This window comes from Rhodovulum bhavnagarense, assembly GCF_004343505.1.
In the GTDB taxonomy this organism is placed as follows: Bacteria; Pseudomonadota; Alphaproteobacteria; order Rhodobacterales; family Rhodobacteraceae; genus Rhodovulum; species Rhodovulum bhavnagarense.
Window position 1 is genome coordinate 1 of sequence record NZ_SLXU01000012.1, and the last position, 57,671, is coordinate 57,671.

Sequence of the window (57,671 nt, forward strand, 5' to 3'; positions counted from 1 at the left end):
ACAAGGGCACCGTGCTTCGGGTCAAGCCCCGCCAGCTGGCTTTGGCTGGCGGTCCCGGAGGCACCACTTTCTTCCTCTTCGACATCGAAAATCTGGCCCAGAACGGACGACACGCGCTCGGTGTCCGAACGGATTGCTGCGATCCGTGAAGCGTCGAGTTTCGGTCCACTGGTTTTTTCAAGCTCGGGTATCGCTTCGCCCGGGCGACCCGGTTGCGAAGCACGAACGGTGCGCGGACCATCCGCAACTTCGCCAGCATGCAGGTCAGAGTAGGCAAGCGCAGGATCAAGGCCCAAAGCCTTGTAGATTTTCTCGATGCTTGCGACTTCGTCGGAGTGAATAATGCCATCGGCATGTGCTGCACCAACCAGTGCTGCCCGCATAGCGGCCTGGCTGTCTTGGCCCACATCCTTCAGTTTGCGCCGCAGAAGCGTCATGTCCGGCGGCACGGCCAGGAACCATTCAAGGTTTGCACGCAGCCTGCGGCGTTCCTGATCGCTGAGGGCCGCGGCAGAAACTTGATCTTCCAGTGCCCTGCGTTCAGGCTCCGCGATGCGTCCATCCGCATGGGCGACGAACGACCCAAGTGCCAATTCGATCAAGGCGTTTCGATAGCTGTCGGACACTTCCTCCAGTCTTTCGATGGGTTCGCCCAAGCTAAACAGCACAACAGGCTCTTCCGTCTTGGGTGACCGGAGCGCAAACCGAGGGTCGGGCGCTAGACCGAAACCGAGGCGCGCGAGCGCGTCGGCCGCTCCTGTCATTTGCCGTTTCCCGATCTTCTCGTTCGTTTCTCCCTCCAGTCGACCGATCACCTCCTCAAGCGGCACCAATCCCCCGCGATCGACGATATCGCTTGCCCAAGACTTCAAGCGTTCCATTTCCTCTGAAGGGAAGGCATCCCATAGTTCAGAGGGCAACAAGGCATGCGCTTCCACGCTGCCACGGCCATCAGGATTTCGGCCCAGGAAACGGCTTAGTTTGTCAAGGTCGTTCATCACCTCGTCTGCCAACTCCTGGGCAATCTCGACCGGTTTGCGCAGGCCGGAGATGTCGGGGACCGGCTTGCCATCGACGGTTGGGTTGGCGGACCCCTGAAACTCGCTGGAGGCGGCCCGATAGGATGCCGTGAGTGATTTCCGGGGTTTTGTCACCTTGAGCCCATCAGGAAAACGCCGATCAAACCGCAGACGGAAAAGAGCGACGAACTCGTCACGGCACCGCGTCGCGGGAGTTCTCAGATATGTTTCCGGATGGCAGATGAACCAACTCAGCAACCAGTCAGCGGTCAGGTTCTCGCCTCTGTCGATCCGAGCTCCGATTGCGTATTTGAGTGAGAACGGAATCTCCCACCCCTGCTTCTCGAAAATCGGCTCGATAGCATCGAGGTCGGCTTCGGCAAGCATCGCAATGTCGAGGAACTCGCCCAAATACCGCCTGACGGAATGGTTGTCAGGGTAAAGTGACTGCAGCCGCCGAACTTCCTGGACGATATCTTTGGCATCTTCGTTGGACTGATCGACGAAGAAGCGACGCTCCAGCCCATAAAAGTACAGGAACATTTAGCCGGGGTTGTAGGAGGCATCGTTTCGCCCGCTGGCCAACCAATCGAGGTAGGTCGCCCGGCACTGAGGTGATATATCCGAGTACCCCGGCCAATAGGGCATACCTTCTCCAGCTTTGTCGGCTCCAGAGCGCGCGACCGACAGGGACGGATCGATATAGGCTCGGCACTTGTCACGATACCCGTAGGTGTTCAGCAAGGGAGGCGTGCCAACATAGACCATCCCCCCGATGGCGCGGCCGGCCACGCTAGCTGTTTCATTAGACGGGACCCACCCGCTTTTCGATGATCGGGCCGATGCGCTCGATGCCACTCGCGAGGGCTGGTTTCGTTGTGCGGCCGCTGCAAGTGCCGGCGCCGCGGACTTTCCAGCCTGAACGATTTCAGCGTAGTCCTGCTTTGGTGGGGAGTAGGCCTGCCCGGCAACCGGCTCTTTGGACGCGTTGGCTTCGCGAGTTCGTTCGCGCTCACGCTCGATACGCTTGTCGTAGGCACTTGGGCGCGGCGCCGGCTCAGGTCGGGGGGGTAGTTTTTCGGAACTCCCCTCGGCTTGCGCCTTTGCAGCGACTTTCCGCGATCTCCGTTTTTCTTGCCACCAGACCAGAATGACGGGAACACCAAATGCAAACAACATCTGGCCGCCAACCGGCCAACCCTGAAGCATTGCGGTCACGAACACCATGCATAAGAAAAAATACAGGACGAGAAAGAGGGTAATTCGCAAAAACTTAAGTATTGAAGACATCATCAGAACCCCCTCCGAACCACACTATTTGGGATGCCTATCATTGCAACGACTATCCCAATGATTGAATGCGAATTTAAAGCGCCAACGTCCTTCGGTCTGATTTTCTGCGATCTGCGCATCGCTGTCGTTGGGGTGCAATCGGAAATCAATAGCATGGCGACGACTTCGAGCTGACACAAATTCAGGTAGCAATTTGGATGCCCAGGTCTTGCAGCCAAGAGCGCAGTATTCGAACGAGCCGTAATGGAAGGCATAATTTCGCGATCTATGAGCGACGGCTATGTGAGCAAAAGCCTTCTTCAAACGATGTATGGTGGTCACCTATTTCTCCCTACAATCAAAGCAGATCGGCGAACTGCTCAAGGTCCGCTACTGTGGCGACCAAACCCTGTTGGGTCAGGATTGACAGATACTCGTCAACGCTCTTGGGCGGGTTCTTGAGGCGCGCGCGAACTTTGCGCAGCGCTGAGCAGACCAAACCTGGCGCGAGAGACAGCTGGTTCCGGAAAAAGTCATCGGGATGCTGGGTCTCGATGCCAAAGGGCGCAAGTGCCCCCGGCGGGAAGTCTTTCAAATTCTGGGTTACGATGGCGTCGCACCGTCCAACGATTGCGGCCGCCAGAACGTGCCGATCATCTGCGTCCGGTAACCTAAGGGCCGGCACCAAGGCCTCGTAGCCGGTAACGAGGCAGTCGCGTGTCGCCCTGTCCATCAAGTCGCGGGTTCGCTCCAGCGCCGCCCGCTCCCGATGAGGTTCATTGCGCAGAAGTGCGTCGATCCATTCCCGATGGATGTCAGCCGTCCACTTCGCCTTGAAAAGATCCGTGACCGCCAATTGCATCAGCGCGTCCCGCATGGGCGCAGGGTAGAGAACATTAGCGTCGAACAGCACCGTGTACTGGCTCATTTCGAGCCATAGCCCATATCCTGGTCCTGTGCGTCGGCGGCCAGTTGATCAAGGACGGCTTCGCGCTCGTTGTCGATGGCTGCCTTGTACGACATGACGTCTTCCATGCGGACGCGGCGATGCTTGCCGACCTTCCGATGCGGGATACTGCCATCCTCGAGCAGTTTGATCAGGAACGGCCGCGAGACATTCAACACCTCTGCCGCCTGGACAGTCGAGAGTTCGGCGTTCTCAGGAATGATGGTGACACCGCGACCGGCTGCCATCGCCTCGAGGACCTCCATGAGTAGCGCAACAGCGCCCGCAGGAAGTTCGATCGGTTCCATCTGCTCCGCGTCTGTAACGCGAAGCTTCAAGGGTCCTCGGGTCGCCGCAAAGCGCGACAGGACCTGTCCGGAGACGCGCGCGATTGCCGCGTCCTGCGGAGTCGGTGGAAGATGCCGGTGTGCCAACATGTTCATGGTGGTCTCCTCTCCGTTTTGTACAGTCTATCACCATATATGAAATAAGTGCAACAAATGCATTAAGTGCACATCCTTCTCAGGATGCTCTGCTGCGTGAGGGCTTTGGCGCCTTTGCCACCAACGTGATCAGCGAAGTCTGAAGCGGTCTTCAGTTCGCAGTCCGCCACATCCGATAGCGTCCTTGCCCGGTCACCTCACGGATCAGACCACGCGCTTCCATCCAGGCGAGGTTGCGTTGGACGGCGGCGCGACTGGCGCCGGTCAGAGCTTCGGCCATCGGGGCCGATACAAGGGGCCATTCGGTCAACACGGCGCGCAAGGCACGCGGGGTCTTGCCCGAAAGTGAGGTCATCTCGGCTTCCGCCCGCACTGACCATGCCTCGATATCGTCGAGGTGCCGCATCGCGGTCAGACACGCCGTCTCCATTCCGTCAAGCCAGCGGGCCAGACGTTCAGCGGGTGGACCACCGGCGCGCAGCCCCCCTGCCCCGCCCATGGCCAGAGGTGCGAAGACTGCGCCTTTGCCCTCGCTACCCGCGATCCGCGCGGCCGTGACGGCCGCCTCCATCCGGTCACCCTGCTGCCCGAGTCCCGCGAGGCTCCAGAGGTGAAAGCCCAAGCAAGCACGGGTGATCGGGTGCAGCTCGAAGGCTTGCGCCGTCAGGTCCAGCCAACTGCCTGCGCGATCCGCAAACGGTTCGGCCGCATCTGCGAGGTTCTCGGGGTCGCGGCGGTCAAGGAAGGTGGAAAGGTCTACCTCCGGTCCCGGCCCACCGGATAGCCGCCGTACCGCCCAACCGACACGCGCGAGCGCGGCAGTGTCGTCCTGTACCCCTGACAGGCGCAGGGCCATCCAGAGCGCCAGCCTATCCGGTCCAATGCGGTCGCCGTTGAGCCAACTCAGATCGGCAGCCTCGATCAGGGCCAGCCTGTGCCGCCAACCCTCTGGCCCTCGCCGCAGCCTGTCATCAAGCGCGCCGAGGCGACCGGCCGCACGAGCGAGACGCGCGGCATGGCCCGCCTCTGCTTTTCGCCAATCGTCGAGGACCTCGGTTTCACACGGCCCGGCACGTGGTCCGGGCGGCAGATAATCCGGTTCCTCTTCCATCGGACCGGGCAGGAACCACAGATCGTCCTCGGACGCCTGTTCCACCTTTTCACCGTCGAGGATGAGAGCATCATATTCATCATGCAAGACAGGTGCTTGAGGCTTCATATGTGCAAAATACCTTAGTTTTGCACTTTACCCAAGGGTTTCGTCAGAGTGCCTTCACGCGCTTAATATAGCACGCGTAAGCGAGGCCCGGCGAGGGCTCTCTGATCTCGCTGACCGTACCGAAACCAAGGGCTTTCTGTTGAGCAGGGCCACAGAATGCGCCCTTGCATCCGTTTACAAACGGTCGTTTATTGGCGATATATTAAATTGCAAACGGCCTGTTTTGATGCCCCTGATCGGCTATGCGCGCGTCTCGACCGAGGATCAGACCCCCCTGCCCCAGTCGCAGGCCCTGAAGTCAGCGGGCTGCGTCGAGATCCACGAGGAGCAGGCCTCGGGCGGCAATCGTGCGCGACCGGTGCTTGCGCGGGTGTTGGAACGCATCGGCAAGGGCGACACGCTGGTCGTCGTGCGGATCGACCGTCTCGCGCGATCCCTCTCGCATCTGCTGGAGGTGATCGAGCGGCTGGAAGCCAAGGGCGCCTTCTTCCGCTCGCTCATGGACCCGATCGACACGTCTTCGCCGCAGGGCAAGTTCACCCTGCAGGTTCTTGGTGCCGCAGCCGAGTTCGAGCGTGCCCTGATCCGCGAACGCACCAAGGCGGGGCTGGCCTCGGCGCGCAGCAAGGGGCGGATCGGTGGCAACCCGGGTCTGCGCGCCCGCGATCCCGCGGCGCTGCGCAAGGTGCGGCTGGCGCGACAGGACGGCTACATGGAACGGCTGAACGAAACCGCGCAGGACTGGGTGCCCCACGTGCGCCGCCTACGGCCCGACATGGCCTGGGAGGATGTTCTGCGCATCATCAACGGCCCCCTGCCCCATGAGCGCCAGTGGACACAAAGCCGATTGCTCCGCGCCGTGAATGCCTATGTCCGCGACGGCTTCCTGCCCGAAACCGTGCTGGGCAGCGCCGGTCGACGCGAAACCAACGACCGCCTGCCCGCCATCGTTGCCGCCATCAAAGGTGCGGATCCCGGCATCACGCTTCAGGCGATCTGCACCCGGCTAGAAGCGATGCGCGAGCGCACACCCCGCGGGCGGACAAGCTGGCAGCCGTCATCCGTTAAGATGCTGTTGGAGCGAGCCGAAAGGCTGGGGCTGCTCGAGTAGCCAAACAACCTTGCACATCTTCCGCGCCATGGAAGGATTACAGGGTTAAGGCCAGCGCCACACTCGGAAACTGTCCGCTCATGCAAAGGGGTTGACGATGCGAAGCTGGCCTTCCACCAGCAGGCCATCTTGCATGTCCTCACTCCAGAGCGTGGTACAGCCCGCAACCAAAGCGCTCGCCACGATCATCGCATCGTAGATTGAGAAACCGTAGCGTTCCGCCAAGGCGCGGCCGACGTCATGGGTCTGCATAGTTAGATCTTCGACGGGACACAAGGCGCGCACGCCTTCGAGAAATGCCGATGCTTCCTCCCAACTGAGGCCGGCTTTGCGGCGGCAGTTCACCAGCGCCTCGTTCAGGACCTGAACGCTGATCCGGGGCCCCTGCCCCAGGATGACCTCGGCGCGATCGGCCTTCTGGCCGTCGTCAAGCAGGTAAAGAACGACATTCGTATCTGCGAATTCAGCGCTCATGCGCAGCGTCGCGGCTCAGGCGTTCTGCAGCGGGCAACTTGCCCCGGAAGCGGCGCAGGCCGTTCAGCACCTCGTCCGCACGCGCGTGGCGTCGCACCCTCACTTGGCCGTCGTCCTTGACCAAGTCGATCTGATCGCCTTCTTTCAAGCCAAGTTCGCGAACAAGCTCCGCGGGCAGACGGACGGCAAGCGAGTTGCCCCATTTTGCGACCTGCATTGTGGCCTCCTAGCCGGATATACTCTTAGTAATGTATATCCGAAGGGCTACAAGAACAAGCCTGCCACCAAACCGTAGCCACTCTTGTGCACGAAGCAGCCACTAACACCAGATTTAGAAAGAGCTTGCGCGAATCTGGCATGTCGGGCAATAGTCTCGAAAAATACCGCGTGGTCACATAAAAATCGCGCCCACAGATCGAGGCAGAGATGAGCGACGCTGAGCAGGACCTAGACATTGCCATCGGGCACTACGCAGAGCTTCTCGCGTCGAACCTTCACGCGCAACGTGCGGCTCACTTCCCTCCTGACGCCAAGAAGGTCATGCGCAGCCTGACCAGCGGTGAAGCGGCCGAGTTGCTTGGGGTCGACCATACCTATCTTCGCAAGCTTCATCGAGAAGGAAAGATCGCTGAGGTCGAAACGACTGCGGGAAGTCACCGTCGGTATACGCTGGATGATGTCTGGGACATCCGCCTCGCCCTTGAGGCAAATGCAAAAAAGCCTGGCACCTACGTCCCGGGACGTCGTGGCGGGGATGAGCTTCAGATTATCTCTGTCGTCAACTTCAAGGGTGGGTCAGGCAAGACGACCACGTCAGCGCACTTGGCGCAACGCTTGGCGCTCAAAGGATATCGGGTGCTCGCGATCGACCTCGATCCTCAGGCTTCCCTTTCCGCGCTGCATGGCATCCAGCCTGAATTGGACCTGATGGAGGGCGGGACCCTCTATGACGCGGTGCGCTACGATGAGCCGGTTCCGATTTCGGAGGTGATCCGCAAGACCTACATCCGCGGTCTTGATCTGATTCCTGGCAACCTCGAACTCATGGAATTCGAGCACGAGACGCCTGCCGCTATTCAGCGGGGTGGTGCGCGCGCCTTTTTCGCGCGGGTGCGTGATGCGCTCGACAGTGTCGAAGCAGACTACGACGTCGTCGTCATCGACTGTCCCCCGCAGCTCGGCTTCCTGACCATGTCCGCCCTGTCGGCATCCTCCGGCGTCCTTGTAACCGTTCACCCGCAGATGCTCGATCTGATGTCCATGTCGCAGTTCCTGCGCATGACCGCTGATCTGCTCGGTGTCATCCGGGATGCCGGCGCAAATCTTCGTTTCGACTGGCTGCGGTTCCTACCGACCCGATACAAGGTGGGCGATGCCCCACAGACCGAGGTCATTGCCTTTATCCGTGGACTGTTCGGTAGATCAGTCCTCACCAACCATATGGTTGAGTCGACGGCTATCTCTGACGCGGGGCTGACCAAGCAGACGCTCTATGAGGCCGACAAGAAGGACTTCACGCGTCAGACATTCGACCGCGCAATCGAGTCCATGAACGCAGTCAACGACGAGATCGCTGAGATCATCCAGAACACGTGGGGCCGAAATGGCAAGAAAGCCTAAACTCGGGCTGCCGTTGCAGACCCTGCGCAACGCGCCGGACGCACTGGAAGGGCGCAGGCTGCGCGGCGGCGTCTTCGAAATCGAGCCTGACCAAATCGAGACCGCAGGTCGGCTTGATGACCGTTTGCACATCGAGACCGAGGGTCTCAAAGCCTCGATTTCCAAGAATGGTCAGCGCGTGCCTATCCTTGTCCGGCCGCTTGAGGGTGAGCGTTACAGCCTAATCTATGGCCGTCGTCGTCTGGAAGCTTGCAGGGAACTCGGGATCAAGGTCCGCGCCATCGTCACGGAGATGGAGGGCGATCAGGCGCTTCGCGATCAGCTTTTGGAGAACCAGGAGCGTAGGGACCTTAGCTTCATCGAACGCGCGCTTGTCGCCGCCGCCTTGCTTGACGGTGATCATCTGACCGCATCCGAACGCACAAACAAGGGTGTCGCCGAGGTTCTCAATTTGACTGAGGCAGGCGTTTCTCAGCTGTTAAGCGTGGTTCGCACCGTGGGAGAGGACTTGATCCTGGCCATTGGCGCGGCACCGGGCATCGGAAGGCCGCGATGGGAAGAGCTCAAGAAGTTGCTTGGATCTAAAGATGTCGATCGCGAACGGCTTGCCGCTTTGGCCGGTGAGGCGAAGAACACCCACCAAGGCGGGATAAACGAGAAGTCCGATAATGCATTCTTGGCTGTCCTCTCCGCTGCAGGAAAGCCTGAACAGACCGCGGCTTCGTCTCGCCCTCGCGGGCAGCCTGGCACGGTCATTCCGGGCGTCGGTGCAGCCACTGTCACGACTGGACGTCGTGGCAAGCAACTCAAGCTCGAGTTGAAGGCCGAGGACAGTGATTTCGTCAGCTGGTTGGAGGGACATGCCCCGCAGTTGATCGCCGAGCTTCACGAGCGCTGGAAGCGTTCGGAAGACTGAGGAAGAGCAACAAACAAAGGAGGCACGAGACAGGCAGAAAAGAAAAAGGCCCCGAGAAGCAAGCTTCACGAGACCTTTCTTAGGTTTCGCACGGGACCAGCCCGCTACAAAACTTCAGTTTTCGCACCTCTGAATGTAGCGATCTGGCCCCTTTCCCGCAAGCGCAAAGCGATTCGCGGGCCAGGGAAATTTTGCCTTCGTGAACGAAAATCATGGAGTACACACCTATTTCGCCGTTTATGCGGCCGATTTCGCACGCCCATCTGCGTGTGGTCGAGCGACCCGAGGCGTCCGTTTCAGGCAAGCCCGTCAATAAGTGGGAGCTCTTGCGTGAGCTGTCCAAGGCGCAGGCTGCCTTTGGGGTTTCCGAGCGCGATCTGACGGTTCTCCAGGGGCTGCTCAGCTTCTTTCCCGATGATGCGCTTGGCGGGAACGCCGAGATGGTCGTCTTCCCGTCCAACAAGGCAATCTGCGAGCGGCTGAACGGCATGCCCTGCTCCACGATGCGCCGTCACCTGGCCCGCCTGGTCGAGGCCGGCTTGCTGATGCGACGCGATAGCCCCAACGGGAAGCGCTACGTCCGCAAGCACGGTGAAGAGCATGTGGCTTTCGGCTTCGAGCTCTCGCCGCTCTACTGCCGGTCCGAGGAGATCGCGCGGGCCGCAGAGGCCGTGCGTGAGGCCGAGGAGCGTGTCAGGCGGTTGAGGGAGGTCGTCAGCCTCATGCGGCGCGATCTCGCGGCCCTCGCGGAGTTCGGAGAGGAGATCCGGCCTGGCCTTGGCCTCTGGGATCAGCTGCGCGACATGGCCGCCCTCACGGCACGCGCGCTTCGCCGCAAGTTGTCGCTTGAGGACCTCTCGGCCTATCGGGCCGAACTTGAAGCTCTCCTCGATCAGGCTCGCAACCTCATCGATGGTCCTGAAACAGAAGAAATGAACACCAATGATGCTCGTTTTGAGCGTCACCATCATAATTCAAATAAAGAATCTATAGATCTTGAACCTGCCTTAGAAAAAGGCGGGGCGGCGGCCGGCGCGCCAGATGATGATACCGATGCGCCTGTTGCTGACGTTGAAGAGCCGGATACTCGACAAGTCCCAAAAATCCCGCTCCACTTGGTACTTGCCGCCTGCCCTTCGCTCAAGACCTTCTACCATGCTGATATCCGGCACTGGCACCAGCTTTTCGACGCGGCGTGCCATGTCCGGCCTGCGATGGGGATCAGTGCATCCGCCTGGGAAGAAGCGCAGCGGTTTATGGGCCCCGAGCAGGCGTCGATCGTCGTTGTCGCCATGTTGGAACGCTTTGCCGACATCCGATCCCCGGGGGGCTATCTCCGTGCGCTGACATCCAAAGCTGCAGCTGGCGAGTTCTCTTGTGGGCCAATGGTCATGGCGTTGATCGGTCGGCGGAGTGCGGCTTAACAGCTGTTAAGTTCAGATCGTCTATGGCTCGCGTTTCACGACTTAACAGCTGTTAAGTCGCCTCTTGGCAGCCGCAGGATGTTCGAGAGGAAAAGGTTGGGGTTTGAGGGGTGACGGGAAGTGAGATCGGGAGAGTGGCTTCCGGCGCCCGTCATGGAGAAGATCTGATGGCGAAAGCAGCCCAGAATATCGTCCTGTCCCAGTCGCGGGACATTCCCTTCAACAAGCTCGTGCTGAGCCAGTCCAACGTGCGGCGCATCAAGGCGGGTTTGTCCGTCGAAGAACTGGCCGAGGACATCGCCCGACGTGGCCTCCTGCAGAGCCTGAACGTGCGGCCTGTGGTCGATGCCGAAGGCGTTGAGACCGACACGTTCGAGATCCCGGCCGGTGGTCGACGCTTCCAGGCGCTGTCGCTCCTTGTGAAACAGAAGAGGCTGGCGAAGGCCGCGCCGATCCCCTGCATCGTGCGGGATGCTGCGTCCGACATTCTGGCCGAGGACGACTCGCTGGCAGAGAACATGCAGCGCGTCGCTCTGCACCCGCTGGACCAATTCCGCGCCTTCGTGGCCTTGCGCGAGAAGGGTCAGAGTGAAGAAGCGATCGCCGCGGCCTTCTTCGTGACGCCGCAGATCGTTAAGCAGCGCCTGAAACTCGCGTCCGTGGCCCCTGCCCTGCTTGAGGTCTATGCCGAGGATGGCATGACGCTGGAACAGCTGATGGCCTTCACCGTGAACCCGGATCACGTGCGTCAGGAACAGGTCTGGGATGCGGTGAAAAACTCCTGGAACAAGGAGCCCTATGCCATCCGGCGCATGCTGACGGAAACCTCGGTCCGGGCGTCCGATCGCCGCGCGGTCTTCGTCGGTGTCGATGCCTATGAGGCGGCCGGCGGTGTCGTCCTGCGCGATCTCTTCCAGGGCGATGACGGAGGCTGGCTCGAGGACCCTGCCCTGCTCGATCGGCTGGTCTCCGAGAAGCTCCAAGCCGAAGCCGAGGCGCTGGTCTCGGAGGGATGGAAGTGGATCGAGGTGGCGACCGACCTGCCCTATGGCTACAGCCACGGCCTGCGGCGTCTGGCCGGTGATCCTGCGCCGATGACCGACGAGGAGAGCGTGGCCCATGCGGCGCTCCTCGCCGAGTATCGAGTGCTGGAGGAGGAGTATTCCGGCCAGGAAGAATACCCCGAAGAGATCGACGCTCGGCTCGATCAGCTCGAGATGGCGATGGAGGCGCTCGAACAGCGGCCGCTGAACTACGACCCGGCCGAGGTTGCGCACGCGGGTGTCTTCGTGACGCTGGATCGGGACGGCAGTCTTGCGATCTATCGAGGCTATGTCCGGGCCGAAGACGAGCCGCATGAGGAGACCGCGGTCCAGGATGGTGATGGTGTGGATGCCATGGGGCAGGGGGGTGATGTCGGCGGTTCCAGCTGGAAACCATCGGCGACGCCCGCTGGCGGCACCATCATCACCTCGGGTGGTCAGCCGATCGGTGCGGACCCGTCCGAGGAGGACGACGACGGGGCGCTGAGGCCGTTGCCCGAGCGGCTGGTCATGGAACTGACGGCTCACCGGACCTTGGCTTTGCGCGAGGCCATCGGGCGGTCGCCAGACGTGGCGCTGACGCTCCTGCTCCTGAAGCTGGTGACGGATACCTTCCGCACCTCCTCTGCGACGGGCAGCTGCCTCGAAGCCTCGGTCCGCCATGTCTACATGTCGGCGCAGGCGCCCGATCTGAAGGACAGCGTCGTGGCGAAGCTCGTCGACGAACGCCACGCGGCCTGGGAGGCCGATCTGCCACTCGGCGATGATGCTGCCCTCTGGGACTATCTGTCCGTTCTTGACGAGGGCAGCCGACAGGCGTTGCTGGCGCATTGCGTCAGCTTTGGCATCAACGCGCTCCATGAGAAGGTGAACCCCTATGGGGCTGGCATCTCCGCCAGCGGTCTGACTCGTCGCATGGCGCATGCCGACCTCGTGGCTCGCGCTGTCGATCTCGACATGGTCGAGGCGGGCTGGGAGCCGACGGTCGATGGCTATCTCAACCGCGTGCCCAAGGCCCGGATCCTCGAGGCCGTGCGCGAGGCGAAGGGGGAGGGGACCGCGCAGCTTCTCGATCACCTGAAGAAGGGTGAGATGGCCACCGAGGCCGAGCGACTCCTCAAGGGCAGCGGCTGGTTGCCCGAGGTCCTGCGCCGGGCCGATCTGGTGGCGCTCGACGGAGAAGGGATCGCAGAAGGGCAGGGGGAGGACGCGGACCAGCCCGAGGATGTCGATCTCCCGGCCTTCCTGACGGCCGATCTGCCGGAGACCGCCGCGTCGATGATGGCCGCAGAGTGATCTGAGCCATCCGGGGGCGGGGAAACCCGCCCTCATTCCAATAAAACACAGCAATATCAATATTATGAATGCGAACGCTCGCATTCGGGATGAGGAATCATGTCTGCAGCAACCATCATCGACACAGCCCCTCTCGGGGCGCTGATCCGCTACACCGACGGCAGTCCCAAGCCGCCGGCACGGTTCACCAAGAAGCTTGCCGCCTGGGAGCGCTCGAACGGCGTCGGCCGTCTGGTGAAGAAGGAACCGCCTCGGGTCTATCCGACCTGGACCGCTCCGGCCTCATTCACGCTCCATGAAGGGAACTTCTCTTCGGACGGGGTGATCCTCGTCACCGTCATGCGCAGCCATTCGGCGGACAGCCGTCTGAGCTTCGAGGTGGCCGAGGAACCGAAGCCGGGGCAGGTGCGCGTGCTTCTGGACTTCGGTGGAAATACCGAACTGCTGCATCTGGCGGAATCCATCACTGCGGCCGAGCTCTGGATCGCCAAGGAAGGATACCGCAATGCGCGGCTCGAAATCGTCGGTGCCGAGGACGGCGAGAGGGCAGGGGGCGCGGACCTGGCCGCCTGAGCCCGGACAATGCGTGAGGGGCCTACCCATGGGCGGGCCTCTCACCGGCCACACCCTCGTCCCGCGATGCCGCGGTGCGCCAAAGGATCCATCCCCAAAGGCGGAAGTCTTCAACCACGAGTCTGCCCGGGAGGCTTGCGGCGTTCCGAGCATCGGCGGGACAATCGGCTCCTGACGTAGGGGCACCATCCCCCGCTCGCCATTCCCTTCCTTGCCCCGAATCCCGTCTTCGAGATCAACCCGCGAGGGGTCGGACTACGGGCAAGGCCGTGCCGCCGGGTGGATTCGGACGAGCCGAACGCACCCGGTGATGTCAGCCAGTCTTCGGGCCTGCGGGGTCTTGTCGCGCGGGGGATGGTCCCCCGCCTCCAAGACAGGAGCCAAACAGATGTCCCGCAAAGATGCACACGCCTTCGCCGCTTCTCTCGCCGCCACGCTCATGGTCTCGATCGTCGTTTTCCAGGCAGGGGATGGAACCTTTGGCGCCGTCCCCGCCGATGAAATCGACGGAGACGAGGTCGTGATCGTATCGGAATACGATCCCTTCGGGTGAGGCTTCGGCCTCACTTCCCGAGGGCTCGGACACGGCGCTGGTGCGCCGCCGGCCTATCGCGTGCCGTGTGATCGGCGCTGCCGATCTTGGTAGACAAGTGTGCCACCTACGCACGTCGTAGGACGCGATGGTCGGGGAGCGGACCTTCGCTGCAGACGCATGTCAGCCCTTTGGCACACAAGGGCACGGCATTTTGGAAGATGGGTGCGGCTAAAATCTAGGCGCCGAGGCCTCCGGCGTTGCGCCTCAATGCCGATGAGAGGGCCCCACCAACTATGCGACTTCCACTGCCCACTGTGAGTCCGCGAAGCGAATACCGTGGCATGTGAAGATTGCCGGACCCCTAACGGTTGAGCACGGCTACCCACCCGCAGGACGAGTATATATACGAACACTAGCGCAGCTATTCTTGCGAGGGGGACACCAATAAAATGAAACTCAGACGCATTGAAGTCTTCAATTTTCGCAAGTTGCGGCGCGCTCGTCTGGACATGTCCGATAAGCAGACTCTGCTCGTCGGCGCCAACAATAGCGGCAAGACATCGGCCATGAAGGCGCTGCGCAAATTCCTCAAGGATCGCGGTGGCATCGACACGCGCGATGTTACCGCCTCCAACTGGGCCGCTATCGAACAGATCGCGGGTGCCTGGACACAGGAGGCCGAGGCGGATCTCAGCCCGCTCTTAGCAGAACTTCCGTTCCTCGACGTCTGGCTCTATGCCGACACGTCAGAGTTCCACCATGTCGCGCATCTGATCCCCACGCTCACATGGACTGGCGGCCTGCTCGGGGTGCGCCTGCGCCTTGAGCCAAAGAAGGGGGCGGACATCAAGGCGCAGTACTTGGCTGCACGAGAGGCCGCTCAAACGCTGCAACCCGGTGGGATAACGGCCAAAGGGTTCGCGCTTTGGCCGCGCGATTTTCGGGAGTTTCTGGACAAACGACTGCGGGACCTATTCGAACTCAACGCCTATCTTTTGGATCCCATGAGCTTCACCACAACAGGGCCGGTGGAGCCGCATCCCCTGCCGCCATTGTCGGAGGGGATCGGTTCAAACCCCTTTGCTGGACTCATCCACATTCGTGAGATCAACGCGCAACGCGGTTTCGCAGACGCAGGGGACAGTAATGGCGACGACGATGAAGCGATGAGCGCGACTAGCCGCAAGATTGCCAGCCAGATACAGCCCTATTTCCGTAAACATATCGACCCCGAGAAGGACCCCACGCCGAACGATGTCAAAGCGCTCGAGGCAATCCATGATGCCGAAACCACCTTTAATGCCCGGCTCAAGGATGGATTCGCTGATGCTATCAAGGAACTGGAAAGTCTCGGCTACCCCGGCGGGCTAAGCAATCCGAAACTCTTCATAGCCACTCAGATCAAACCCGTTGACGGGCTCGATCACCCGGCTGCGGTGCAATACGATATCTCGGGCGACACATCCGGGGTGAAACTGCCAGAAGGCTACAACGGCCTGGGTTTCCAGAACCTGATCTCCATGGTGTTTCAGCTCATGCGTTTCCGTGATGACTGGATGCAGGTAGGAAAGTTCAAGTCAAAGGCGGTGACCCCAGACGACAAGGGTATCGAACCCCTGCAACTGGTGCTGATCGAGGAACCGGAGGCGCACCTGCATGTTCAGGTGCAGCAGGTGTTTATGGCTAGGGCACACAAGGTGCTGCGCAACCATAAGGATCTGGAGCAGGAGGGCTCGGCCTTTACCACTCAGCTGGTCGTGAGCACCCATTCGGGCCATATCGCACACGCCGCCGCGTTTGAGGAGCTGCGATACTTCAAGCGCGAGCTACCAAGTCACGGAGTTGTGCCCACGGCCAGTGTGGCGAATATGACTGGGCTCTTTGGCGCGGACAATGAAACCCATCGCTTCGTGACGCGCTATCTGCTGACTACACATTTTGATCTATTCTTCGCGGACGCCATCATCGTTATTGAGGGTGCTGCGGAGCGGATTCTGCTGCCGCATCTGATCCAGCATCACTACCCTGATTTGGCTGCAGCTTATTTGTCCTTTTCGGAACTGGGGGGCAGTCACGCGCATAGGCTGCGGCCTCTGGTCGAGGCGTTGGAAGTGCCGACGCTGATCATCACCGATCTCGATGCGGTGGCAGAGGTCGACAAAGGCGGCAAGGTCGTCAAAGAATCGGCTCAGCCTTGCTACGGTGCCGCTCAAACCACCGCTAACCACGTGCTAAAGACCTGGCTCCCCAAGCGGGCGGAGATCGACATGCTGTTAGCCCCTCCACTCAAAGCCCTGTGTTATTCAGCACCCGATCGCCCTATCGCGGTCGCCTATCAGACCCCGCAGGGGGTGAAACAGGGTGCGCGGACACAAGCCATCACGCCCAGCACCTTCGAGGATGCTCTTGTCCTCACAAATCCAAAAGCCGTGACGGACGCCGCAAGGGCAGAGTTCTCCTGCCGCATGACCCGTGCCTTTGCCAAGTCCATCGCTGAGGCGCAGGCCCCTCAAGACCTCGCCAAGGCGCTCTTTGATCGTTTGGACAAATATCCGGAAAAGGCCGCCTTCGCGCTGGATCTGCTTTATGTCGAGGACATCAAAGCGCTGCGCGCGCCGCCCTATGTCGACGCTGGCTTGACCTGGCTCGCAGGCCAGCTGAAAGGTGTGGAGGGCGTGTTGTGCAAGATGTGACTGACTCCAACCGTGACGCTGGTGCTGACGCGACGATCCGCGCGTGCCTGTCCCTAGCTCAGCCGCGTAGCTTCTTTCTCTTTGCCGGAGCGGGATCGGGCAAGACGCGCTCTCTTAAGGACGCACTGGAAGGCTTGGACACACAGACCCTGACCACCTTGCGAAAACACAGTCGCAAGATCGCCGTGATCACCTACACCAACGCCGCCGCAGATGAGATCACGCGCCGCGTCAAGGCCGATCCGGTGTTCCAGGTCCAGACCATCCACCGCTTCGCTTGGTCGCTCATCGAGGGGCGCACGGCGGATATTCGGGGCTGGCTAGAGAGCAACCTGCGGACAGAAATTGCCGAGATCCAAGCAGCCCATGCGAAGGGCCGTGCGGGCACCGACGCCCATGACAACCGCGAGAAGAAGATGGCCTCCAAGATGAAGCGTCTGCAGCGCCTGTCTGAAATCCGCGCCTTCACCTATGCGCCCGAAGGGGACAATTTTGGCCGCGATGCGCTGCAACATACCGAAGTCATTGCGCTCGCCGCGCATTTTCTGACTGAAAGCGAGACGTTTCAGAGCATCGTTCTGGCGCGCTACCCGTTCATCCTAATCGATGAGAGCCAGGACACGATGAAACCGCTGATGGAGGCGCTCTTGACCTTCGAGGCGCGCCATCGCGGCCGCGTCGCCTTAGGGCTTCTCGGGGACACGATGCAGCGCATTTATACCGATGGTTTGCGCGATCTTGACCAGCGAGTGGGGGATTTTTCGCAACCGGCCAAACAGATGAACCACCGCAGCCGCAAGCGGATCGTGGACCTGGCGAATTCGATCCGGCGCGACGATGATAGCCGCCAGCAGCGGGCGCGTGATGACAAACCGGGTGGCACCGTGCGCGTCTTTCTTGCGCCAAGCGTGGGCACGGATCGCACAGCCTTCGAAGCCTTCGCCTGTGCGGAAATGGCCCGCATCACCGAAGATTCCGCGTGGCAGAACGCGGAGGCGATCAAGACCCTCACGATCGAGCGTCACATGGCCGCCGCACGGCTTGGGTTCAGTGAGCTGTTTGAGCCCCTGAGCAAACCCGACAAGCTCAAGGATGGGTTTCGCGACGGCACCTTACCCGCGATGCGGCTTTTCACCCACCGAGTCTTGCCTTTGGTGACGGCACAAAGGAATGGGGATGCCTTTGCCGCGATGGCAGTGCTGCGCGACGGCTCACCGCTGGTCGATAAGAGAGGTATCCGGAAGGGGAGCTTGGGTCAGGCCACTGGCCTCGATGCGGCGCGGGCGGGCGTTGCGGCGCTGATGACGCTATTTGAGGACGAACCGGATCCGAGTTGTGCCGACGTGTTGGCAGTCGTGGCCGAGCACCGGTTGTTCCCGATCCCTGACCAGCTTCAGGCCTGTTTGCCTGACGACAATCCGGTGGCCCAGGACATGGCCGATAACCTTGCTGAACTTGATCCCTTGTTTGACGAGCTGGACCTCACTACGCCCGAGGGTTCACAACCCACTGAAACCACCATCACTGAGGCCTGGACGCAGGCGCTTGAGGCCCCGTTTTCCCAGGTGGCGCGCTACCTCGCCTATGTCGAGGACCGCAGCCCCTATGGCACCCACCAGGGGGTCAAGGGGCTCGAGTTTCCCCGGGTCATGGTGATCGCTGATGACGCCCACACACGCTTCAAGGGCCTTGCCTCCTACGAGACGCTGTTTGACGTAAAGCGCCTGTCCCCAGCCTCTCAGAAAAAGGCTGAGCAGGGCGAAGAAACCACGATCGAGCGCACCCGACGTTTGCTTTACGTTACCTGCACACGGGCCGAAGAGAGCCTCGCGCTTGTGCTCTATTCCGAGGCCCCCGACACAATCCGCAGTTTTTTGATCTCAAAGGGATGGGTGGCCGAGGAAGAGGTAGTGATGGCTGCGGCCGACGGGCCTTATCAGGAAGCTGCACTGCGGAGCTGAGCGTCGGCTTTGGGCCAATCGCGTAGGTCAATCTTTCAGCTGATGGCCAGGTCGCTAGCCGTCTTCCCTGCCTCCAACGCCTCCACGAACCACTGCGGTTTGCGTCCCCGGCCCGACCAGGTGAGCGCCGGGTTCTCAGGGTGCCGGTATTTCGCCGCGGCCGGTGCACGTGAGGATTTCGTCTCGGTGCCGACAAGTTCGGCCAGAGTGTAGCCCAGATCCCGGGCGAGAGCTTCCACCTTGGCGCGGGCTTCCGCCTTCTGCCGATCCTCAAATGTGGAAATCGCCTTGGCGACGTCCTTCTGCAGTTTCTTTAGTTCGCTGAGCGTCAGTGCCTCGAGATCGTAATCAGCCATTGATGCGGTCCGTGTCCTGAATGTCCCGGTATCGATAGCCTGTCGCGGCAGGCTGCCGCAACTCCCGGAAGGCAAGGGCAGGGGTGGCAAAGTCTGGTGATCGCCGTTTTCGGCGCCAGTGAGGTGCTGGACTGGGGTCAGGCTGTCCCGATGGGCAAGGTGACAAGGTCAGGCATGGGCTCCCCGCGTATCTCTGTCTTCTGGTCCATCCCTTCGACTGACAATCCCCTAATCCCGTTCGGCCTCCTGCGCGCAACCCCGCGTCAGCCCGGGCCGTGTTGGCCGCCTATAGCGTCCTGCCCGCACCACCCCGGTCCTCTGGGGGTTTCCGGCGTCCGTGCCGTCCACCGTGCACGCGTCACCCGACGGGCTTTTTCCGGGTCTTGTCGAAGGGACGGTCCCGAAGACAGGACACATAGGAGCTTATCATGCAGAACATCGTCATCCTCGCCGGCAACATCGGTCAGACCCCCGAAGTTCGCACCACCCAGAGCGGCACCAAGATCACCAACTTCAGCCTCGCCACCTCCCGCCCCCGCCTCTCGGAAGGTCGCGTCCTGCGCGACGAGAACGGCTACCGGGTCATGGACACCGAATGGCACCGCATCACCTGCTTCAACGGTCTCGGCAAGACGGTCGCCGAGCATTGCGAAAAGGGCATGAAGGTCCTCGTCCACGGCCGCATCCACTACAGCAAGTGGATCGACAGCATGGGCAACGACCGCTACGGCTGCGAGATCATCGCCGAGAAGGTCGACTTCCTGAGCCGCCCGAAGTCGGCCGAGACCGAAAACCCCGAGCTGGTTGATCGCGACGATGAGATCCCGTTCTGAGGGCGGGCTCGCCCGCCGGGTCTCCCCCTCGGGCCCGGCGGGGCTTTCCGCCGGGTTCGCTGCGCTGCTGCAACGTAGCTTCGCGCCCATGGTTGCCTTTCGCGCTCGCTCAGACAAGACCGCGCAGCAACCAGACAGCAGCGACCCCGGCCAGCATGGTAAGCGGCAGGCTTCGCGATAGAATTGCAGCGGCGAGCGCTACCGTCGCTGCCGTCCATTCTGCCGGGCCAGCTTGGACGAGTATCACCGCTAGGAGAGCTGCGATGAGGCAACCAGGCAGAGCTTGCAAAGCCTGCGCCCACGGGCCGCTCGCGGGTATGCCCGCACCAATCAGGTAGCCACCAAACCGTATTGCGAAAGTGCCGAGTGCGAGTCCGGTGATCACGACGAAATGTTCATCCATGGTGCTGCATTCCAGCAAATCCGGCCCCAGCCAAGGCCCCGACAATCAAGCCCCAAGACGGATCCAGCGGCAAAAGCCACGCGCAGCTTGCCGCGATCATGGCCGATACGGCCAATGGCGGAAAGCTTCGCCGTCCTTTCCAGAGGCTCGTGAGTAGTAGGATGAACGCGGCGGTGAAGGCGAAATCCATACCGCTCTCTGAAAGATCCGGCAGGGACTGGGCGAAGGCGGCGCCAAGTGCAGTTGAGATGATCCAGACCACGATAAGGCTAGTGCCGCCGCCGACGAGATACCAGTACCCAGCAGCTTCTCCCTTGTTGCGCGTCGCGTGCATCAGAACCCAGTTCTCGTCAGACGTCAGATGGACGCCCAGCTGTATCTGCCACAGCGGCCGCCCGCTCAATTCGCTGCGCAACGAAGCCGTCATGAGCACTATGCGAAGGTTAAGCGCCAGCCCGGCGACAACCGCCAAGATCGCTCCGGCATCAGCAGCCAGCCGCTCCACGGCGACAATCTGCGCCGAACCCGCGAACACCAGTGCTCCCATCAGGCCGGTTGTCAGCGTGTTCATTCCTTGGCTGGCGGCCAAAAGCCCGAAGGCGAGGCCGTATACCGCAACGCCGAGCGATAGGGGGGTGATGTCGCGCAGGCCGCGCCGAAACTCTTCGGGCAAGGACATGAGCGCCTTGTGAAAATCGTCAGACATGGGCATCGTCAATCTGTAACGAACATTGTTCGAAATAATGAACACAAAAATAATTGTTCGTCAAATCAAACTTTGGTCTATTAAAGTGAACGCATGTCGCCAAATGTCATCATCGCCGCCGCCATTCGACGTGAAAGAGAACAGGGTCAACTCACTCTGTCGGCGCTGGCCGCGAAAGCGGGTCTTGCTAAGTCTACCTTGTCCCAGCTCGAGGCCGGAAAGGGCAACCCAAATGTCGAAACCCTCTGGGCCATCGCGAACGCCCTCGACATCCCTTTCAGTTCCCTATTTGAAAGTGCGTCGTCCCATAGTGCGCTGATCCGCTCCGCCGAGGGTGTTAGCCTCCCGGCAGGGGGGTCGGACTTCTCGACGGTGTTGTTGGACAAATGCCCACCCGACCGGCGACGCGACCTCTATCGTGTTGTGCTGAAGCCCGGCTCGAGCCGTCAGTCCGAGCCGCATCCGCGCGGAATGGTCGAGCATGCCTTTCTATGCAGCGGGTTGGTGCGACTCGGGCCGATTGATGAAATAGCTGAAATAGGTCCGGGAGATTACTATCGCTATCCAGGCGATGTTGCGCATTCCTATGAAGCGGTCGAAGGAAAGGCCCTGCTTCTGCTCATCATGGATAGCCCGCGCTAGCGACGGGGAACAGCCGTAGGCGACAGCTTGGTCCGCGTTACTGCCGCTCGCGCTCCAATCTAAGAGTGAGAGGAGTGCCGGTTTCCCGGTGACGGGTTGAGGGCTGGGAGAGTGGCTCCCGGCGCCCGTCGCGGGAGATAGCCGATGGGCGTTGTGGAAGTTCTGGATCCGGTCGCACCGACGCGGGCGGGTGGCTGGAAAGTGGACGTGAGCCGGGGTGAGCGGAACGGGCGGGTGTCGTCCGAGTGGTTCAACCGGCCAGATGATGAGCGGTATCTGTCGCTCGACGATCTCTGGACATCGGTGAAGGGCCGCTCCGAGCGCAGCCGCAGCCGGGTGGTGCAGACGGCGGACATCCGGGTCGAGGCCGCGCGCGACAATCCTGAGCGGTTGCACCTGATGCTGCCGAAGGCACATGAGCCGGTCGCGCCCACGCACTGGGCCTTCGGCCAGCTTGCCAGCATCGTCGGCGCACCGGCGTCTTACCTTCGGCAGCTGCCCGCGCCGCTGGCGGGGATCAACCTGCAATATGGCTTGACCAACCACCGCGCGGAGCAGGTGAAGACCTTCGAGACGGAAGACGGCCGTACCGAACTGCGCGCGGTCACCGGCCCGGACTATGGCCGGATCCACGATTTCGAACTGGTCGAGGCGGTGCAGCGCATCGCGGGCAACGGCACGGGCGACACGCGCTGGAAGGTGCCGGGCGTGCTCGACTGGTCGACCGGGGTCTACAACCCCGATGTCGAGATCAGCCGCGACACGACCACGCTTTATGCCTCGGACCGCGATGTCTTCCTGTTCCTGGTCGATGATCACAACCCGATCGAGGCAGGCCGTCTGCCGGACGGCTCCCCCGACCTCTACTTCCGAGGATTCTATTGCTGGAATTCCGAGGTGGGGGCCAAGACCCTCGGCATGGCGAGCTTCTACCTGCGGGCAGTGTGTCAAAACAGGAATCTGTGGGGCGTCGAGGAATTCCAGGAGATCAAGATCCGCCATTCGAAATACGCCGCCTCGCGCTTTGCCCATGAGGCGGCCCCGGCGCTGACGCGCTTCGCCAATTCCTCGCCGCAGGGGTTCGTGAATGGCATCAAGGCCGCGCGGCAGCAGATCGTGGCGCGCAGCGATGAGGATCGCGCGGATTTCCTGCGCAAGCGGGGCTTCTCGAAGGCGGAGTCCGGCAAGATCATCGAGAAGGTGCTGTTGGAAGAGGGCCGCCCGCCGGAAAGCATCTTCGACTTCGTGCAGGGCATCACGCGGCTTGCGCGCGACAAGACCCAGCAGGACGCCCGGCTCGACATGGAGGGGCGCGCCAAGAAGCTCCTCGACCGGGTCGGCTGACAGAGCCTCCATGCAGCGACCGCCCGACACCGGGGCGGTCGCTGTAGCCTTTTTCTCAACATGCACGCCGCTGGCCATGCCCCGAAAGGGCAGGGGGCTTCGGTGTGCGGATTTCAGCGAGACGCCCATGACCCCCCAGGAAGAAACCGTCATTCTCGAGGCACGCGACATCCTCGGCCGCTACCTCAGCCAGAACCCGGTCATCGGCAGCTGGCAGGCGCTGATGGACTATTGCGCTCTGACCGTGCGTGGCCCGATCGAGCGGTTCCATGTCCTCTATCTCGACCGCAAGAACCGCATCATCGCCGATGAGCTTTTGTCGACCGGCACGGTTGACCATGTCCCGGTCTATCCGCGCGAGGTGATCAAGCGCGCCCTGATGCTGAACGCCAGCGCCCTGATCCTGATCCACAACCACCCGTCGGGTGATCCCACGCCGTCCGAGGCTGATCTCAGCATGACCAAGGAGATCCAGAAGGGCTGCAAGTATCTCGGCCTGACGCTGCATGACCACATCATCGTCGGTGCCGGGACCGAGCTGAGCTTGCGGGCCCTCGGCAAGCTCTGATGGCCCATCGGACCCGTCACGGCCGCCCCTTCGAGGAAGAGGGCGGCGGTTTGGTCTTTGACGGATGAGGCGGGGAGAGAGGCTTCCCGCGCCGTCGGAGATCTTTCCATGTTCGACCTGCCATTGCCCATCCACCCGACTGCCTATGCGCGGGGCGTCCCGCCGCACATTCCGACCGGAGACGCTGACTCCAATCACCCCTTCGCCCTGACCCTGTCGCTCCGCGCACCGGCTGATCTGATGTCGGGCCGGGCCGCACCCTTGGTTCTCGCGCGCTTTGCGACGCTGGCCGATGCCATGCTGGGCGCGCTCGACCATGCCGAGGGGATGGCCACGAACACCGCGCCCCAGCTGCTGGCGATCTTCGACCGCGACGAGCGCCTTGTGCTGGCCGGGGCCGCCAGCGACTGCGCCGTCGCATGGTGTCACCCGGTGATGAGCGCCACAGAAGCGCGGGGCGTGGTGACCGAGGCGAGCCAGCTGCGCGCGCAGGCGGGCCGCGCGGCGACCTGGGGTGAGCCCGATCTCGCGCAGCGGCTGCGCCACCGCGCTGATCTTCTGGATGGGCGTCTCGTTGACCCGCTCTGGCGCGCTTTTGCCGCCAGGGCGCTGCAGGTCGCTGCGTGAGGCCCGAGAGGCAGAGGCGGGCATGGGGGGATTTGGAACTTGTCCGGGGGAGAGAGATCGCCCGGCCCGGCTCCGATCCCTTCCCCTTACCGGAGACACCCGATGAACATGACTGAACCCACGCTCGCACCGCCGATGGCACCCCCGACCGTCGACATGGCGCAGATCTTCGCGGCGCATGCCGAACGCGCGGCCCGGATCGAAGCGCTGCGCCCCGGCAACAAGGACCGCCTCTTCGATGGCCTGATGGCTGCCGGCATCACCCATGTCACCGTGACCTTTGACGGTGCTGGGGACAGCGGCCAGATCGAAAGCATCGGCGCATGGTCCGGTGAAACCGCCGTCGATTTCCCCGCCGCCGCGATCGACTACGCCGCGCTCACCTGGGACGACCCCGAGGTCGAGATGCGGCAGCTCTCGCTGGAGGATGTGGTCGAGCAACTGGCCTACGACTTCCTTTCCGACACCCATGGCGGCTGGGAGAACAACGACGGCGCCTGGGGCGAGTTCTGCTTCGACGCTGCAGCCCGCTGCATCCACCTCGAGTTCAACGAGCGGTACACCTCGTCCGAACTCTACACGCATGATTTCTGAGGGGGCGGCGATGGCACATCCCTATCACCACGCCCTGTCCTCAGTGAAAAAATGGGGCGGCACGGTCGACGATTTCATCGTCGTGCATGCCTGGTTCGACCAGAGCAAGGAGATCACAGCCGACTTCCGGCACCGGGCGCTGCGCCACCATGCCGAAGGCATCTTCATGGCCGAGACGATCTTCGGCCAGACCATCACGCTCTCGACCGGGCGCATCATCCCGACCCGATGGGTTGGCGAACAACATGTGAAAGAGGATCTCGGCTTCATCCCGAGCTTTGCCGATTGGGTGAAGGCCATCCGGCCGGAACCCTGGATGGGCCGTTCGGCGCAGATCGAGGCGTTGGTTGATCCGCATCTCGCTTCGCCCGTGGTCGAGGTCGCCTGAGATGACCGATCCGGCCTATCAGCGCCTCGGCCTGCCAGCGACGGCCTCGCCCTACACCGTCCTGCGCGCGGCGGTCCGGGCGCTTCACCCCGACACGCGCGCCGTTCGCGGCTTCCGGGCCGCGCGCAAGCGCTTCTATCGGCAGATGCTCTGCGCCCATGCCGCGCGACAGGTGGCGGGCGACAGGCGCACCGGCTGATCGCCCCGAACCACCCTTCATCCCAATCCAGTGCCCGGCCTCCTGGCCGGGTCTTCCCACTCAGGAGGTCCACATGGCGGATTACTTCACCCACTTCTCATGCCTGCTCGACGTCGGCACCCCCGACAAGGCCGCCCGCGCGCTCGCGCTGTTCCAAGAACTCCGCGCTGCGGATCAGGACGCCGACGACCCGGAGGTCACGGGCTTTGATCTCGTGCGCCAGGACGCGCCTGATGGCAGCGCCATCTGGATCCATGACGACGACCACGGCGATGTCGAAGCTGTCATCCGCTTCGTGTTGCGCCTTGCGGAAGAGATCGACCTCGCCGGCCTCTGGGGGTTCGAGTACGCCCTGACCTGCTCCCGGCCCCGTCTCGACGCCTTCGGCGGTGGCGCGCATGTCATCGATCTCGGTGCGCGGAAATCCTTCGGCTGGACGAGCAGCCAGGAATGGCTGGTCGCTGCACTGAACGGGGAGGACGCCGATGCCTGAGGTGATCTGCACCACGGTCTACCAGTTCCCCGAACTCTCGGATGCCGCCAAGGAAAAGGCGCGCAGCTGGTATCGCGAGCTTGGCCCCCATGACGATTGGTGGGATTCGGTCTATGAGGATTTCGAGCGGGTCTGTGACATCCTCGGCATCCGCCTGAAGACCACCCCCGTCCGCCTGATGGGCGGCGGCACGCGGGCCAAGCCCTGCATCTGGTTCTCCGGCTTCTGGAGCCAGGGCGACGGGGCCTGCTTCGAGGGCTATTGGTCCCACGCAAAGGGCGCAGCCGCGCGCATCCGGGACTACGCCCCGACCGACGCCACGCTGCACTGCATCGCCGACCGGTTGCAGGCCATACAGCGGCGGAACTTCTACCAACTCGCCGCCGAGGTCAGCCACCGCGGGCGCTACTACCACGAATACACCATGTCCGTAGACGTCACCCGCGACAGCCCGACCTGGCAGCCGCCGACCGAGGACGCCGAGGAGATCGTGACCGACGCGCTGCGCGATCTGGCCCGCTGGCTCTACCGCCAGCTTGAGGCTGAATACGACCACCTCACCTCGGATGAGGCAATCGAGGAGGGGATCATCGTCAACGATTACACGTTCACGGAAGCCGGGCGTCGCTTCGGGTAAGGGCGCACGGTTGAAAACTGTCAGAAAACCGCGTATGTTTCTGACAAAGGAGCGATCATGGAGCGCATAGCCGAGAGCATTATGAATGTCGCAACGACGTTGCCGGAGGGGGTACCCTTGGCAGCGAAGGGGCTTTTGCATCTCGGCTCGCGCGCGGCGGTCGATCAAACGCTGTCGCGTCTGGCTGCGCGCGGCGAGTTGATCCGTGCAGGACGCGGCATCTACATGCGCCCGGTCCAGACACGCTTTGGACCGCGTAGCCCGTCGGCTGAACAGGCGATTGAAGCGCTCGCTGTGCAGCGGGGTGAGACGATCGTCCCGAGTGGCGCTGCTGCGGCAAACGCTCTGGGCCTCACGACACAGGTGCCGGTCAAGTCGGTTTACCTTACTTCCGGTCGAAGCCGCGTGCTGAGCCTTGGCCGGCAGGCAGTCGAACTGCGTCATGCGCCGCGTTGGCAGTTGGCCCTTGGGAGCAAGACCTCGGGCCAGGCCGTCCGTGCGCTGGCATGGCTCGGGCCGGATGAGGCTCCCAAAGCTCTTCAAATCCTGCGATCCAAGCTCACGGAGACGGCAAAGACCGAACTCGTGTCCGCCGCGCCGCAGTTTCCGACTTGGCTGGCACGATTAGTCGGAGAGATGGTCCATGGCTGAGGCATTCCTGCGCCTCAGCGGTAAGGACCGACTGGATGCTCTTGGTGTCGCGGCCGATCGGCTCGGCCGACCAGCCCATCTCCTCGAAAAGGACGTCTGGGTGGTCTGGGCGATCCAGCAATTGTTTGGATCGCCCATCGGCACAAACCTCGTCTTCAAGGGTGGCACCTCTCTGTCGAAGGCCTACCGGGTCATTGACCGGTTTTCCGAGGATGTGGATCTGACCTTCGATATCAGAGCGCTGATCCCGGATCTGCTGGAGGGCCGTGAAGACGCAATGCCCGCCACATCCAGCGAAGAGCGGCGCTGGTCGAAACGTGTTCGAAAGGCTTGGCCTGAATGGGTGGCCGGGACCATTCAGCCGATCCTGCAGCAGGCAATTGATCGGGAAGGGGTCGATGCCGGCCTTCGGATTGATGGCGACAAGCTGTTCATCGACTACCCGCACCTCGCCCAAGGCACTGGATACGTTTCTCCGAGCGTGATGCTGGAATTCGGCGCGCGTTCTACAGGAGAGCCCGCATCCCCACGCGATATCGTTTGCGATGCCGCGTCGGTGATCGCAGGCGTGGAGTTTCCCACTGCCCGCCCGCGTGTGATGCATGCGGAACGGACGTTCTGGGAAAAGGCGACAGCGATCCACGTCTTCTGTTTGCAAAACCGTATGCGAGGGGATCGCTTTTCTCGCCACTGGCATGATGTCGCCCGGTTGGACGATGCGGGCATCGCCGCTGCCGCCATCCAAGATCGCGCGCTTGCGACCGCTGTCGCCCGGCACAAGACGATGTTCTTTGCAGAGAAGGCGGCGGATGCCACGTGGATCGATTACGGCACCGCAACCTCTGGGCATCTACAACTGGTCCCAGGCGGCGATGCTCTCAAGGCTCTCGCTGACGATTATGGCCGGATGGTCGAGGACGGCCTGCTTGCATCAACACCAGAGCCTTTTGGCGACTTGATGGACCGCTGCGCGGACATCGCGCGGACGGCCAATGCAGCGTTCAAGCCTGACTGACCATCTTTCGGAAGATTCCCGCTACTTATTCCCGTCGATCCATTTCGACATCAGTCCCTTGTCGCGGAAGCATTCATCCGGGACGGCGCGCCGTTTGATCCGGGCGAGTTTCTCCGCGAAGGCCACCTGCTTTGAGGTCGGCAACCGATCCATGTCGAAGACTGGTTTCAGCTTGGCCTGCGCCTCGATCCAGGCGCTGAGCGACCGGCGGTCCTGCTGAACTTCCCAGGGCAGGAGGGTGTTGTTGCGCAGGGCGAGCGACCGCGCATAAGCGATCTGCTTGGCCGTCGCGGGCAGGGCATGCGTGGTGCTGTCCATCGGGAACCCCCTTTCTGGCTTGTTCCTCAATTTAGAACATAACAAGAACAAAATCAAGCCAAGTGTCCGGGGTGCGGCGGTTCGAGAGGGAAAGGAGGGTCGGGGAAGATCAGGCCTGAGGGTGCCCGAGAGAGGGTGCCCGGGCCTGTCCATGTCCCTCATTCCGGAGTTTCCCGATGACCTATCTCGCGCCCGTTGCGCCTCCCGTTCCTGTTCCATCTCGCGATCTCGCGCCCGCGCCCGCGATACTCGCCGTGGCCGAGGCTCTGCAGCCCGATCTCGCCCAAGGCTTCCAGATCGACGCGCTGCGTCTACGGCTGGAGATGGAGCGCGCCTTTGGCGGCTCCGATGCCGATGGCGCCTGGGATTGGAAGCTCGCCTATGAGGCGGGCGAGGTGGCGCTGGTCCTCTTCCTGCGGAAGTTCGGTCGCGCGCTTCTGACCCGGGCGGGCTCACCTGCCGCGTTGCTGCCGATCGTCGCCAAGGTGGCGGGCCTTTTGCCCACGCATACCCGGCGCTCGGAAGAGATGGAGCGCTTCCAGCAATTCTCGACGCCGCTGCCGATGGGGCTGGCGGCGATGGCTGCAGCGCAGATCACGCCCCGTGACCTCGTCCTCGAGCCTTCGGCCGGGACAGGGCTTCTGGCGATCCTCGCCGAGGTCACGGGTGGCAGTCTCGCGCTGAACGAACTCGCCGAGACCCGTGCCGATCTTCTGCGTCACCTTTTCCCGGGGCGTCCCGTCACTACCTTCGACGCAGCACAAATCGACGATCATCTGGACGCAGGCCTTCGCCCGAGCGTCATCCTGATGAACCCGCCCTTCTCCGCGGTGGCCAATGTCGATGGCCGGACGACCGAGGCGACGGCCCGGCATCTGCGCTCGGCCCTAGCCCGTCTCGCGCCCGGTGGGCGTCTGGTGGCCATCACGGGGGCGGGTTTTGCGCCTGATGTCCCGGCTTGGGCCGAGACCTTCACACGCCTGACCGAGACCGCGCATCTGGTGTTCACGGGCGCTGTGTCCGGTGCCGCTTTTGCCAAGCACGGCACCAGCTTCGAGACCCGGATCTCGGTCTTTGACAAATGTCGCGGTGGCGAGGCGGGCGGCATCACAGCCGATCTGGCGCGCCCGATTTCGCCTGATGTCGCCAGCCTGCTGTCGCTGATCACTGCCCACGTCCCCCCGCGCCTCGCGCTGGCGCAGGTCGCACCAGCCCGGCAGGGCGCCACTTCCCCCGTCCCGGGAAATCCTGCCCGCACCACGCGCAAGGCCATCAGCACATCGCGCGCCACGCCAGCAACACCCCCCACCAACACCGCTCCACAGATCGAGGCCGCAGACCTTGCCTATACCCTGCGCGGTCCGACCGAGGACGGGGCAGCTGGTATGCGCCTATCGGATGCCATTTATGAGACCTTCCGCCTGCAGGCGATCGACATCCCTGGCGCTGCCCCGCACCCGACCAAGCTGGTCCAGTCCGCGGCGATGGCTTCGGTCGCGCCCCCGAAACCTTCCTACCGCCCGAAACTCCCCGCAGCCGTTCTGCGCGACGGCCTGCTTTCCGACGCCCAGCTCGAGACGGTGATCTACGCGGGCGAGGCGCATGGCGCCTATCTCGCCGGTTCGTGGACCGTCGATGAAACCGGCGATATGGTCTCGGCCGCGCCCGACGATGCCGCGGACGCCGTGCGCTTCCGTCGCGGCTTCTTCCTCGGCGACGGCACTGGCGCGGGCAAAGGCCGCCAGTCGGCCGGGATCCTGCTCGACAACTGGTGTCAGGGTCGCCGCAAGGCGCTCTGGATCTCGAAGAGCGACAAGCTCCTCGAGGATGCGCAGCGCGACTGGTCGGCGCTCGGGCAAGAGCGGCTGCTCGTCACACCGCTCTCGCGCTTCGCCCAAGGCCGCGACATCCCGCTGACCGAGGGCATCCTCTTCACCACCTATGCGACGCTGCGCTCGGAGGAACGCGGGGCCAAGAAATCCCGCGTCGATCAGATCGTCGACTGGCTCGGGGCGGATTTCGACGGGGTGATCCTCTTCGACGAAAGCCACGCCATGGCCAATGCCGCCGGTGGCAAGGGCGAGCGCGGCGATACCGAGGCCTCGCAGCAGGGCAGGGCGGGCCTGCGCTTGCAGCACAAACTGCCCAATGCCCGCGTGGTCTATGTTTCGGCCACGGGCGCGACGACGGTCCACAACCTCGCCTATGCACAGCGTCTCGGGCTTTGGGGCGGGGAAGATTTCCCCTTCGCGACGCGCGGTGAGTTCGTCGAGGCCATCGAGGCGGGCGGGGTTGCGGCAATGGAGGTCCTCGCCCGCGACCTGCGGTCGCTTGGCCTCTATACCGCCCGCTCGCTCTCCTACGACGGTGTCGAATACGAGATGCTCGAGCATACGCTGACGCCCGACCAGCGCGGCACCTACGATGCCTATGCGGGGGCCTTCGCCATCATCCACAACAACCTTGCTGCCGCGATGGAGGCGGCGAACATCACGGGTGAGAGCGGCACGCTGAACCGCCAGGCCAAATCTGCCGCGCGCTCGGCCTTCGAATCCGCCAAGCAGCGCTTCTTCGGACACCTGCTGACGTCGATGAAAACCCCCACCTTGATCTCCAGCATCGAGGTCGATCTCGCGGCGGGGCAGGCGTGCGTCATCCAGATCGTCTCGACCGGCGAGGCGCTGATGGAGCGCCGCCTATCGGAGATCCCGACCGACGAGTGGAACGACATCCGCGTCGACATTACCCCGCGGGAATACGTCCTTGACTACCTCGCCCATTCCTTCCCGGTGCAGCTCTATGAGCCTTTCACCGACAGCGAGGGCAACCTCTCCTCCCGGCCTGTTGTGCGGGATGGCCAACCGGTGGAATGCCGCGAGGCCGCCCGCAGGCGCGACGCGCTGATCGAGAAACTGGCCTCGCTGCCGCCCGTGCCGGGCGCGCTCGACCAGATCGTCCAGCGTTTCGGCACCGACCTCGTGGCTGAGGTCACGGGCCGCTCGCGTCGGATCGTGAGGAAGGGCGAGGGTCCTGCCGCGCGCCTCGTCGTCGAAAGCCGGGCTGGCTCGGCCAACCTCGCGGAAACCGCCGCCTTCATGGATGACCAGAAGCGCATCCTGATCTTCTCGGATGCCGGGGGCACGGGGCGCAGTTATCACGCGGATCTCGGGGCCAGGAACCAGCGCTTGCGGGTTCACTATCTGCTGGAGCCGGGCTGGAAGGCCGATGCCGCCATCCAGGGCCTTGGGCGCACGAACCGCACCAATCAGGCGCAGCCGCCGCTCTTCCGGCCAGTGGCCACCGATGTGAAGGCGGAGAAGCGGTTCCTCTCCACCATCGCACGCCGCCTCGACACGCTCGGCGCCATCACGCGCGGCCAGCGTCAGACCGGCGGGCAGGGGCTGTTCCGGCCCGAGGACAACCTCGAGTCTCCCTATGCCCGCGACGCCCTGCGCCAACTCTACCGCCGCATCTATCGCGGCGATGTGGCTGGCTGTTCGCTCGGGGCCTTCGAGGATGCCACCGGCCTCAGCCTGACCGATGACAATGGCCTCAAAGACGACCTGCCGCCGATCACGACCTTCCTCAATCGCCTATTGGCCCTGACGATCGACATGCAAGCCGTGCTGTTCTCGGCCTTCGAGGAATTGCTCGACCAGCGCATCGAGGGGGCAATCGCGGCCGGGGTTTATGACCTTGGGCTCGAGACCCTGCGCGCCGAGAGCTTCCGCGTCACCGATGCCCGGGTGATCTATACCCATCCGGGTTCCGGTGCAGAAACCCAGCTCCTCACCATCGCCGAAAAACGCCGCAACACGCCGACGTCCCTCGCAGATGCGCTCGACTGGCTCGATGACCCGAAGGCGCGGCTTCTGGTCAACAGCCGCTCGGGCCGGGCAGCCGTGCAGGTGCCTGCCACAAGCCTGATGCTGGATGATGGCACGATCGAGCCGCGGCTGAGGCTCATCCGCCCGACGGAGGCGAGCACGGTTCCGGCCAGAATGATGGACGATACCCATTGGCTCGAGGCCGACCGCGCGGCCTTCGCCGCCGCCTGGAATTCCGAACTGGCCGAGGTGCCGGAGTTCAGCGAGTCTACACTGCACATCGTGGCGGGCCTGCTGCTGCCGATCTGGAAGCAGCTCCCCCAGGACGAAACCCGCGTCTACCGCCTGCAGACCGACGATGGCCAGCGCATCATCGGTCGCCGCGTCTCGCCGTCTTGGGTCGCGACCACGCTGGCCGCTGACGCGCCGCAACTCACGGCGGCGCAGGTCCAGGCCATCGTTCTGGAGGGCAAGACGGTCGTGCGGCTCGCCGAGGGGATGGAACTCCACCGTTCACGCGTCATGGGCGTGAACCGGATCGAGCTCTCCGGCTTCACTGATGCCTCCAAAGACCGGCTGAAGGCCGATGGCTTCTTCTCGGAGATAATCAGCTGGAAACTGCGTCTCTTCTGCCCGGCGGACTCGGGCGGCATTGCCGTGCTGGATCGTCTGCTTGCACGTTGTCCTGTAACGGGACTACATGCACGCGGAGGGTGTTGATCCATGTATTCCGAGACTGAAGAGGTGATCCGAGCCCTCGCAGAAAACGCCGAAGGCGTCTGTCGCGCTTACCTTCCCGCCGGTCGGCGGGAAGGGTCCTACTGGATCGTAGGCGATCTGCAGAACAACCCTGGCCGGTCGCTCTTTGTGCGGCTGACTGGACCCGCCTCAGGGCCGGGCGCGGCCGGCAAGTTCACCGATGGTGCCACGGGCGAGCATGGCGATCTTCTCGATATCATCCGCGAGCGGACTGGGATCTCCCGCTTTCCCGATCTTCTGGCCGAGGCCCGAGCGCATTTGGGCCGTCCGCAGCCGGTCCTCCCGGATGCGCCAGTGCCAAAGAAGGCCAAAGCCCCTGGTGGCACACCAGCGGCGGCGGCGCGCCTTTTCGCAGCCTCGGTGCCGGTCGCAGGCACGCTTGCCGACACCTACCTCCGCTCCCGGGGCATCTCCCAAGGCGGCATGATCAGTGCGCTTCGCTTCCACCCGAAGTGCTGGCATCGGGATGAAGGCCAGAGCCGCAGCATCCCCAGACCGGCGCTGATCGCTGCAGTCACCGATGGGGCAGGGGCCTTGCAGGGCGTGCATCGCACCTGGCTTGCGCCTGACGGACAGGGGAAGGCGGCTGTCGAGACGCAGCGGCGTGCCATGGGTCACCTCCTCGGCAATGCCGTCAGGCTGACCCCGTGTGACGACATCCTTGTGGTCGGCGAAGGCATCGAGACCATGCTGTCCCTGGTGGAGGCAGTGCCCGGCCTTCCCATCTGGGCGGCACTCTCGTCAGGTCACCTCGGAGCGGTCCTGCTGCCGGAGGCGGTGCAGCGCCTCTACATCGCCATCGACCGCGATCCGGCCGGGCAACGCGCGGCAGAGAAGTTGAGCGCCAGAGTAACCGAGGTCGGGATTGCCGTGCGGGTTCTTGAACCGCGGCTCGGGGATTTCAATGATGATCTCCGGGCGTACGGCAAGGAAGCGCTGCGCCAGCATCTGGCAGGGCAGATCGGGCCCGAGGATCGGCAACGCCTGTTGGGCTGACTTGCATCGCGCAAGGGGCGGTCAGGGGACAGCGGGGCAGGGGTCACGGATCCCTGTCATGGCTGTGGATTGTCGCCTTTTGCCTCTTCCCGGGCAATCTCATCCACCCGTCACCCACACGGCCTTCAAGAGATGGGCAGGCGGCCGTCAAAGGGGCCGCCCCTTCAAGGACGGGGGGCGACTGATTTCCGCCGGCGGCAGAGCCGCCTTTGCATCGCGAAACAAATCAGCCGCCCCCCGTCCTCCTCCACATGCGTTCCGGCCCCGAAGGCGGGGTGAAGGGGCGTCCCCCGTGACGGCTTCCGCAGCCCATGAAGGCCGCGCGGGTTGTCGCGCGGACGAGACTGGCCCGGAGGCAAGAACCGATGACGATCCACACCCATGACGACGCGTATGAACCCGCCCACACCGCATCCCAGACCGCCCATGCGCTCGACGAGCTGCAGCTCTATGGCTACCGCCCCTTTGACGAGCCCGATCCGCGCCCCATGCCCGATGGGCAGCGCCTCGCTGTCGCCGTCGCCGACATCTTCGACGCCCTCGTCGCGACCCTGGAAGACACCCGCATGGAACCCGACCTCGAAGAGGTGCTCTGGGGCCAGGTCAACCTCTTCCACCGCGCGACGGCCCGGATCGAGCGGTCGCTCGATGAAAACGAACAGGCGCAGCGCCGCCTGCAGCGCGAGCAGGACGGCTCCGAGGTGAAATCCACCGAACTCGAGCGCCTGACGGCCGAAGGCCTGACGCTGATCGAACGTCGGAACTGCATGGACATGATGCGCGATCACGCCGCGACCGAGTTCGTCCATCACACGGGCTCGACCTGGCGCCCCCGCACTGGCTCGATGGTGAACCGCCAGCATATGACCGCGGCGCTGATCGACAGCCGCGACTTTCTGGCCGCCAAGCGCCGCGCGGAGACCGAGGTGATGTTGCCCGCAGGCCCCAAGGTCGCCCTCACCGGTGGGACCGACTTCAACGATCACCGCCTGATCTGGGGAAAGCTCGACCAGGTCCGGACCAAGTATCCCGATATGGTCCTTCTGCACGGAGGAAGCCCGAAAGGCGCGGAACTCATCGCCGCCAAATGGGCCGAGGCGAGGGGCGTGACGCAGGTCGCCTTCAAGCCCGACTGGACCAAGCATGCCAAGGCCGCCCCATTCAAGCGCAACGACGCCATGCTCGATGTGCTGCCGGTGGGTGTCCTCGTCTTCCCGGGCAATGGCATCCAGGAAAACCTCGCCGACAAAGCCAAGAAGCTCGGCATCCCGGTCATGAAGTTCGAGAAGGGGGCATGAGCCCCCTTTTCCCCTCGCGGGGAAATCGAGGTGGAAGCCTACTACGAGGGGTCACTGGTCATTTGACCTCACGATGATGATCTGTGTTTCGAAGACAAAAGCCATTGATTGTGTCCACTCATGTGGATAGGGTTTTCGTAGGCCCATAAAGTGGGTGTGCATAGTTTCCGTTCGCACTGATTGGGCCGGGAGACCATGATGACTAATGCCGAGTCGGAACTGCGCTGGGGCGTCGAGCAACGCCTCGAGTTCATAGAGTTCCGCTTGTTCTGGGAGGGGCATGTGAATCGCAGTGATCTGATGGATCAGTTCGGGGTCTCGGTGAACCAAGCGTCCACCGACCTGAACCGCTACATCGGCTTCGCACCCGGCAACATGGTCTACGATAAGAGCGCGCGGACATATGTACGTGGCTCGAACTTCGAAGCTCGGTTCCTGGAGCCCAATGCCAGCCGCTACTTAGCGCAGCTACGCTCGCTCGCTGACGGAGTCCTCGACCGCGAGGACTCCTGGATTGCCAATCTCCCGCCGTACGCATCTGCCCCTATGCCTGTGCGCGGGGTCAATCCGTTGACGCTTCGTTCTGTCGTAGGAGCCATCCGCCGGTCCGAAGCAATCGAGGTAAGATACCAATCCCTGTCCCACCCGGAGCCAAGCTGGCGCTGGATCGCGCCTCACGCAATAGCCTTCGACGGCTTCCGCTGGCACACGCGAGCGTTCTGTTTTGCTGACAATTGTTTCAAGGATTTCCTGCTGTCCCGAATGCTCAAGATCCGCGGTTCGCGGGGCACCGACACGTCGGCCGTCGACGACAATGATTGGCACTCCGAGGTAACGCTGGAGATCGCCCCTCATCCCGACCTCTCGGATACGCAGGCGAAGGTCATCGCTCTGGACTACGGCATGCGCGGCGGCAAGTCGAAGATCAAGGTAAGACGCGCGCTATTGTATTACGCGCTGAAGCGGCTTGGCCTAGATACCGATCCTTCAGTACGGAAGCCGCACGATCAGCAGATTGTGCTTTTGAATCCGGCCGAAGTGATGAGAGACGTTAGTTGAACAGATGCATTCCCAAATAGTCTACCTCGACAATAACGCTACTACTCGACCATTCCCAGAGGTCGTAGCCGCCGTAACTCGGTCGCTCGAAAGTGACTGGGCTAATCCGTCGAGCCCGCACGGATTTGGACAGGCCGCCGCACGGACAGTGGCGCTATCCCGTGAACAAGTGGCACGACTGCTTGGAGCGCGGGCAGAGCAAGTGGTTTTTACTTCCGGTGCTACTGAAGCTAACGAGGCAGTGTTGCGTTATCACGCGACACTCGGAGCGACGCTTATTACCTCGACGGCAGAGCACCCAGCTGTGGCAGGATTTTATTTTCGACACATGCCACAGAAAGTCAGAACAGTTCCTCTGGACAAATCCGGGCGCTGGCGACTGGAAGCACTTGAATCAGTTCTAGAGGCCGTTAGCGGCCCTAAACTGATTGCTTTCGCTTGGGCCAATGGCGAAACGGGTGTTCTTCAGGATCTGACTGGAATCAAGCTCATGGCACAAAAATATTGCGCCGTTTGTCTGATTGACGCCTCACAAGCGGTGGGGCGGGTTGTTTTTGAAGCGGATAGCGTATCTTATCTTACTTTTTCAGGTCACAAGCTGCACGGGCCGAAAGGTATTGGGATTTTGATACAGCCGGGAACTGTGCCGCAAGTAGAAGTTTTAATAGGTGGCGGGCAAGAGCGTGGTTTGCGAGGCGGTACATTAAACGTATCAGGTATCGTTGGTCTCGGCGTTGCGTGCGAACTCCGAAAGCGGAACCTAGATAGCGCTATTGCTCGCATGGGCAGACTGCGCGACAGCTTTGAGAAGCAAGTTATTGCTGCAATCCCCGGCGTCCGCGTGAATGGCTCGGATACGCAGCGGGTGCCGAACACTGCCAGTCTTACGATTCAGGGTGTGGATGGCATGGCACTTGTGGCTCGCCTCGAGGCGCGTGGCATCATTTGCTCGCAGGTTTCGGCATGCTCCTCGGGGCAGCCAGAGCCGTCACGCACACTACTTGCGATGGGCCTGTCAAGAGACGATGCCTATGCAAGCCTCCGAATAGCTTTTGCCGTCGACACAAAAGAAGATGACGTCGACTTCGCAGCACAAACAATGGTGGAAGAGGCGCTGTTTCTTCGGGAGATGATGGGTGGGCTTGTATGAAGCTTGGCGGACATGAAACCTTCTATCCGAGGCCAGGCTGGTTGACGAAGGGCCTCCTTCACCTGCGAGCAGGCGGTATAGGCGTGTTTTCGGCACCCGAGACAGCGGACCAGCTTGGAGTCGGGCGCAACATGGCTAAATCAATTGGCTGGTGGTTGCATGCGACGGGCCTCGCGACACGGTCGAGCAGGAACAGTCCGCTAGAGCCCACGCCCCTCGGCGCCATATTGGCAGAGTATGATCCTTACATGGTTCGGCTGGGTACTTGGTGGCTGGTGCATGCCAGCGCAATGACTTGTGGAGCCGAGACGTCGCTGCCTTGGTTTTTCTCGCCGCGTCGACCAGAGCGCTGCAACCGGACAGTATTAGCTGAGGCACTGATGCGCGATCTCTCGCCGAAACGAGGAAAGGCACCAGCTGTAAAGACGGTGCAACGCGAGGTCGCTGCTGTGATGCAGGCCTACGCCGTACCGGTGCCACGTTCGCGTAGCGATCCAGAAGACAATCTAGGTTCACCATTTCACCGGCTTGATCTGTGGCGACATCTCTACGGGACGGACCGTTTCGAGCGATCGGAAACGACGCCCATCCCGCCGGAGGCACTTGGGCTCGTCCTTTCGGCGCTCGGGATGAGCCAACCCTCCGCCACTTTGCGTGAGGGGATTTTGCAGGACATCGCGATCGGCAGCGCGCCGATGACACGGGCTGGGGCGATGTTGGGTCGGTCACGCGAAGCGCTCTTGGATCTTGCCGCAGCAAGTGAACGGGAACTGGGGCCCGAGGTACTGCGGGTGCGGACACTGGCCGGAGAACGCTATGTTTCGCTGCCGAGTGCGGCTGCCGCGACCTGGGCGCGGCGCTTCTACGACCGCGTTGGCGCAGCCCGGGAGGCGGCATGAACCTCTTGCGCTCAATCAACATCGCGGATGACCGCGCGCGGGCAGAGGTGATCGCCGCATACCGTCCCACGCGCAAGACCCTACAGGTGGTACGCGCTGTCTGCGGACTTGAACGGAGCTCGGCCACTAATGTGGTCGCACCCTATGGCGCGGGAAAATCGCTTGCCGCGCTTGCGGGGATCACCCTTCTTGCTGGCGATCCGACTATGGCCCGGCAACTGCGCGCGCGCATCGCTGCAGTTGACCCGGCTTTGGGCTCAGTCGAGACCCACGGGTCGACGCTACTCCTGCTGCTGCATGGCGCCTGCCCCGACCTAGCTGCGGAGCTTGCCGAGCGGGCGGAAGTGGAAGCAGGCCCGCTCTCCAAGGTTCTTGCGGCAATCCTCCGCCTTGCCCGCCGGAACGGCATGGCGCAGATCGCTATCGTTTGGGACGAGTTCGGCCAGCATCTCGAAACCCTTGTGCGCGAGGGCCGTCCAGAGGACCTGCTGGCGGTGCAGGATCTGGCGGAATGGGCGGTGCGACGGACCGAGCCTCGGGTGACGCTGACCACCCTCATGCACCAAGGGGTCTACCATTACACCCGACGTGCATCGGACACGGCACAATCAGCGTGGAGAAAGATCGAGGGGCGATTTGAAACGCTCAGCTTGATCGACGATGGCGTCGACGCGATGGAGATGCTGGCTGAGGCGCTTGACGAGCGGCGCGACACGCCTGATGCAGCTGCCATTGCCCGCGCCCGAGCCGCTGGCTTCTTTGCCGATATTACCGACGACGCAAGGCTGTCCGACATCCTCTCCCGCACTGCGCCGCTGACACCGGCAGCGCTTCAGATTCTGCCAAGCCTCGCCGCGCAGGTGGCTCAGGCCGAACGGACGATGTTCCGCTACCTTGCTGATGTGGTGGCGGCGGCCGAGCCTGGGACAGCTCTAGGCGTTGATGCGCTCTACGACTTCTTCGCCCCCGCGATGCGCTCCGACACAGGACCAGGTGGCACCCACCGCCGCTTTGTCGAGACAGAGACAGCGCTGTCACGCGCCGAAACAGATCTAGAACGGAGGGTGATAAAGACCGCGGCGTTACTGCAACTTGGCCGCAGCGCGGAGCGGCTGAAGCTGCCGCACGCGCGGCTGGTCTATGCTGTGGCGGAGGGCAGCCCAACGACGTCAGAGGCCGTCGATGCCGCAATCGAAGCGCTGGTGGCGCGCAAACTGCTCCTCCATCGCCGCAGGGTGGACGACATTTCGGTCTGGCATGGCGCTGACATCGACCTTGGTCAGATGGTCGCTGAGGAGGCCACGCGATTGGCGATGGAAAGCGACCCGGTGGAGTCGCTGGAACGGATGTTCCCGCCAGATGCCTATACTGCGCCACCTTACAACCACGCCCGAGGTATTACCCGCTTCGCTCGGGCCCGCTTCGTGCGCGAAGGCGACCTGATCTCGGCTCCAGGCTTGGAGGTACTCCGGGCTCATGCCGATGGCGAGGATGCGCTTGTGGCGCTAGTCATCGACGCTACTGCAGACCGGTCGGACCTCATGGAGCTTGCCCGCGCCCTTCCGCCCCACCTAATCTTGGCACTGCCCCGCCGTTCCGCCGAGGTTGGCCCAATTCTCGCTGACCTCCTCGCAATGGAGGCGCTGTTAGACCGCCACGAGCTTCTTGCCACCGACCCGCTAGTGGAGCGCGAGCTTCAGGAACTGAAGTCCGAGGCCGAGGCAGCACTGCGTCAGAGCCTCGAACGCCTGATGAACCCCGACCGTGGCGAAGTTGTCTGGTTGTCTGGGCCGGCGATTCACAGGTTCGCCGAGAGCGGCACGTCAGGCGAGATCCTTTCGCGCCTGTTCGAGGAGCGCTTCCCCTATACTCCGCGGATCGCCAACGAGCAGGTTGTCCGGCGCAGAGTCTCGGCAGTAACTCGCTCGGCCCGCAAACGCTGCATGCTTGCGATCATCGAACGCACTGGTATCCGTGCGCTCGGCTACGAAGGCGCCACATCCGCCGACGCCTCGATCTACCGCACGGTCTTCGAGCACACCGGCCTCTATGGCTGCATCAACGGCGCTTGGCGGTGGCGGATGCCTTCCGAATTAGATGATCTCTCGATGAGGCATGTATGGTCAGAGATCGAGGGATTCTTTGCCCAACCATCTGAACGACTCAAGAGTGTAGAGGACCTCATCGACCGGCTGACAGCCCCACCAATCGGGCTGCGGGAAGGTGTGCTGCCACTCCTGTTGACGGCAGGTATGATTGCGTTCGGAAGAGCGTTGGCGTTGCGGGAACTCGTCGATGGCCGCGCGAGGTATGTGGACGACATCCAGCCAAGCCTGATTGAAAAGATGTGCGAGGAACCAAAGCGGTTCGAACTGGAAGTGCCGACTCTGACGTCAGGGCAATCAAGCAATCTCAAGAAGATGATCCGGTGTCTAGTCGGAGACCTTGACCCGCAGGAGCCAGACCTGCTGCGAGGGCTTTACGATGCCTTACTGGAATGGCGAAGTGGACTTCCGCCTACGGCCCTCAGCACAAAAGGCTTGGGCGAGAATGCGGATCTGCTCCAGCCTCTGTTGCGCAAGAAGTCTTTCGACCCCGTAAACTTCCTATTCCGAGAACTGCCGCAGGTGCTCGGAGAGCCAGCCCTGAACGCAGAGACGATTGAAGTATTTGCTACAGCTGTACGCCAGATCGAAGGTGTATCATCGGCCTTTGCTGACCAAGCAATTGACGTCGCTGCAGCGATTTTTAGCCGCCGGCTCAGGGGCAGCCCGCGCTCTCTTCTCGATGCGGCCTCGGAGTGGGCGGCCTGCGTTCCACTGGGAGACGAAGAGGTGCGCGCCCTTGATCATGAAGCTAGGGGCGTACTCGCACGTGCGCGCAGCTCCAGCAACTCCCCCAGGGGCGCGCGAGGTTTCGTAACTCAGTTGAGCGGCATTCTATGCGGAGAGGGCTTCGAAGCATGGGATGACCGGACGGCTGACCTCTTTCGCGCTCGGCTCGAGGAGGCACTTGTGCGGATTGAAGAAGCGGTGCTTGAGCGCGCGGACGGCAGCGACGCATTCGAGCCTTTTTTGCGCAACAAGCTGGCGACAATTTTTGATGTTTACGATGCAAAAATCGGTCGTGCGCGTCTGATCAAATACTTGGATGAGATATACAGGGGAACGTCATGACGCCAACTAGTCTTTCCGATGCGGTGCAGGACCGGTCACGGCGCCATATCATCCCGCTGAGTGGGGGCAAGGACTCCACCGCGCTGGCGGTGTATATGCTCGAACGGCACAGCGACCTGCCGTTGGAGTTCGTGTTCACAGACACCGGGGCAGAGCTGCCCGAGACCTACAGCTATCTGCGCCGGTTCGAGGCGATCTTCGGAGTCGAAATCAACCGGCTTACTGCCCTCGATTTACCCGAGCTGCAGGTGCGCTCAAAAGGTGGGCGCCGGTCGCCCTTCGATGTCTTGCTGAACGAAGTCTATTCGGGCTTCCTCCCTAACCCGCAGGCGCGCTGGTGCACTCGCATGCTTAAGATCAAGCCGTTCGAGCATTTCGTCGGCGGCGACAATGCATTTAGCTACATCGGCATTCGTGCTGACGAGAACAGGGAAGGCTTTCGCGGCGCCTCTGCCGGACCCTCACCTGAAGACGACGAAGTGCAGCCCGAAACAGGACGCGCCAAGCCGGTAGTGCTGTCCAACCGCAACAACATCTTGCCGGTCTATCCGCTCAAGGACATCGGCTTCGGCCTCGACGAGGTTCGCGACTTGCTGCTGGGCAGCGGTCTCGGGCTGCCGCCCTACTACGATTGGCGGTCGCGGTCGGGCTGCTACTTCTGTTTTTATCAGCAAGTCGGAGAGTGGCAGGGGCTGAAAGAACGTCACCCTGAGCTCTTCGAGGCGGCCAAGACCTACGAGGTGACCAAGGCGAACGGGCGGCGCTTTACTTGGTCTCAGACCCGCTCGCTGGAAGAGCTGGAAAAGCTTCGCGAGCGCTATGCGACCCCAACAGGCGAGCCGGAAGACGGATGCGCCATCTGCCACTTGTGAGGCTAGGATGAACAGCAACCCCCTCGTCGATTTCCTGGCCTCCTACGGCCCTCAAGCGTCCTCGAATAATCTCTACGATGAGTTTGTGGTTGAGGCCGCCAAGAGGACCGGCTGTGCGGCCCTTGAAATTGACCAGCCCCTCACTGCCGAGTTGATCGGGCTTCTGCAGTCCGCCACGCCAAAATGTGTGATCCTTACCGGGACGGCTGGGGATGGCAAAACGTACACTGCTCGGAAGGTGGCCGAAGCGCTGTCCGGCGAGGCTCGCGTTTGGTCCAACACACAAAAGATCTATACCCTGCCTAAACCCTTGCCGTCCGGCCGATCGGCTCTCTTCATTAAGGATCTCAGCGAGATCAACGAAGCTGAGAAGAACCGCATATTTCCCGACATCATGGCTACGCTGACCGGCGAGAGCACCGAAGTCTTCATTATATGTGTCAACGATGGTCATCTGCTGAAGTTCTTCCGAGATCGTGGGGAAGCGGAGCTTCACGACCGTTTCGCGGAGATGCTGCGCACCGACGCCCGCGAAGATCCGAACGGACACTTCTTGCTCGTCAACATGTCGCGGCAGTCCCATCGCCACCTTGTGGATCAGATCGTCGACGGCGTGGTGGCCCACGATGGATGGCGAGGGTGCGAGGGCTGTCCGGCGCTTGCCGACAAGGACAATCCCTGTCCAATCCGCTGCAACCGCGACATCCTTCTCCGGAACGATCCGGCATCAATGCGTGCCCGGCTCAAGGACATGATCCGCATGGCCGCCGCCGATGGACGACATCTGTCGATCCGTCAGCTAATCTTGCTCACGGTCAATATCCTGCTCGGAGACGCACGAGCCGGTTCGACCCTGTTGACTTGTCAGAAGGCGCAGCGACGGGCGCGGGAGAACGACTATGGTTCGACAAATCCCTTCGCCAATGCCTTTGGGGTGAACCTGACCGAGCGCGAGCGCCGGCAATATGGCGCCTTCACAGTCCTCAGCGAGTATCAGGTGGGGTTTGAAACCAACAACGTCTTCGATCACGGGCTGTTGTGGGGCGACGAAAGCTTGCCTGACTGTCCGTGGTACGGAGAGCGCATCTTCGCGTCGATTCGAGACATGTACCGGGGTGACCCTTCCCGCCATTCAGCCGATCTTCAGCGCGCCATTGTCGATCAGCGGCGGCGGCTGTTCTTTTCGCTCGATCCGCAGAGTGCCGAGGTCCGTACCAACCCACACCGCAGCCCGTGGAATCTGTCTGTCTTCAAGCATGGCGTCGACTACGTCGCGATGGTCGATGGCCTCCTCGGCTCGGGCATGCCACAGCAGATTGCTCGCCAGTTGCTGCGCGGACTGAACCGCATGATGACCGGTGAGATGACGATCACAGACGATCGCCTTTGGATAACAGCGCCACCCGGTGTCTATCTGGGCAGTGAAATCCCGCTGCTAGTGCAGCATGCCGGTCATCCTCGCACTGGCGGCATTAGCACGATGTCCTTCCTTGTGTCGGGCAACCACCGCGTCGGTCCTTCCGACAACGGCCGACCGCCGGTAATTCGAGTCGTAACCCGAGGGCGGGTGGATCGGGCGGTGGACCTGGCGCTTCGACCAACCCTGGTAGAGTGCTTGCTTCGGATTGCCGATGGTGCTCTACCGGCCAGCTTTTCCTCGGAATGCCAGCGGGAGGTCGAGCGCTTCCAGTTGCAGGTGGCCACGGAAGTCCGACATGCGTTCGAGTTCGACGGAGCAGCTCCGATGCCCAAGGAGGTCCGGATGTTGGACGGCAACCTGCAAGAGCATGCGATCGCAATCATGGCAGAGGGAGATGCCTGGTGATGAACATCATGTCCACTAGCAGACTGCCGCCGCCCCCGAACGTCCTCGACAGTTCCGACATGCGTGTGCAGGAGCTTATTCACGGTCACCGCTTCATGCAGGAGCAGGAGCCGTTCATGATTGTCCTCGAGACCCTAGCGGTCTGCGCGGATAGACCTCTAGGCAGCGTCCTGCCCAAGCCGGACGCACATGAAGCATTCCACTATGCTCTACCTCACCGCCGCAAGATGCGGTTCTTGCTGTTTCAGGATCGGCATCTTGAACAGGTTGTCGAGGACAGTTCCATCCCTGACCACGAAAAGTGGCACGAATGGAAAAAACGGGTCAACGCGCAGTTCGGTGAAGGACAACGCGAGCTCGGTGCGGGGGCCTCGCACGATGCCTTCGCCTACCTAAACGAACGGTTTTCAATGGATATCAACGCTCTGCACCAAGCAGTCCGGCTGCTGCAGTCGCGTGAGCTTGATGTGATGCACAACCGACGGTGGACGTCGCGCTTCCTCGCGGTGACCGGACCGGACATGATCTGCACGGACATGCGAGAGGCCCGCGGCGGCTGGACGGCTGACCGTCGCTTCTTCGGCCGAGGTGGCGAGCTTGTATATTTGATGCTGAACCGCTCATCTTTCGCAGTCGAGCTGAAGCGGTTGGTCCAAGAGCGGCTTCTCTCCGAAAACGACCCGATCAATCGGATCGCACAAGCCTTGTCAGACCCGGCAGACACCGGCGCGTCCAACACCCAGATCGGATATCTCCCGCACCTGACCCTGTCCGCCTATGATCGTCTCGCCGAAGACTGGCTTAACATCCTGATGTGCAATCGCTTGCCGGAGGGCCACCTTTTCGAGCCTCTTTTCCGTATCACCGGGCTCAACATCGTCGTCTATCTGGCGGAGCGGGCACAGGAAGAGGTTGGGGCACCAAAAGCAATACCGATCGTTGCCGATCTTACCGATGGAGGCAACCAGCAGCTGCGCGAGGAGGCCAAGGTCCACCTCAACCTGCACCGGGATGTCGCCAATCGTGCGGTACGCGCCTTTGTGGAGCGAGTGCTTGGGGACTGCGATCGTTGGAAGATGGCGCTAGAGCGCAGCGATCCTGGACTCGCCAAGCAAGCATTGAAGGAGAGATTTGGCTTCACCAAGGGCGATGACCATCGCGGAAACGCTGCGACACCTGCGCAACAACTAGAAGCATTCATCGACCATGCGATGCAACGCGACAAGAATAATACCTACAAGTACCTGTTGCCGCTAGCAAAGGCGTCAGGACTGGCGACGTCGCGACAACGGGTTGGGCCGTGGTTCGCCCTCGATGATGGGATGCTATTTTCCCTCGTTCTCGCCAATGTCACGCACACCATCGAGTTGCGGGATTTCGTGGCCCAACTTTACCGGCGCTATGGGCTGGTTATCGGCCCCGAAGAGGCCCGAGATGCATTCGGGCGTATCCATGTCGAGCGCTACGAAGCAAACCTTGCCGCCCTCGAGGCGCGCATGACCCGGCTCGCCCTGACGCAACGGCTTTCGGATGACTGTGCATTCGTGACGAACCCATACAGGTTGTGAGATGAATTTATCAACAAAGCTTTCCGAGGTTTCCGCCCCTGACGCCAGGAGAGGCGATCTAATCGCTCGCGTCGTCTGGGGGATTGTGCTGAGCGCCGTAGACAACGCGGCGGCTGGGCAGCGTGTCACCTTCATGCTCGCTGGTTTGAAGGCCGAGGCGCTTGAGGGGATCGCTCGCAACAAGCCTGAAGATTTACATGGCAGGAGCGTCCTTCTGAAGATGAACCCCAAGGCCGCACCGGGTATGCAGGTCGATGAGGATTATCTGTCCGAGGAATCCGCTGTCCATTGGCGCCACAATGATGCCGCCGAAGTCATCGTCTTCGCGCCGCCTGACGCCGAACGTGAGGGCATCGGCGCCGGACTTGGCCCGATCTCCCGCATCGACGAACCCAGAATAATTGACCAAATCCCAGCATGGGTCGCGGAACTGAGAGAGACAGGAGAGGCGAACAGCTACCTTCGGGCCGCACTCGAAGGACTCCGCGACGCACGGGAAGTGTGCCTCGACCTTCAAATGTGGGTCGATTTCATATGTGCCATAGTCGATCAGGCTTTTGCCTATAAAGTCGATGTTCGCATCAGGAATGCGATGCCGGCTCTACGGATTCCAAAAGACGGCATCGTCAAGCTTCCAGCCTTCAAGCCGGAAGGTAACCCGAAGGCGCGTGCGCGGGACTTCTCTGCAGCATTTCGCGATGCCCGCCTCGAGGCCGGGGTCTACGCCACTCTCATGACGCCCAAGCACGAGCGCGTTGATGTCGTAGCTGTGCGTGCACGGGTGGACGAGTTCCAGCATGACAACGAGCCTGAGGTGATTGAGGCTCTCGACGCTGTTCGAGCTCTCTTGGACGACGCAGATATGATCCTTCCTGGCGGGTGGCGGCCAAGCCAGGAAGCGTTCTGCCGCAAGGTTTCCTGGGAACGCGTCGGGGCCAGCGTGTTTGGGGGCAAGCGGAGTTCCTCTACGGAAAGCCTCGGCAAGCGCACCCTGCGCTTCATCGAAGGCAACTACGGCCACGATGTCACCAAAGAAGATCGGGACCTTCTCGACAGCCTGACCAACACCACACCACGCGAGCCACGCGACGTCGAAGTGGAGTTCTTTAATCGTTGGCAGGAGCGCCTGGGCCGTGACGTCAAGCTCTTCAAGCCTTGGCAGAAGCGACTGTTTTCAAAGGAGGTCATTGGGCACGATCTTTTGTCTGCCTTTGCCGAGGGTTTCGAGGCACTCATAATTGCAGGCGACGCGGCGCTGGTGGACATGACTGAGCCGCGGGTCCTCGTTCGTGCCACACAGCACGACAAGGCCCTCTTCTGGGAGGGGCTTGATCCAGATATTCATCGGCTGTTCAACTTTGAGCTGAGGGCCTTGAAGGCGCTCTTCGGGCCAAATGTAGTTTGGGACTTGGCCGCAGCCGAGAAGTACCAGGGTACCGGGGATGCCGGCGGCAACGAAGCGCGGAAGATCGACCTTGAACTGTATCTGGTAGAGGCCGAGGATTTGACCGACCTGGGCGGTCTTCGCAATCCCCCCAAGCAGGCACCCCGGGTCAAGACGACGTGGCAACCCGGAAAGTCACCCAAGGATGAACCTATCAGCCTCGCCCTGATCGAGGATCTCGACGCCCTAGCCAAGGCGGCCGAGGCGGGCGACAGCGTGTTCCGACCGCTGAACTTCGCGCCGCGCTCGAGCGGGGAGAACACGCGCCTCTCCTCTACGAGCCTATACGACCGGTATTCCTTCAGCGATGTAGCCCAAGGCCAGCAGGGACGCACCTTCGATTTGGTTGTCCGGCCACAGGAGGATCTGCTTGGAGATCTTCGTTCACGGCTGCAAGAGCTTGAACGTAACCGAACACTGGACAGCGAAACCGCGACGGCCGTGATGGCGGCCACCGAAGCCTTCGACATTTCGTATCGTAGGGCGGTGAAGCAATTGTCGGAGAACCCGGGTGCGGCCTTCGCATCGAGCATCCTCGAAGAGCAGGCCGAGGCCTATGGAATCCTATGCCGCACATGTCGTTTGCCCGCGACCACGGGCCGGGCGGGACGGGATATTCGTGCGCTTGTCGCCGGTATCGGCGTGGTGGCCTCCGACGGTGCCGATTATATGGCTATTCTGGCCGCTTGGCACCCCCTTCGGTTGGCCGAGCGGCGAGCGAAGATAATTGAGCTTTCCTCTTTTGTGGAGGCCGTACTGACGTCCGGCCCGGCCCGCAGCGCCGATCTCTCCGGTGCCTTTCAAGAGCGGAGGCTCGCTCGCTCCCGCTGGGTTTTTCCCGAGGTCGTTTTTGCTCGCGAAATGACGATGATCGCGGTCGAGGATCTTGGCGGTTACAGCCTGATGGTTCCTGCAGACTGCGTAGCCCGCAACCAAGAGGCGCTCGAAGCTTCCGCGCCATCGGCTGCAGTGAAGTTCATGGAGGGCGTCGACCAGTACCTCGAGGTTCACCCCCATGAGGCTACCAACCTTTCGGCGGCAATCTTCGACTCGGAAAGCCAGACTCTGCCGCGCGAGGTTGCGCGGGAGATGGCCAAGCGTCTGCAACGGAGGTCAGACCTGCGCTGCGACCTCGTAATCACGCACCGTGATCAGGATCGCATGCGCAAAATATATCGAAATCAAAACCTCCGCTTGGGAGCAGAGAATATTAGCGAGACGGCGCGCGGGTTTCTGTCGAGGCTGCGGGTCGATGTGCGCTCAAACCGTGCCGCGGAAGGCGTGGATAGTGAGGTGCGGGAACTCGATTTGGTCTTCCTACACGATGTCATCAGCCACCATGCCGATCCGGTCTGGGTGGAGGAGGCTGGCGGCTCACAGGATCTTCCCGCCCCCTTTGATCCCGGCATGGCTCGGCGACCTCGGCGCCGGATGACTGAGACCGATGCTTCAGGCGTGGGAATCTACCTCACACTACCGAGGCCGCCTCGCGCTGTAGGGCAGTACCAGGACCTACTCTACGAACTGGCGAAAGGCTTCTTGCCTGGCGGGTTTCACGGGGTGCTCATCCGGCAGGCACAATTTGCTGACGCCAAGGTGGTCGATCTGATCCGTCGTGCACACCAATTGGCAGAATGGGTGATCACCTATGATAAGGTGGCCAGCCGAACCCTGTTCGAGCGCAGCGGCGTTCAGATTATCAGCGACATCTCGGTCCCGGGGGCGGACGGCCGGGTGATCGTAAGCGCTGGCAAGGTGGATGATCGGCTTAAGCGAAACGTCCGCGATGATCTCATCGATGCTTGCGGCATCACAGCGCCGGATGCGGAGAAGCTCGCGGGGGTAGTCATCCGCGACGTGCTGCGGATCTCGGGCCAGAAGGTCCTATCGGCGGCCCGATACACCAACGCCTCACGTGAAATGATCGGCCTCGCCGTGATGCGCGCTTGGATGGAGGGTGCGCTGAAGAGCACAGTGGATGACGACCCAATCTGGATCTCTCTCGACGATTACCGTGGCTGGTTCATGTCCGAGAAGGGGCGGGTTGCCGATGCCATCGCCGTCACTATCGATTATGACAATGCGAAGTTCCGAGTGTTCCTGCAGGTGGGCGAAGCAAAGTTTGTTGAGAAAACGTCCGAACTAGCCACGATCCGGGAAGCGCAACAGCAGGTCCAGGACACAGTGGACCGTCTTGTCCGTCTGTTCATCGACAACGATGACGCCATCTCGCGGGCGGCGGCCTGCGCAAGATTGGCCGATCTCCTCGTTAATCGGGACGGGGTGACGGAGCGGCTTCCCAATCCCGTCCAACGTGCCGCGTTCTTCAACGCCTTGAGCACAGGCGAAGTATCGTTTCATATAAGTGGCGAAGCCGTGGTGTGCATGCACGACGATCATGGTCCGGTCTGGCGGTGCGAGGCGGATCCGGATCGACCATTTCTTCGCCACCATGTTCTAACCACCCCGGCTATTCGTCAGACACTGCAGCACACTGTGGGCGGAGAGGTTCCTCAGCGCGAAGGTCTCGGCGACATCGACTGGTATTGTGAAGGCGATGCCCCGAAGCCTAGCCTGAAACCGCTTGCGGACACCACTGTAGTTCTAGAGGAAGGCTCCACGGCCCCGGAGGAACTGTCGGACGAAAACCCGGAGGTGACGCGGAGTACGACGGAGACGGGTGGCTCCGCCGATACTACCGGTGCGGAACCGGTTGAAGCACAAGAAGATGCAGCAAATGCGGAGCCGGTGCCAGAGCCGCCGCGTTTCCTACCGCCTCCAGTCTTCGAAGTCCTACGCGATATGGCGGCAACCGAGGGCGGAGCGATCACCGATGCTGATTCCCTCGCTTGGGCCGATCGAATGGCGATGGAAACCCAGCGTGCACTAAGCCATTTTGGCATGCAGGCCGAGTTTGCGGACCCCAAGCCGAGGCTAACGCCCAACGGCGCGCTAATCGCTTTCCGCGGCCATCCCTCGCTGACTGTCGACAAGATCGAGAAGCGCACAAGCGAATTGCTGACGACATATGGCATCGAGGTTGCAGATGTACGGCCCGGACGCGGCCGTATCTCAGTCTTCGTAACGCGGGAGACGAGGGCTCGCGTACCGCTTGCCTCGACCTGGCTAAGTGCCCACTGGCCTGATCGTGACCCCGGCCAGGCCACCTCCTTCATCCTCGGAGCGCGTGAAGATGAGGACCGGTTGTTGTATTTGAACCTTTCCGAGTCCTTCGCTGGGTACGACGCGCACGGTCCGCACACTCTGATCGCGGGTGAGACCGGCAGCGGTAAGGGGATCCTGACGCAAGGGATTCTGCTGCAGCTCATTGCCTTCAACGATCCCGAAAAAGCCGAGCTGATCGTGGTTGACCCGAAGAAGGGAGTGGACTTCACTTGGTTGGAAGGCGCTCCGCAGATGAAGGTGCCGATTGTCACCGAGGTGAGCGACGCGCAGACGATCCTCCAAGATCTCGTGGTCCAGATGGACGCCCGCTACGACAAATTCGCCGCAGTCGGTGCTGCCAACATCACGGAATACAACCGCAAAGTCACGCCTCAGCAGCGGATGTCACGGATCTTTCTGGTGCATGATGAGCTAGGCGCATGGATGGCACAGGAGAAGGAGTATCAGGAAGTCGTACTCTCCTCCGTGGCCAATCTCGGAATGAAGGCGCGTGCAGCGGGTATTCACCTGACCTTGATCACACAGCGCGCCGACGCGGAGGCTGTACCAGGGCGGCTTAGGGACAACATGGGTAACCGCCTTTGCCTGAAGGTGCAGAATAGTACTGGCTCACGGATGGTTCTCGGGGTCGGCGGCGCCGAAAAGCTCTTGGGCAAGGGTCATCTCGCCTGCGTTCTTGCTAATCAGCAGCTACCACCAGGGCAGAACTTCTTCGTGGTGCAGGTGCCCTTCGCCGAAACAGAGGATATGCATCGGCTTGCCGCCGCCGCAAAGAGTTATTGGGCATCCCGACTCAGCTAATAATCGCTTGGCGCCCGGTGTCGCACCGAGCGAGAGGGTCATGAATGGAGATAGATGGGTCTAGCATAGGGAAGCGGGTTGGCGGTGCGCTCTATGTGCACCAATCTGCTATGGACTGTCTTCTTCTGGAACAGTCGAGGCCGATCGCTGCCGCTGCCGAGCACGTTCCAAAGGGCAACTGGAACGTGGCGAAGATTGATCTGGCGGATTACCGCGCCGTATCACTTCTGAACTACGAGGATTTCGCGGAGCACGCCTTTCCTGCGCTGCGCCAAAGCCACCGTGTCGATCTTGGGACTGGAGTGGTGACCGTCCGTCGCTACCAGACTAATCCGCCGATCCTCCATCGCAAGGAACTACTGCTGGCTCCCGACGCCCCCGGACGCGATGTCTATTTGGCGCTGACGCGGGAGCTTGAGCGGCGAGGCCTCTTCGTTGACATGACGCGGCGTGGGCGGCAACACGCCTGGGAGGCGGCGTTGGCCGAAGCAGGAATCGAGGTGCGCGATCACCGCGTCGTTGCCTCCCGGACCACCCGAGGTAGTTTCGATGACTGCTGAGGGAGCGGATAGCCCATTTGGTGGCGTGATGCCACCCGTCGCCAGACACAGGACAGCGATTGGACGGAACAGCCTGTCCGCTCCGATGGCCGCGCTCAACGCTGCGGGGCTTCTAGAGGACGGAATCAGCGTTCTCGACTACGGCTGCGGCCGCGGCGACGACGTGCGCGCGCTCAGGGCCGCCGGGATTGATGCAGTCGGCTGGGATCCTCACTTCGCGCCAGATCGAAGTGTGCTCGCGCCGCGGGATATCGTTAACCTCGGCTTCGTCCTCAATGTGGTTGAAGACCCAGCCGAACGGTGCGACGTACTGCGCAAAGCATTCGATCTTGCCGAGCGTTGCTTGGCCGTTGCAGTCATGTTGGTCGGCAAGGGCGATGTTTCAGGCCACCGGCCGCATGGCGATGGCTTCCTTTCCTCTCGTGGCACCTTCCAGCGCTACTACACTCAGGTGGAACTGCGGAGCCTTCTGCTCGAAACGCTGGATATGACGCCCATAGCAGCTGGTCCGGGCATCTTCTTTGTGTTCCGTGATGAAGAGCTCGAACAACGCGTTCTATCGCGCCGACAGATGGGAGTGGGGGGGTGTCGACCGATCCTGTCGGTGCCCCGCCAGCCGTCGAACCTAGCGTCAGGGCCGTCCTGTCGCCAAGAAGTACTCGCTTCGGTAAGGAACGATCTCATAGACCTTTTGCTGACGATGGGCCGCGTCCCTCATGCAGATGAAATACCCCCAGATCTGCAAATGCGCTTAGCGGACGGGCGCTTGTCGATAAAAGCGGCGATAGCCGATGCGCTATCGGCCATCCCGATAGACGAAATGGCTACCGCCACTGCTGATCGCGCCGACAAAGTCGGTCGCTTCTTTGCCCTCGGCGCCTTCTCCGGTCGTGCCCCGTACCGTCGGCTATCGCCTGATTTGCAACGCGATATCCGTGCGTTCTTCGGCTCGCTATCCGCGGCAGAGGGGGTCGGCCGACGCATGCTCTTTGACGCCGGCGATATGGCTGCCCTTGCGGAGGAGGCGCACGCCCATGCAATTGCCGGCGTTGGGCACCTGTCAGGCGACAAATACCAGGTCCACGCCCGCGACCTGCCAAAGCTGACACCGCGACTGCGCACATACATCGGCATCGCACAAACACTTGCGGGCACTCTGGACGGCACCACGATATATCGCGTCCACCTCGCGTCTCGGAAGCTGACAGCACTCCTTTACCCGGACTTCGCCACCAGCGCTCTGCCAAGGCTTTCGGAGCGCACAAAGGTTGACTTGCGTACGGGTGAAGTGTCCATTTTTAATCACCAGTCTGACGGACGAGTTACCGTTCTAATGGAAAAGTCGGTATACATGATTGAGGAAGATGAGAGGTACGTTGATCAGGTAAAGTTCGAGCTAGAACTTCGGCATCTATTTCGAGATTCAATCTCAAATATACCATTCAATGAGGTGGCCCACGCAATTATTAAGGCCGGTTTGAAACTACCGTATTGAAAATCGGTATAATATCATTTGCAGGGCTTCAGGCCTTGAGGTGATTGATTTAATGAAGCCTTCCGAATTTAAGCCCTTCAAAACTCATATTGATTCAGATCGTCAGCCAATACCGCGTATGCCGCCGCTCTCCGGTCCGGTTCAGCGCCCCCATTTCCACCAGATCCTGCAGGTCCCGGGTTGTGGTCGCACGCGATGTGCCGGTGATGGCGATGTAGTTTTCGGCGCTGAGGCCGCCTTTGAATCCGTCCGGCCCCTCGCGGAACATGCGCTCGATCACCTTGGCTTGTCGCTCGTTCAGCCGATCACGGAATTGGTCGTAGAATTTCGCCTTGGCGATGAAGAAGCCGACACGGTCAAGTGTCGTCTGTTGGGCCTTCAGAATGATCTCGGCGAACCAGAGCAGCCAGCCGGTGACGTCCAGTGTCTTCTGGTGGATCTCGAGCTGGTCGCAGTAGGCTTTTCGGTCCCGTTCGATCGTGTAGGCTAGCGCGATCAGGCTCGGATGGCCGATGTTCTGGGCAAGGGACTTTTCTGCCAAGGCGCGGCCGAGGCGACCATTGCCGTCCTCGAAGGGATGGATGCTTTCGAACCAGAGGTGCCCAAGCGCCGCGCGGGTCAGAGCCGGCAGGGGCGTTGGACCGTCTGGCGCCGTTCGGTTGAACCAGTCGACGAACACGTCCATCTCCCTTTGGACCTGCGCGGAGGGCGGCGCTTCGAAATGCACCGTCGGTCGGTCGATGCGACCAGAGACGATCTGCATCGCATCGGAATGCCGCCGATAGGCCCCGATGGTCTCGAGGCCGCGGTCATGGGACAGCAGCATCCCGTGCCAGCGGCTGAGGGTCTCGTGGGTTAGAGGCGCGGCGTGGGTCGAGTAGACGTCCACCATCATCTCCGCGACGCCCTGTTCGCGCGGCCTTGACGGTGCGCCGTCGGCGGTCAAGCCGAACTGACGGCGCAGGGAGGATTGCACGCTGGCCCTGTCCAGCACCTCGCCTTCGATGGCGCTCGTCCGCATCGCCTCTTCGCTCAGCAGCTCGATGCGCAGGCGGTCGCGCTCGTCGTCGGTCACATGGCGGACGGCGCCAAGGATCTCGCCGGATGACAGCAGGAACCGCCGTTCGAGAGGTTCGACGGCAATGCTGTCATAGCGGAAATTCGGCCAGTCAGGTTGCGTCCAGTTCCAGCGCATGAGCTATAGGTTCCTTTCCTATAACTCAAAATAGCGCCAAATTCTGATTTATGGAAGCGCGATCTATGCATCATGCCAGATGCTTGAACCGGCGGACACACCCGCAGGATCCCTCAAAGGGCTAGGCCTTTGCGCCTGTCAGGCGGCCTCGACCATCGGCTCGTAGCGCACGTCGGGCATGGCATCGTTGAGCCAGGCAGGTTGCAAGTCGCCATTGTTCCATTGGTACAGGTAGCCCACCAGTGTGTCGGTCTTCTTGCAGAGGATGCGCATGATCGGTTCGGCCGTAAGCCGCGGTAAAATGGTCACGATGTGCTCCTCTCAAACTGACCTCAGGACTTGTTAACAACGAGGCCGCAATATCGTTTTGAACGTCTTAGGGATGGGTTTCTGCAACTGCAAGATGAAGTCGGCGGCCTCGGCAAGAACCCACCGACAAAAGGACAAGTTGTCTTTATAGACAGGTTTCTGGCGTATCCTTTTCTGCATTCTGCGCTGCAGCGCGAACGGCGATCTCGTCCAGGAGTATGTCGATCTCTGCCCAGACGCGCGGCTCGATTTGACCGCGGACCAGGGCCCACTTGCTTAGCACATCAAGGGGGTCATGCGCGCGCAGGAGGGCATTCAGCGCCGGGGCATCGACTGCCAGCGAGGTGCGCGCGCGCCATTCGGTGATCCGCGTGCGCTGCTCTTCAGACGGTGGGACGAACTCGGAGCCGAGCTCCCAGTTCTTGACCGCGCGGCGCAGGGCGGCGCGGATGACATGGGCAGGATCGACGCCGCAATCGATCAAGGCCTCCTCCTGCCGTTCCAGTGCATTCACCCGGATGTCTATCTTACGCGTCTCCGGACCGCGTCGCGTTCGGGTTGGTGATGACATGATCGCAGGCGCCGTCCTCGCGCCCGTCTCCTGGCTGAGCTGAGACGCGGACGTAGGCGCTTTGCTTGGACGCTCGGCGACGTCATCTCGCATTGGCGCTGGTTCCACACTCGCAGGTTCTGGCATCACCTCCGCGAGCCGCACCTCTTCCCTTCCCGGGTCTTCTCCCACCTCTGGCCGCAGGGATGCGGCATAAGCCGGGTCGGGCCGCGTGATTGTCGGGATCTTCTTCCTCACCGCCCCATCCTCACGCCGCGAGGATGTTGTTGAGGATGTCAGTCGCCTCTTCGAGCGCCTCGACCACATGGCGCACATGGGGGCGCATGAGGGGGTTCGGATCGGCCTGCTTCTGCAGCGCCACAGCGTGCAGGAGGCCCTTTTCGTCCATCTCCTTGTAGACATTCCTACGCATCATCACGGTCTCGACCACCGGGAACCGCGCGATTGCCGCCTTGATGAGGGCGGCATCGGCGCGCGTGGTTTTTGGGTCGACCATGTTCAGAACGACGTGGTGCTGCGGTAGGCTTTCGGGGTCATCGACGCGGGCGCGGAGCTTTTCGAACCACTCGGCGGTCTGCGCGCCGACATCGAGATCCGAGGTCGAGAGCATCACCGGTGTCACGATGTGATCGGCCAGAACAGCGATCCCGTCCGACCACTCGGCCCCGACGCCGGCTGTATCGATGAAGATGAAATCCGCCGATTCAGCCGCATAGACCTGCTCGATCCGGCGATCCACGGCCCCCACGCTCTCGACGGTCGCCGAACGCAGGAGCGGCGATCCCAGCCCCGCGGCTTCAGCCCGCTTGTGCCAGGCGCCAAGCACGCCGGTGCTGTCGGTATCGATCAGAAGAACGCGACGGCCAGCGGCAACGGCAGCGCTGATCAGGGCGCGCGAGAGCGTGGTCTTGCCACTCCCCCCTTTCCGGGCCATCGCGGCGATCACCACGAGATTGTCGTTCGGCATAGGGGCGGACCTCTCGCAAGAATGGTGAAACGCGACAAAGATGGTTCTGCGTCGCTAACCTCCGTGTGCGACGGCGTCAAGCAGAAGACGGGATGCGGGCGGCGGTAGGCGGAACTCGGGGCGCATGGTGCGTCGCGCAGGGGGCGGACGACACGCTGCACGCGACACCTGGCGTCCTCCCGTCTGCTCGATGCGGTCCCCAGATGACGCGCGACAGGCGACATGGGCCATAGCGCGCGACGCAGGGAACTCGATGCATGTCGCATGGGACGTGATGCATTCCGCACCATGCGCGATGCGGGGAGCACGGGCCATCTGACACCTGCCAGAAGCCGTGCTGTAAAGCGCGCAAAACGCAGTCCAAAGGACGCGATGCGTGGTGCAGGCAACGCGGGACGCGTTGCATTGAGCGCCTTGCGCGCTGCATTTGCCAAAGGACATCAAATCGGCCCTCGAGTCCGATTTTCTACATTGAGTACAAGCCCTTGCTGCCTTCTCCGCTTGTGCTGGGAGAAGGAGGGCTTGTACGAAGGTGGCAAGAAATAGGAACGTATACTTCACATGGGCAGCAGTCGCAGACTGACCGATCAGGAGCGCCGTCAGATCGTCCGGGAACGGGCGAAAGGCGTCTCGGTCAGTGCGATCAGTGCGACGCTGAAGGTCTCACCCAAGACGATCTACAACGTGCTGAGCCGGGGTCGTTCCGCCGTCTCCGCCAACGACAGCCGCACCCGTGTGCTGACCATGCGGGTCACCGACCGCGACCTTCGCGGCTTCGACGCAGCTCTCGCGCGGCGTGGGATCGCGCATCGGTCAGACGCGATGCGCTGCCTGATGCTGGCCGCGGACGATCTTCTGCGCCCGGACGACGGCATGACAGATGAACTGAAAGGGATGAGCGCGGCGCTGAACCGGGTCGGCAACAACGTGAACCAGGTTGCGCGCCGCCTGAACGAGGCAAAGCTCAAGGGCGAGCGGCTGCCCTATACGCCCGCCAGCCATGCCGAGATCCGCGATCTCGCCGTGCTCGTCTTCGACATGGCCGACCAGATCCAGGAGATGTTCCGCGCGCGCCGCCGTGAACTGGACCTCGAAGTCTCCAGGGCCCTCGCCGGTCTGGCGCGGCAGGAAGCGGAGCAGGTGGCCGAACATGGCGCGAAGTGAGGCGCGCGGCGTCAGCCCCGCCCTCTTCGATCGCGATTGGAGCCGGGTCTCTGGCAGCTGGCAGGGGCTCGCCAGGAATGCCCAGATGGTCCGGGCTGCGCGCGGCTACTCGCCTGCCATCTTCAAGCCGATCTCCAAGGGTGGGTGCCATACCGGCGCGCAGCTGAAGGCCCAGCTGACCTACCTCACCACCAAGTCGAGCCATATCCTCGACAGCCGCGGCACACATGA

General features: G+C 62.0%; 50 protein-coding genes and 1 pseudogene (1 of these 51 running past the window's edge). 36 read left to right on the plus strand and 15 right to left on the minus strand.

The window, feature by feature from the left end:
• From EV663_RS15860 to EV663_RS11425, 5 genes and pseudogenes are all read right to left on the minus strand, one after another.
• Nucleotides 1-998: tellurite resistance TerB family protein (locus tag EV663_RS15860; protein WP_341799038.1), on the minus strand; the 998-nt coding region annotated here is incomplete at its 3' end.
• Nucleotides 999-1,286: 288 nt separating this feature from the next.
• Nucleotides 1,287-2,312 (minus strand): annotated as a pseudogene (locus EV663_RS16010) (TerB N-terminal domain-containing protein); the annotation flags it as partial.
• A 337-nt stretch (nucleotides 2,313-2,649) separates the two neighbouring features.
• Nucleotides 2,650-3,219, minus strand: coding sequence for a PIN domain-containing protein (locus EV663_RS11415; protein WP_132951956.1), 570 nt, complete (start codon nucleotides 3,217-3,219; stop codon nucleotides 2,650-2,652).
• Nucleotides 3,216-3,680 carry a helix-turn-helix domain-containing protein gene (locus EV663_RS11420; RefSeq protein WP_132951958.1) on the minus strand — a complete coding sequence of 155 codons (465 nt, stop codon included), beginning with the start codon at nucleotides 3,678-3,680 and terminating at the stop codon, nucleotides 3,216-3,218. The genes EV663_RS11415 and EV663_RS11420 overlap by 4 nt, the downstream gene beginning before the upstream one ends.
• Before the next feature lie 151 nt (nucleotides 3,681-3,831).
• A complete protein-coding gene (locus EV663_RS11425; protein WP_132951960.1) occupies nucleotides 3,832-4,899 on the minus strand; it encodes a hypothetical protein in 1,068 nt (355 codons plus the stop codon).
• Nucleotides 4,900-5,125: 226 nt separating this feature from the next.
• On the opposite strand from EV663_RS11425, the gene EV663_RS11430 reads away from it, so the two are divergent.
• A complete protein-coding gene (locus EV663_RS11430; protein WP_132951962.1) occupies nucleotides 5,126-6,010 on the plus strand; it encodes a recombinase family protein in 885 nt (294 codons plus the stop codon).
• 78 nt (nucleotides 6,011-6,088) lie between these two features.
• On the opposite strand, the gene EV663_RS11435 is transcribed toward EV663_RS11430, so the two are convergent.
• Nucleotides 6,089-6,484, minus strand: coding sequence for a PIN domain-containing protein (locus tag EV663_RS11435; protein WP_132951964.1), 396 nt, complete (start codon nucleotides 6,482-6,484; stop codon nucleotides 6,089-6,091).
• Nucleotides 6,474-6,701, minus strand: coding sequence for an AbrB/MazE/SpoVT family DNA-binding domain-containing protein (locus EV663_RS11440; RefSeq protein WP_132951966.1), 228 nt, complete (start codon nucleotides 6,699-6,701; stop codon nucleotides 6,474-6,476). Before EV663_RS11440 ends, EV663_RS11435 begins: the two co-directional genes overlap by 11 nt.
• Before the next feature lie 209 nt (nucleotides 6,702-6,910).
• On the opposite strand from EV663_RS11440, the gene repA reads away from it, so the two are divergent.
• The 8 genes from repA (at nucleotide 6,911) to EV663_RS11475 (ending at nucleotide 18,545) form a co-directional block, all read left to right on the plus strand.
• Nucleotides 6,911-8,104 (plus strand): plasmid partitioning protein RepA, encoded by a 1,194-nt coding sequence (gene repA / locus EV663_RS11445; protein ID WP_132951968.1) that lies wholly within the window; start codon nucleotides 6,911-6,913, stop codon nucleotides 8,102-8,104.
• The gene (repB, locus tag EV663_RS11450; RefSeq protein ID WP_132951970.1) at nucleotides 8,088-9,020 is read left to right on the plus strand and encodes a plasmid partitioning protein RepB; all 933 of its coding nucleotides are present in this window, start codon (nucleotides 8,088-8,090) and stop codon (nucleotides 9,018-9,020) included. Before repA ends, repB begins: the two co-directional genes overlap by 17 nt.
• Nucleotides 9,021-9,232: 212 nt before the next feature.
• Nucleotides 9,233-10,444, plus strand: coding sequence for a plasmid replication protein RepC (gene repC, locus EV663_RS11455; protein WP_132951972.1), 1,212 nt, complete (start codon nucleotides 9,233-9,235; stop codon nucleotides 10,442-10,444).
• A 167-nt stretch (nucleotides 10,445-10,611) separates the two neighbouring features.
• Nucleotides 10,612-12,783, plus strand: coding sequence for a ParB/RepB/Spo0J family partition protein (locus tag EV663_RS11460; RefSeq protein ID WP_132951974.1), 2,172 nt, complete (start codon nucleotides 10,612-10,614; stop codon nucleotides 12,781-12,783).
• 99 nt (nucleotides 12,784-12,882) lie between these two features.
• The gene (locus tag EV663_RS11465; RefSeq protein WP_132951976.1) at nucleotides 12,883-13,356 is read left to right on the plus strand and encodes a hypothetical protein; all 474 of its coding nucleotides are present in this window, start codon (nucleotides 12,883-12,885) and stop codon (nucleotides 13,354-13,356) included.
• Nucleotides 13,357-13,744: 388 nt separating this feature from the next.
• Nucleotides 13,745-13,909 carry a hypothetical protein gene (locus EV663_RS15640; RefSeq protein ID WP_007803240.1) on the plus strand — a complete coding sequence of 55 codons (165 nt, stop codon included), beginning with the start codon at nucleotides 13,745-13,747 and terminating at the stop codon, nucleotides 13,907-13,909.
• A 431-nt stretch (nucleotides 13,910-14,340) separates the two neighbouring features.
• Nucleotides 14,341-16,584, plus strand: coding sequence for an ATP-dependent nuclease (locus EV663_RS11470; protein ID WP_132951978.1), 2,244 nt, complete (start codon nucleotides 14,341-14,343; stop codon nucleotides 16,582-16,584).
• A complete protein-coding gene (locus EV663_RS11475; protein WP_132951980.1) occupies nucleotides 16,572-18,545 on the plus strand; it encodes a UvrD-helicase domain-containing protein in 1,974 nt (657 codons plus the stop codon). The genes EV663_RS11470 and EV663_RS11475 overlap by 13 nt, the downstream gene beginning before the upstream one ends.
• A gap of 35 nt (nucleotides 18,546-18,580) precedes the next feature.
• Here the strand turns inward: EV663_RS11475 and EV663_RS11480 are convergent, their stop codons facing one another.
• Entirely contained in the window at nucleotides 18,581-18,901 is a 321-nt protein-coding gene (locus EV663_RS11480; RefSeq protein WP_132951982.1) for an H-NS histone family protein, read from the minus strand.
• Nucleotides 18,902-19,329: 428 nt separating this feature from the next.
• On the opposite strand from EV663_RS11480, the gene EV663_RS11485 reads away from it, so the two are divergent.
• Complete coding sequence (locus EV663_RS11485) at nucleotides 19,330-19,734, plus strand: single-stranded DNA-binding protein (protein WP_132951983.1); 405 nt, start codon at nucleotides 19,330-19,332, stop codon at nucleotides 19,732-19,734.
• Between the two features lie 109 nt (nucleotides 19,735-19,843).
• Here the strand turns inward: EV663_RS11485 and EV663_RS11490 are convergent, their stop codons facing one another.
• Both EV663_RS11490 and EV663_RS11495 read right to left on the minus strand, forming a co-directional pair.
• Nucleotides 19,844-20,137, minus strand: coding sequence for an AzlD family protein (locus EV663_RS11490; RefSeq protein WP_132951984.1), 294 nt, complete (start codon nucleotides 20,135-20,137; stop codon nucleotides 19,844-19,846).
• Complete coding sequence (locus EV663_RS11495) at nucleotides 20,130-20,843, minus strand: AzlC family ABC transporter permease (RefSeq protein WP_132951986.1); 714 nt, start codon at nucleotides 20,841-20,843, stop codon at nucleotides 20,130-20,132. Before EV663_RS11495 ends, EV663_RS11490 begins: the two co-directional genes overlap by 8 nt.
• 93 nt (nucleotides 20,844-20,936) lie before the next feature.
• Between EV663_RS11495 and EV663_RS11500 the strand changes: the two genes are divergently transcribed.
• From EV663_RS11500 to EV663_RS11550, 11 genes are all read left to right on the plus strand, one after another.
• The gene (locus EV663_RS11500) at nucleotides 20,937-21,485 is read left to right on the plus strand and encodes a helix-turn-helix domain-containing protein (RefSeq protein ID WP_132951988.1); all 549 of its coding nucleotides are present in this window, start codon (nucleotides 20,937-20,939) and stop codon (nucleotides 21,483-21,485) included.
• A gap of 144 nt (nucleotides 21,486-21,629) precedes the next feature.
• Complete coding sequence (locus EV663_RS11505) at nucleotides 21,630-22,829, plus strand: DUF932 domain-containing protein (RefSeq protein ID WP_132951990.1); 1,200 nt, start codon at nucleotides 21,630-21,632, stop codon at nucleotides 22,827-22,829.
• Between the two features lie 127 nt (nucleotides 22,830-22,956).
• On the plus strand, nucleotides 22,957-23,397 hold the full coding sequence (locus tag EV663_RS11510; RefSeq protein ID WP_114276349.1) for a JAB domain-containing protein: 441 nt from the start codon (nucleotides 22,957-22,959) through the stop codon (nucleotides 23,395-23,397).
• A 108-nt stretch (nucleotides 23,398-23,505) separates the two neighbouring features.
• A complete protein-coding gene (locus EV663_RS11515; protein WP_132951992.1) occupies nucleotides 23,506-24,024 on the plus strand; it encodes a DNA repair protein RadC in 519 nt (172 codons plus the stop codon).
• A gap of 102 nt (nucleotides 24,025-24,126) precedes the next feature.
• Nucleotides 24,127-24,618, plus strand: coding sequence for a DUF6878 family protein (locus tag EV663_RS11520; RefSeq protein WP_132951994.1), 492 nt, complete (start codon nucleotides 24,127-24,129; stop codon nucleotides 24,616-24,618).
• Nucleotides 24,619-24,628: 10 nt separating this feature from the next.
• Nucleotides 24,629-25,006 carry a DUF6915 family protein gene (locus EV663_RS11525; protein ID WP_132951996.1) on the plus strand — a complete coding sequence of 126 codons (378 nt, stop codon included), beginning with the start codon at nucleotides 24,629-24,631 and terminating at the stop codon, nucleotides 25,004-25,006.
• 1 nt (nucleotide 25,007) lies between these two features.
• Nucleotides 25,008-25,205, plus strand: a complete 198-nt coding sequence (locus EV663_RS11530) for a hypothetical protein (RefSeq protein WP_132951998.1) — start codon at nucleotides 25,008-25,010, stop codon at nucleotides 25,203-25,205.
• 73 nt (nucleotides 25,206-25,278) lie between these two features.
• Nucleotides 25,279-25,698: a hypothetical protein gene (locus EV663_RS11535; RefSeq protein ID WP_132952000.1), complete on the plus strand. Its 420-nt coding sequence runs from the start codon at nucleotides 25,279-25,281 to the stop codon at nucleotides 25,696-25,698.
• Nucleotides 25,691-26,335, plus strand: a complete 645-nt coding sequence (locus EV663_RS11540; protein ID WP_132952002.1) for an antitoxin of toxin-antitoxin stability system — start codon at nucleotides 25,691-25,693, stop codon at nucleotides 26,333-26,335. The genes EV663_RS11535 and EV663_RS11540 overlap by 8 nt, the downstream gene beginning before the upstream one ends.
• 57 nt (nucleotides 26,336-26,392) lie before the next feature.
• The gene (locus EV663_RS11545) at nucleotides 26,393-26,986 is read left to right on the plus strand and encodes a DUF6088 family protein (RefSeq protein WP_132952004.1); all 594 of its coding nucleotides are present in this window, start codon (nucleotides 26,393-26,395) and stop codon (nucleotides 26,984-26,986) included.
• Nucleotides 26,979-28,001, plus strand: coding sequence for a nucleotidyl transferase AbiEii/AbiGii toxin family protein (locus EV663_RS11550; RefSeq protein ID WP_132952006.1), 1,023 nt, complete (start codon nucleotides 26,979-26,981; stop codon nucleotides 27,999-28,001). The genes EV663_RS11545 and EV663_RS11550 overlap by 8 nt, the downstream gene beginning before the upstream one ends.
• 21 nt (nucleotides 28,002-28,022) lie before the next feature.
• Here the strand turns inward: EV663_RS11550 and EV663_RS11555 are convergent, their stop codons facing one another.
• The gene (locus EV663_RS11555; RefSeq protein ID WP_132952007.1) at nucleotides 28,023-28,319 is read right to left on the minus strand and encodes a hypothetical protein; all 297 of its coding nucleotides are present in this window, start codon (nucleotides 28,317-28,319) and stop codon (nucleotides 28,023-28,025) included.
• A gap of 176 nt (nucleotides 28,320-28,495) precedes the next feature.
• On the opposite strand from EV663_RS11555, the gene EV663_RS11560 reads away from it, so the two are divergent.
• The 13 genes from EV663_RS11560 to EV663_RS11620 all read left to right on the plus strand — a co-directional run bounded on the left by EV663_RS11560 (nucleotide 28,496) and on the right by EV663_RS11620 (nucleotide 53,234).
• A complete protein-coding gene (locus EV663_RS11560) occupies nucleotides 28,496-32,866 on the plus strand; it encodes a bifunctional class I SAM-dependent methyltransferase/DEAD/DEAH box helicase (protein ID WP_132952008.1) in 4,371 nt (1,456 codons plus the stop codon).
• 3 nt (nucleotides 32,867-32,869) lie between these two features.
• On the plus strand, nucleotides 32,870-33,901 hold the full coding sequence (locus EV663_RS11565; protein ID WP_132952010.1) for a DUF7146 domain-containing protein: 1,032 nt from the start codon (nucleotides 32,870-32,872) through the stop codon (nucleotides 33,899-33,901).
• A gap of 365 nt (nucleotides 33,902-34,266) precedes the next feature.
• Nucleotides 34,267-35,199, plus strand: coding sequence for a DUF2493 domain-containing protein (locus EV663_RS11570; RefSeq protein ID WP_131389963.1), 933 nt, complete (start codon nucleotides 34,267-34,269; stop codon nucleotides 35,197-35,199).
• Between the two features lie 198 nt (nucleotides 35,200-35,397).
• Nucleotides 35,398-36,258, plus strand: coding sequence for a BrxR family helix-turn-helix transcriptional regulator (locus EV663_RS11575; RefSeq protein WP_165910186.1), 861 nt, complete (start codon nucleotides 35,398-35,400; stop codon nucleotides 36,256-36,258).
• A gap of 4 nt (nucleotides 36,259-36,262) precedes the next feature.
• Complete coding sequence (locus EV663_RS11580) at nucleotides 36,263-37,408, plus strand: cysteine desulfurase family protein (protein ID WP_132952012.1); 1,146 nt, start codon at nucleotides 36,263-36,265, stop codon at nucleotides 37,406-37,408.
• The gene (locus EV663_RS11585) at nucleotides 37,405-38,307 is read left to right on the plus strand and encodes a DUF4007 family protein (RefSeq protein ID WP_132952014.1); all 903 of its coding nucleotides are present in this window, start codon (nucleotides 37,405-37,407) and stop codon (nucleotides 38,305-38,307) included. Before EV663_RS11580 ends, EV663_RS11585 begins: the two co-directional genes overlap by 4 nt.
• Complete coding sequence (locus EV663_RS11590) at nucleotides 38,304-41,483, plus strand: hypothetical protein (RefSeq protein ID WP_132952016.1); 3,180 nt, start codon at nucleotides 38,304-38,306, stop codon at nucleotides 41,481-41,483. Before EV663_RS11585 ends, EV663_RS11590 begins: the two co-directional genes overlap by 4 nt.
• Nucleotides 41,480-42,355, plus strand: coding sequence for a phosphoadenosine phosphosulfate reductase domain-containing protein (locus EV663_RS11595; protein WP_132952018.1), 876 nt, complete (start codon nucleotides 41,480-41,482; stop codon nucleotides 42,353-42,355). Before EV663_RS11590 ends, EV663_RS11595 begins: the two co-directional genes overlap by 4 nt.
• A gap of 7 nt (nucleotides 42,356-42,362) precedes the next feature.
• Complete coding sequence (locus EV663_RS11600) at nucleotides 42,363-44,180, plus strand: ATP-binding protein (RefSeq protein WP_132952020.1); 1,818 nt, start codon at nucleotides 42,363-42,365, stop codon at nucleotides 44,178-44,180.
• Nucleotides 44,180-45,748, plus strand: a complete 1,569-nt coding sequence (locus tag EV663_RS11605) for a hypothetical protein (protein ID WP_132952022.1) — start codon at nucleotides 44,180-44,182, stop codon at nucleotides 45,746-45,748. The genes EV663_RS11600 and EV663_RS11605 overlap by 1 nt, the downstream gene beginning before the upstream one ends.
• Nucleotide 45,749: 1 nt before the next feature.
• Nucleotides 45,750-51,179, plus strand: a complete 5,430-nt coding sequence (locus tag EV663_RS11610) for an FtsK/SpoIIIE domain-containing protein (RefSeq protein WP_132952024.1) — start codon at nucleotides 45,750-45,752, stop codon at nucleotides 51,177-51,179.
• A 110-nt stretch (nucleotides 51,180-51,289) separates the two neighbouring features.
• The gene (locus tag EV663_RS11615) at nucleotides 51,290-51,739 is read left to right on the plus strand and encodes a class I SAM-dependent methyltransferase (protein WP_132952026.1); all 450 of its coding nucleotides are present in this window, start codon (nucleotides 51,290-51,292) and stop codon (nucleotides 51,737-51,739) included.
• 28 nt (nucleotides 51,740-51,767) lie between these two features.
• Complete coding sequence (locus EV663_RS11620) at nucleotides 51,768-53,234, plus strand: DNA phosphorothioation-associated putative methyltransferase (RefSeq protein ID WP_279432543.1); 1,467 nt, start codon at nucleotides 51,768-51,770, stop codon at nucleotides 53,232-53,234.
• 94 nt (nucleotides 53,235-53,328) lie between these two features.
• On the opposite strand, the gene EV663_RS11625 is transcribed toward EV663_RS11620, so the two are convergent.
• The 4 genes from EV663_RS11625 to EV663_RS11635 all read right to left on the minus strand — a co-directional run bounded on the left by EV663_RS11625 (nucleotide 53,329) and on the right by EV663_RS11635 (nucleotide 56,276).
• Entirely contained in the window at nucleotides 53,329-54,429 is a 1,101-nt protein-coding gene (locus EV663_RS11625; protein ID WP_132952029.1) for a Fic family protein, read from the minus strand.
• A gap of 138 nt (nucleotides 54,430-54,567) precedes the next feature.
• Entirely contained in the window at nucleotides 54,568-54,738 is a 171-nt protein-coding gene (locus EV663_RS15645) for a hypothetical protein (protein ID WP_165910185.1), read from the minus strand.
• 145 nt (nucleotides 54,739-54,883) lie between these two features.
• Nucleotides 54,884-55,252, minus strand: coding sequence for a hypothetical protein (locus EV663_RS15870; RefSeq protein WP_243697950.1), 369 nt, complete (start codon nucleotides 55,250-55,252; stop codon nucleotides 54,884-54,886).
• Between the two features lie 304 nt (nucleotides 55,253-55,556).
• Complete coding sequence (locus tag EV663_RS11635) at nucleotides 55,557-56,276, minus strand: ParA family protein (protein ID WP_132952033.1); 720 nt, start codon at nucleotides 56,274-56,276, stop codon at nucleotides 55,557-55,559.
• A 561-nt stretch (nucleotides 56,277-56,837) separates the two neighbouring features.
• Here EV663_RS11635 and EV663_RS11640 point away from each other — a divergent pair.
• Nucleotides 56,838-57,440, plus strand: coding sequence for a helix-turn-helix domain-containing protein (locus tag EV663_RS11640; RefSeq protein ID WP_132952035.1), 603 nt, complete (start codon nucleotides 56,838-56,840; stop codon nucleotides 57,438-57,440).
• An 85-nt stretch (nucleotides 57,441-57,525) separates the two neighbouring features.
• Nucleotides 57,526-57,671: the beginning of a relaxase/mobilization nuclease domain-containing protein gene (locus EV663_RS11645; RefSeq protein ID WP_243697951.1), read on the plus strand. 2,107 nt of this gene lie beyond the right edge of the window; the window shows 146 of its 2,253 coding nt (coding positions 1-146); it begins with the start codon at nucleotides 57,526-57,528; its stop codon lies off the right edge, out of view.

Coding starts and splice junctions, on each gene's coding strand:
- repB (WP_132951970.1), top strand. CDS start 8,088: ATGGCAAGAAAGCCTAAACTCGGGCTGCCGTTGCAGACCCTGCGCAAC.
- repA (WP_132951968.1), top strand. CDS start 6,911: ATGAGCGACGCTGAGCAGGACCTAGACATTGCCATCGGGCACTACGCA.
- EV663_RS15640 (WP_007803240.1), top strand. CDS start 13,745: ATGTCCCGCAAAGATGCACACGCCTTCGCCGCTTCTCTCGCCGCCACG.
- EV663_RS11585 (WP_132952014.1), top strand. CDS start 37,405: ATGAAGCTTGGCGGACATGAAACCTTCTATCCGAGGCCAGGCTGGTTG.
- EV663_RS11595 (WP_132952018.1), top strand. CDS start 41,480: ATGACGCCAACTAGTCTTTCCGATGCGGTGCAGGACCGGTCACGGCGC.
- EV663_RS11540 (WP_132952002.1), top strand. CDS start 25,691: ATGCCTGAGGTGATCTGCACCACGGTCTACCAGTTCCCCGAACTCTCG.
- EV663_RS11520 (WP_132951994.1), top strand. CDS start 24,127: ATGAACATGACTGAACCCACGCTCGCACCGCCGATGGCACCCCCGACC.
- EV663_RS11460 (WP_132951974.1), top strand. CDS start 10,612: ATGGCGAAAGCAGCCCAGAATATCGTCCTGTCCCAGTCGCGGGACATT.
- EV663_RS11570 (WP_131389963.1), top strand. CDS start 34,267: ATGACGATCCACACCCATGACGACGCGTATGAACCCGCCCACACCGCA.
- EV663_RS11580 (WP_132952012.1), top strand. CDS start 36,263: ATGCATTCCCAAATAGTCTACCTCGACAATAACGCTACTACTCGACCA.
- EV663_RS11500 (WP_132951988.1), top strand. CDS start 20,937: ATGTCGCCAAATGTCATCATCGCCGCCGCCATTCGACGTGAAAGAGAA.
- EV663_RS11605 (WP_132952022.1), top strand. CDS start 44,180: ATGAACATCATGTCCACTAGCAGACTGCCGCCGCCCCCGAACGTCCTC.
- EV663_RS11565 (WP_132952010.1), top strand. CDS start 32,870: ATGTATTCCGAGACTGAAGAGGTGATCCGAGCCCTCGCAGAAAACGCC.
- EV663_RS11505 (WP_132951990.1), top strand. CDS start 21,630: ATGGGCGTTGTGGAAGTTCTGGATCCGGTCGCACCGACGCGGGCGGGT.
- EV663_RS11635 (WP_132952033.1), bottom strand. CDS start 56,276: ATGCCGAACGACAATCTCGTGGTGATCGCCGCGATGGCCCGGAAAGGG.
- EV663_RS11465 (WP_132951976.1), top strand. CDS start 12,883: ATGTCTGCAGCAACCATCATCGACACAGCCCCTCTCGGGGCGCTGATC.
- EV663_RS11640 (WP_132952035.1), top strand. CDS start 56,838: ATGGGCAGCAGTCGCAGACTGACCGATCAGGAGCGCCGTCAGATCGTC.
- EV663_RS11510 (WP_114276349.1), top strand. CDS start 22,957: ATGACCCCCCAGGAAGAAACCGTCATTCTCGAGGCACGCGACATCCTC.
- EV663_RS11575 (WP_165910186.1), top strand. CDS start 35,398: ATGACTAATGCCGAGTCGGAACTGCGCTGGGGCGTCGAGCAACGCCTC.
- EV663_RS11425 (WP_132951960.1), bottom strand. CDS start 4,899: ATGAAGCCTCAAGCACCTGTCTTGCATGATGAATATGATGCTCTCATC.
- EV663_RS11430 (WP_132951962.1), top strand. CDS start 5,126: ATGCCCCTGATCGGCTATGCGCGCGTCTCGACCGAGGATCAGACCCCC.
- EV663_RS11550 (WP_132952006.1), top strand. CDS start 26,979: ATGGCTGAGGCATTCCTGCGCCTCAGCGGTAAGGACCGACTGGATGCT.
- EV663_RS11415 (WP_132951956.1), bottom strand. CDS start 3,219: ATGAGCCAGTACACGGTGCTGTTCGACGCTAATGTTCTCTACCCTGCG.
- EV663_RS11470 (WP_132951978.1), top strand. CDS start 14,341: ATGAAACTCAGACGCATTGAAGTCTTCAATTTTCGCAAGTTGCGGCGC.
- EV663_RS11615 (WP_132952026.1), top strand. CDS start 51,290: ATGGACTGTCTTCTTCTGGAACAGTCGAGGCCGATCGCTGCCGCTGCC.
- EV663_RS11560 (WP_132952008.1), top strand. CDS start 28,496: ATGACCTATCTCGCGCCCGTTGCGCCTCCCGTTCCTGTTCCATCTCGC.
- EV663_RS11525 (WP_132951996.1), top strand. CDS start 24,629: ATGGCACATCCCTATCACCACGCCCTGTCCTCAGTGAAAAAATGGGGC.
- EV663_RS11495 (WP_132951986.1), bottom strand. CDS start 20,843: ATGTCTGACGATTTTCACAAGGCGCTCATGTCCTTGCCCGAAGAGTTT.
- EV663_RS11555 (WP_132952007.1), bottom strand. CDS start 28,319: ATGGACAGCACCACGCATGCCCTGCCCGCGACGGCCAAGCAGATCGCT.
- EV663_RS11490 (WP_132951984.1), bottom strand. CDS start 20,137: ATGGATGAACATTTCGTCGTGATCACCGGACTCGCACTCGGCACTTTC.
- EV663_RS11620 (WP_279432543.1), top strand. CDS start 51,768: ATGCCACCCGTCGCCAGACACAGGACAGCGATTGGACGGAACAGCCTG.
- EV663_RS11485 (WP_132951983.1), top strand. CDS start 19,330: ATGCAGAACATCGTCATCCTCGCCGGCAACATCGGTCAGACCCCCGAA.
- EV663_RS11590 (WP_132952016.1), top strand. CDS start 38,304: ATGAACCTCTTGCGCTCAATCAACATCGCGGATGACCGCGCGCGGGCA.
- EV663_RS11440 (WP_132951966.1), bottom strand. CDS start 6,701: ATGCAGGTCGCAAAATGGGGCAACTCGCTTGCCGTCCGTCTGCCCGCG.
- EV663_RS11610 (WP_132952024.1), top strand. CDS start 45,750: ATGAATTTATCAACAAAGCTTTCCGAGGTTTCCGCCCCTGACGCCAGG.
- EV663_RS11515 (WP_132951992.1), top strand. CDS start 23,506: ATGTTCGACCTGCCATTGCCCATCCACCCGACTGCCTATGCGCGGGGC.
- EV663_RS11600 (WP_132952020.1), top strand. CDS start 42,363: ATGAACAGCAACCCCCTCGTCGATTTCCTGGCCTCCTACGGCCCTCAA.
- EV663_RS11530 (WP_132951998.1), top strand. CDS start 25,008: ATGACCGATCCGGCCTATCAGCGCCTCGGCCTGCCAGCGACGGCCTCG.
- EV663_RS11435 (WP_132951964.1), bottom strand. CDS start 6,484: ATGAGCGCTGAATTCGCAGATACGAATGTCGTTCTTTACCTGCTTGAC.
- EV663_RS11420 (WP_132951958.1), bottom strand. CDS start 3,680: ATGAACATGTTGGCACACCGGCATCTTCCACCGACTCCGCAGGACGCG.
- EV663_RS11545 (WP_132952004.1), top strand. CDS start 26,393: ATGGAGCGCATAGCCGAGAGCATTATGAATGTCGCAACGACGTTGCCG.
- EV663_RS11480 (WP_132951982.1), bottom strand. CDS start 18,901: ATGGCTGATTACGATCTCGAGGCACTGACGCTCAGCGAACTAAAGAAA.
- EV663_RS11535 (WP_132952000.1), top strand. CDS start 25,279: ATGGCGGATTACTTCACCCACTTCTCATGCCTGCTCGACGTCGGCACC.
- repC (WP_132951972.1), top strand. CDS start 9,233: ATGGAGTACACACCTATTTCGCCGTTTATGCGGCCGATTTCGCACGCC.
- EV663_RS11625 (WP_132952029.1), bottom strand. CDS start 54,429: ATGCGCTGGAACTGGACGCAACCTGACTGGCCGAATTTCCGCTATGAC.